Source organism: Dialister sp. i34-0019-2H8 (assembly GCF_042846925.1).
Taxonomy (GTDB): Bacteria; Bacillota; Negativicutes; order Veillonellales; family Dialisteraceae; genus Dialister.
On sequence record NZ_BAABYQ010000001.1, the window covers coordinates 2,185,001 to 2,242,215 of the forward strand.

The 57,215-nt window shown below is 52.9% G+C and carries 53 protein-coding genes, 1 riboswitch and 1 other annotated feature (1 of these 55 cut by a window edge); of the genes, 30 read left to right on the plus strand and 23 right to left on the minus strand.

The window, feature by feature from the left end; genetic code table 11:
• Positions 1-320: 320 nt before the first annotated feature.
• The gene (locus tag ACGG9R_RS09505; protein WP_390154382.1) at positions 321-1,346 is read right to left on the minus strand and encodes a helix-turn-helix transcriptional regulator; all 1,026 of its coding nucleotides are present in this window, start codon (positions 1,344-1,346) and stop codon (positions 321-323) included.
• A 202-nt stretch (positions 1,347-1,548) separates the two neighbouring features.
• On the opposite strand from ACGG9R_RS09505, the gene ACGG9R_RS09510 reads away from it, so the two are divergent.
• The 4 genes from ACGG9R_RS09510 to ACGG9R_RS09525 all read left to right on the plus strand — a co-directional run bounded on the left by ACGG9R_RS09510 (position 1,549) and on the right by ACGG9R_RS09525 (position 4,872).
• Positions 1,549-2,094, plus strand: coding sequence for a nitroreductase family protein (locus ACGG9R_RS09510; RefSeq protein ID WP_022105537.1), 546 nt, complete (start codon positions 1,549-1,551; stop codon positions 2,092-2,094).
• Positions 2,095-2,173: 79 nt separating this feature from the next.
• A complete protein-coding gene (locus ACGG9R_RS09515) occupies positions 2,174-2,830 on the plus strand; it encodes a CpXC domain-containing protein (protein WP_390154385.1) in 657 nt (218 codons plus the stop codon).
• Between the two features lie 396 nt (positions 2,831-3,226).
• The gene (locus ACGG9R_RS09520) at positions 3,227-3,904 is read left to right on the plus strand and encodes a transposase (RefSeq protein WP_390154388.1); all 678 of its coding nucleotides are present in this window, start codon (positions 3,227-3,229) and stop codon (positions 3,902-3,904) included.
• Positions 3,901-4,872, plus strand: coding sequence for an IS3 family transposase (locus ACGG9R_RS09525; protein WP_390154390.1), 972 nt, complete (start codon positions 3,901-3,903; stop codon positions 4,870-4,872). Before ACGG9R_RS09520 ends, ACGG9R_RS09525 begins: the two co-directional genes overlap by 4 nt.
• A 130-nt stretch (positions 4,873-5,002) precedes the next feature.
• Here the strand turns inward: ACGG9R_RS09525 and leuB are convergent, their stop codons facing one another.
• The 4 genes from leuB to ACGG9R_RS09545 all read right to left on the minus strand — a co-directional run bounded on the left by leuB (position 5,003) and on the right by ACGG9R_RS09545 (position 9,865).
• Positions 5,003-6,076: a 3-isopropylmalate dehydrogenase gene (gene leuB, locus ACGG9R_RS09530; RefSeq protein WP_390154392.1), complete on the minus strand. Its 1,074-nt coding sequence runs from the start codon at positions 6,074-6,076 to the stop codon at positions 5,003-5,005.
• A gap of 1,168 nt (positions 6,077-7,244) precedes the next feature.
• Positions 7,245-7,739: a 3-isopropylmalate dehydratase small subunit gene (locus ACGG9R_RS09535; protein WP_390154395.1), complete on the minus strand. Its 495-nt coding sequence runs from the start codon at positions 7,737-7,739 to the stop codon at positions 7,245-7,247.
• Position 7,740: 1 nt separating this feature from the next.
• Complete coding sequence (gene leuC / locus ACGG9R_RS09540) at positions 7,741-9,000, minus strand: 3-isopropylmalate dehydratase large subunit (RefSeq protein ID WP_390154398.1); 1,260 nt, start codon at positions 8,998-9,000, stop codon at positions 7,741-7,743.
• 57 nt (positions 9,001-9,057) lie between these two features.
• Positions 9,058-9,267: a binding site (T-box leader), on the minus strand.
• A gap of 334 nt (positions 9,268-9,601) precedes the next feature.
• A complete protein-coding gene (locus tag ACGG9R_RS09545) occupies positions 9,602-9,865 on the minus strand; it encodes a TIGR03905 family TSCPD domain-containing protein (protein WP_390154401.1) in 264 nt (87 codons plus the stop codon).
• Positions 9,866-10,554: 689 nt separating this feature from the next.
• Between ACGG9R_RS09545 and ACGG9R_RS09550 the strand changes: the two genes are divergently transcribed.
• Genes ACGG9R_RS09550 through iadA form a run of 3 tightly spaced genes read left to right on the plus strand, consistent with a single transcriptional unit; the run spans position 10,555 to position 12,931 of the window.
• Complete coding sequence (locus ACGG9R_RS09550) at positions 10,555-11,205, plus strand: nucleoside recognition domain-containing protein (protein WP_390154404.1); 651 nt, start codon at positions 10,555-10,557, stop codon at positions 11,203-11,205.
• A 12-nt stretch (positions 11,206-11,217) separates the two neighbouring features.
• A complete protein-coding gene (locus ACGG9R_RS09555) occupies positions 11,218-11,697 on the plus strand; it encodes a YjiG family protein (RefSeq protein WP_390154406.1) in 480 nt (159 codons plus the stop codon).
• 40 nt (positions 11,698-11,737) lie between these two features.
• A complete protein-coding gene (gene iadA / locus ACGG9R_RS09560; RefSeq protein ID WP_390154409.1) occupies positions 11,738-12,931 on the plus strand; it encodes a beta-aspartyl-peptidase in 1,194 nt (397 codons plus the stop codon).
• 70 nt (positions 12,932-13,001) lie between these two features.
• On the opposite strand, the gene ACGG9R_RS09565 is transcribed toward iadA, so the two are convergent.
• Positions 13,002-14,078 carry a PLP-dependent aminotransferase family protein gene (locus ACGG9R_RS09565; protein ID WP_390154411.1) on the minus strand — a complete coding sequence of 359 codons (1,077 nt, stop codon included), beginning with the start codon at positions 14,076-14,078 and terminating at the stop codon, positions 13,002-13,004.
• Between the two features lie 189 nt (positions 14,079-14,267).
• Between ACGG9R_RS09565 and ACGG9R_RS09570 the strand changes: the two genes are divergently transcribed.
• The 3 genes from ACGG9R_RS09570 (at position 14,268) to pdxT (ending at position 16,855) form a co-directional block, all read left to right on the plus strand.
• Positions 14,268-14,825, plus strand: coding sequence for an ECF transporter S component (locus ACGG9R_RS09570; protein ID WP_022105548.1), 558 nt, complete (start codon positions 14,268-14,270; stop codon positions 14,823-14,825).
• A 395-nt stretch (positions 14,826-15,220) separates the two neighbouring features.
• Positions 15,221-16,099 (plus strand): pyridoxal 5'-phosphate synthase lyase subunit PdxS, encoded by an 879-nt coding sequence (pdxS, locus tag ACGG9R_RS09575; protein WP_390154414.1) that lies wholly within the window; start codon positions 15,221-15,223, stop codon positions 16,097-16,099.
• 186 nt (positions 16,100-16,285) lie between these two features.
• Entirely contained in the window at positions 16,286-16,855 is a 570-nt protein-coding gene (gene pdxT / locus ACGG9R_RS09580; protein WP_390154417.1) for a pyridoxal 5'-phosphate synthase glutaminase subunit PdxT, read from the plus strand.
• A gap of 500 nt (positions 16,856-17,355) precedes the next feature.
• Here pdxT and ACGG9R_RS09585 read toward each other — a convergent pair whose 3' ends face one another.
• From ACGG9R_RS09585 to mltG, 10 genes are all read right to left on the minus strand, one after another.
• The gene (locus ACGG9R_RS09585) at positions 17,356-18,117 is read right to left on the minus strand and encodes a hypothetical protein (protein WP_390154420.1); all 762 of its coding nucleotides are present in this window, start codon (positions 18,115-18,117) and stop codon (positions 17,356-17,358) included.
• Entirely contained in the window at positions 18,114-18,851 is a 738-nt protein-coding gene (locus ACGG9R_RS09590; protein WP_390154423.1) for a hypothetical protein, read from the minus strand. The genes ACGG9R_RS09585 and ACGG9R_RS09590 overlap by 4 nt, the downstream gene beginning before the upstream one ends.
• Positions 18,852-19,012: 161 nt before the next feature.
• Entirely contained in the window at positions 19,013-20,437 is a 1,425-nt protein-coding gene (locus ACGG9R_RS09595; protein WP_390151423.1) for an ISLre2 family transposase, read from the minus strand.
• Positions 20,438-20,814: 377 nt separating this feature from the next.
• A complete protein-coding gene (locus ACGG9R_RS09600) occupies positions 20,815-22,257 on the minus strand; it encodes a nicotinate phosphoribosyltransferase (RefSeq protein ID WP_390154426.1) in 1,443 nt (480 codons plus the stop codon).
• A 507-nt stretch (positions 22,258-22,764) separates the two neighbouring features.
• Positions 22,765-22,998 (minus strand): DUF4911 domain-containing protein, encoded by a 234-nt coding sequence (locus ACGG9R_RS09605; protein WP_390154429.1) that lies wholly within the window; start codon positions 22,996-22,998, stop codon positions 22,765-22,767.
• A complete protein-coding gene (locus ACGG9R_RS09610; protein WP_390154432.1) occupies positions 22,991-24,217 on the minus strand; it encodes a U32 family peptidase in 1,227 nt (408 codons plus the stop codon). The genes ACGG9R_RS09605 and ACGG9R_RS09610 overlap by 8 nt, the downstream gene beginning before the upstream one ends.
• Before the next feature lie 176 nt (positions 24,218-24,393).
• Positions 24,394-24,807: an IS200/IS605 family transposase gene (gene tnpA, locus ACGG9R_RS09615; RefSeq protein ID WP_045172396.1), complete on the minus strand. Its 414-nt coding sequence runs from the start codon at positions 24,805-24,807 to the stop codon at positions 24,394-24,396.
• 185 nt (positions 24,808-24,992) lie between these two features.
• A complete protein-coding gene (locus tag ACGG9R_RS09620) occupies positions 24,993-25,367 on the minus strand; it encodes a four helix bundle protein (protein ID WP_022105809.1) in 375 nt (124 codons plus the stop codon).
• A 33-nt stretch (positions 25,368-25,400) separates the two neighbouring features.
• Entirely contained in the window at positions 25,401-26,033 is a 633-nt protein-coding gene (locus ACGG9R_RS09625; protein WP_390154435.1) for an O-methyltransferase, read from the minus strand.
• On the minus strand, positions 26,017-27,060 hold the full coding sequence (gene mltG / locus ACGG9R_RS09630; protein WP_390154437.1) for an endolytic transglycosylase MltG: 1,044 nt from the start codon (positions 27,058-27,060) through the stop codon (positions 26,017-26,019). The genes ACGG9R_RS09625 and mltG overlap by 17 nt, the downstream gene beginning before the upstream one ends.
• Positions 27,061-27,243: 183 nt before the next feature.
• Here mltG and ACGG9R_RS09635 point away from each other — a divergent pair, with 183 nt between their 5' ends.
• Positions 27,244-27,627 (plus strand): thioesterase family protein, encoded by a 384-nt coding sequence (locus tag ACGG9R_RS09635; protein ID WP_390154440.1) that lies wholly within the window; start codon positions 27,244-27,246, stop codon positions 27,625-27,627.
• A 133-nt stretch (positions 27,628-27,760) separates the two neighbouring features.
• Positions 27,761-28,339: a GNAT family N-acetyltransferase gene (locus ACGG9R_RS09640; RefSeq protein WP_390154443.1), complete on the plus strand. Its 579-nt coding sequence runs from the start codon at positions 27,761-27,763 to the stop codon at positions 28,337-28,339.
• A 563-nt stretch (positions 28,340-28,902) separates the two neighbouring features.
• Here the strand turns inward: ACGG9R_RS09640 and ACGG9R_RS09645 are convergent.
• Positions 28,903-29,805, minus strand: coding sequence for a 4Fe-4S cluster-binding domain-containing protein (locus tag ACGG9R_RS09645; protein ID WP_390154446.1), 903 nt, complete (start codon positions 29,803-29,805; stop codon positions 28,903-28,905).
• Positions 29,806-30,576: 771 nt separating this feature from the next.
• On the opposite strand from ACGG9R_RS09645, the gene ACGG9R_RS09650 reads away from it, so the two are divergent.
• The 3 genes from ACGG9R_RS09650 (at position 30,577) to ACGG9R_RS09660 (ending at position 33,824) form a co-directional block, all read left to right on the plus strand.
• The gene (locus ACGG9R_RS09650; protein WP_390154449.1) at positions 30,577-31,971 is read left to right on the plus strand and encodes an NCS2 family permease; all 1,395 of its coding nucleotides are present in this window, start codon (positions 30,577-30,579) and stop codon (positions 31,969-31,971) included.
• Positions 31,972-32,121: 150 nt separating this feature from the next.
• On the plus strand, positions 32,122-32,922 hold the full coding sequence (locus ACGG9R_RS09655; RefSeq protein ID WP_390154451.1) for a D-alanyl-D-alanine carboxypeptidase family protein: 801 nt from the start codon (positions 32,122-32,124) through the stop codon (positions 32,920-32,922).
• 206 nt (positions 32,923-33,128) lie between these two features.
• Entirely contained in the window at positions 33,129-33,824 is a 696-nt protein-coding gene (locus ACGG9R_RS09660; protein ID WP_390154454.1) for a TonB family protein, read from the plus strand.
• A gap of 475 nt (positions 33,825-34,299) precedes the next feature.
• Here ACGG9R_RS09660 and ACGG9R_RS09665 read toward each other — a convergent pair whose 3' ends face one another.
• Complete coding sequence (locus tag ACGG9R_RS09665; RefSeq protein ID WP_390154457.1) at positions 34,300-35,460, minus strand: ABC transporter substrate-binding protein; 1,161 nt, start codon at positions 35,458-35,460, stop codon at positions 34,300-34,302.
• 583 nt (positions 35,461-36,043) lie between these two features.
• Between ACGG9R_RS09665 and ACGG9R_RS09670 the strand changes: the two genes are divergently transcribed.
• The 10 genes from ACGG9R_RS09670 (at position 36,044) to ACGG9R_RS09715 (ending at position 44,153) form a co-directional block, all read left to right on the plus strand.
• Entirely contained in the window at positions 36,044-36,190 is a 147-nt protein-coding gene (locus ACGG9R_RS09670) for a hypothetical protein (protein ID WP_390154460.1), read from the plus strand.
• 206 nt (positions 36,191-36,396) lie between these two features.
• Positions 36,397-36,720 (plus strand): PadR family transcriptional regulator, encoded by a 324-nt coding sequence (locus tag ACGG9R_RS09675; protein WP_022105819.1) that lies wholly within the window; start codon positions 36,397-36,399, stop codon positions 36,718-36,720.
• Complete coding sequence (locus ACGG9R_RS09680) at positions 36,717-37,313, plus strand: DUF1700 domain-containing protein (RefSeq protein ID WP_390154463.1); 597 nt, start codon at positions 36,717-36,719, stop codon at positions 37,311-37,313. The genes ACGG9R_RS09675 and ACGG9R_RS09680 overlap by 4 nt, the downstream gene beginning before the upstream one ends.
• A complete protein-coding gene (locus tag ACGG9R_RS09685; RefSeq protein WP_390154465.1) occupies positions 37,310-37,627 on the plus strand; it encodes a hypothetical protein in 318 nt (105 codons plus the stop codon). Before ACGG9R_RS09680 ends, ACGG9R_RS09685 begins: the two co-directional genes overlap by 4 nt.
• A gap of 219 nt (positions 37,628-37,846) precedes the next feature.
• Entirely contained in the window at positions 37,847-38,119 is a 273-nt protein-coding gene (locus ACGG9R_RS09690; protein WP_390154468.1) for a hypothetical protein, read from the plus strand.
• A 96-nt stretch (positions 38,120-38,215) separates the two neighbouring features.
• A complete protein-coding gene (locus ACGG9R_RS09695) occupies positions 38,216-38,485 on the plus strand; it encodes a hypothetical protein (protein WP_390154470.1) in 270 nt (89 codons plus the stop codon).
• A gap of 228 nt (positions 38,486-38,713) precedes the next feature.
• The gene (locus ACGG9R_RS09700) at positions 38,714-40,693 is read left to right on the plus strand and encodes a diguanylate cyclase (protein WP_390154472.1); all 1,980 of its coding nucleotides are present in this window, start codon (positions 38,714-38,716) and stop codon (positions 40,691-40,693) included.
• 76 nt (positions 40,694-40,769) lie between these two features.
• Positions 40,770-41,120, plus strand: a complete 351-nt coding sequence (locus tag ACGG9R_RS09705; RefSeq protein ID WP_390154475.1) for an Hpt domain-containing protein — start codon at positions 40,770-40,772, stop codon at positions 41,118-41,120.
• A gap of 557 nt (positions 41,121-41,677) precedes the next feature.
• Positions 41,678-42,634 carry a glycosyltransferase family 2 protein gene (locus ACGG9R_RS09710; RefSeq protein ID WP_390154477.1) on the plus strand — a complete coding sequence of 319 codons (957 nt, stop codon included), beginning with the start codon at positions 41,678-41,680 and terminating at the stop codon, positions 42,632-42,634.
• Positions 42,635-42,962: 328 nt separating this feature from the next.
• Positions 42,963-44,153 (plus strand): RuBisCO large subunit C-terminal-like domain-containing protein, encoded by a 1,191-nt coding sequence (locus ACGG9R_RS09715; protein WP_390154480.1) that lies wholly within the window; start codon positions 42,963-42,965, stop codon positions 44,151-44,153.
• 378 nt (positions 44,154-44,531) lie between these two features.
• On the opposite strand, the gene ACGG9R_RS09720 is transcribed toward ACGG9R_RS09715, so the two are convergent.
• Positions 44,532-45,758 (minus strand): OFA family MFS transporter, encoded by a 1,227-nt coding sequence (locus tag ACGG9R_RS09720; RefSeq protein WP_390155143.1) that lies wholly within the window; start codon positions 45,756-45,758, stop codon positions 44,532-44,534.
• A gap of 103 nt (positions 45,759-45,861) precedes the next feature.
• Positions 45,862-45,948: riboswitch (ZMP/ZTP riboswitch) on the minus strand.
• A 744-nt stretch (positions 45,949-46,692) separates the two neighbouring features.
• Here ACGG9R_RS09720 and nikB point away from each other — a divergent pair.
• The 5 genes from nikB (at position 46,693) to ACGG9R_RS09745 (ending at position 51,939) form a co-directional block, all read left to right on the plus strand.
• The gene (gene nikB, locus ACGG9R_RS09725; protein ID WP_390154483.1) at positions 46,693-47,646 is read left to right on the plus strand and encodes a nickel ABC transporter permease; all 954 of its coding nucleotides are present in this window, start codon (positions 46,693-46,695) and stop codon (positions 47,644-47,646) included.
• Position 47,647: 1 nt separating this feature from the next.
• Positions 47,648-48,478 carry a nickel transporter permease gene (gene nikC, locus ACGG9R_RS09730; RefSeq protein ID WP_022106867.1) on the plus strand — a complete coding sequence of 277 codons (831 nt, stop codon included), beginning with the start codon at positions 47,648-47,650 and terminating at the stop codon, positions 48,476-48,478.
• Positions 48,479-48,665: 187 nt separating this feature from the next.
• Complete coding sequence (locus ACGG9R_RS09735; protein WP_390154486.1) at positions 48,666-50,246, plus strand: ABC transporter substrate-binding protein; 1,581 nt, start codon at positions 48,666-48,668, stop codon at positions 50,244-50,246.
• A gap of 98 nt (positions 50,247-50,344) precedes the next feature.
• Complete coding sequence (locus tag ACGG9R_RS09740; protein ID WP_390154489.1) at positions 50,345-51,130, plus strand: ABC transporter ATP-binding protein; 786 nt, start codon at positions 50,345-50,347, stop codon at positions 51,128-51,130.
• Positions 51,127-51,939 (plus strand): ABC transporter ATP-binding protein, encoded by an 813-nt coding sequence (locus ACGG9R_RS09745; protein ID WP_390154492.1) that lies wholly within the window; start codon positions 51,127-51,129, stop codon positions 51,937-51,939. The genes ACGG9R_RS09740 and ACGG9R_RS09745 overlap by 4 nt, the downstream gene beginning before the upstream one ends.
• A 148-nt stretch (positions 51,940-52,087) precedes the next feature.
• Here ACGG9R_RS09745 and ACGG9R_RS09750 read toward each other — a convergent pair whose 3' ends face one another.
• From ACGG9R_RS09750 to ACGG9R_RS09765, 4 genes are all read right to left on the minus strand, one after another.
• Positions 52,088-53,200 carry an ABC transporter ATP-binding protein gene (locus ACGG9R_RS09750; RefSeq protein WP_390154495.1) on the minus strand — a complete coding sequence of 371 codons (1,113 nt, stop codon included), beginning with the start codon at positions 53,198-53,200 and terminating at the stop codon, positions 52,088-52,090.
• 138 nt (positions 53,201-53,338) lie between these two features.
• A complete protein-coding gene (locus ACGG9R_RS09755) occupies positions 53,339-55,117 on the minus strand; it encodes an ABC transporter permease (protein WP_390154498.1) in 1,779 nt (592 codons plus the stop codon).
• Positions 55,118-55,300: 183 nt separating this feature from the next.
• The gene (locus ACGG9R_RS09760) at positions 55,301-56,467 is read right to left on the minus strand and encodes an ABC transporter substrate-binding protein (protein ID WP_390154501.1); all 1,167 of its coding nucleotides are present in this window, start codon (positions 56,465-56,467) and stop codon (positions 55,301-55,303) included.
• A 426-nt stretch (positions 56,468-56,893) separates the two neighbouring features.
• Positions 56,894-57,215, minus strand: the 3' portion of a protein-coding gene (locus ACGG9R_RS09765) for a Glu/Leu/Phe/Val dehydrogenase (protein WP_390154503.1). It continues 935 nt past the right edge of the window; the window shows 322 of its 1,257 coding nt (coding positions 936-1,257); its start codon lies off the right edge, out of view — the gene reads right to left on this strand; its stop codon occupies positions 56,894-56,896.

Below are 57,215 nucleotides of genomic sequence, written 5' to 3' on the forward strand. Positions count from 1 at the left end.
TTCGGCGCGCCCCTTCTCCAAGGGGCTACTCGTATGGCATCTAATACCGTGCTTTCGTTTCTCTGCCTACGCATTTACTCGCATACGAGTGAGGCAAAGAGCCCACGGCTTCGCTTCCGATGACGATACGGAGTAGCGCTTTGCACAGTTGGCATACTGGTCGCTACGTAGAAGGGGTGCCTCTTCGTGCCACTCTATCCTGCGCCGTCTCCGAGGGCCTCTCAGTTGGCGTGTCATACCGTAACGTTCTTTTATACGCTCCCATTAAAAAATCCCGCCGGAGCTGGTGCTTCAGCGGGATCTTACAAACAACTCTCTTTCTACTGTTCAGTCTTCCCCATTTCACAGATTTTTCTTGCGGTATCGAGCCATTCCTGGCGGATGCTTTCCGGAGCGAGGACGTTGACGTTAGCGCCTTGGGAGAGGAGCCACATGAGGATGCCTTCGCCAAGGACGTCAGCGCTGATGCTCCAGCTGCCGTCGTCGCGCTTTCTTGCTTTCGCGGTGGGCAGCCGGTCGAGGACAGCTTCCAGGGAGAGGCCTTTGTAAATGAATTCGAGGTGGATCTTTTTCCCCGAGTACATGAACTGGACGCGGTTCTTGAATTCTCCTTCGCGGAAGCGGTCGATATAGGGCTCTTCGAAGGTCTTCTCTGTGTCGATGACGCTTGTCATGCGGTCCAAGCGATAGATCTTGAGCGGGCTGGTGGCACCGGTCTTGATGCCTCTGTCGGGACGGGCGGCGACGTAGAAATAGAATTCGGAGAACAGGATGCCGAGCGGACGGGCGGCGTGCGGGCTGCTGGTCTCTGCGCTGATTTTTTTATAATCGAATGCAATGACGTGGTGCTGGTGGATGGCACGCGTGATCTTCCAGAGAAGGTCCATGTCCGGATTCTTGTGATTGGGCTCTGCGTATTCGAAGAGTTCGTTCTTGATGTACTCATCGATCTCTGTCCGTTCTTCGGAGGAGGCCAGATTCTGCAGAAGGCGCTCAAGAAGTGCTTTCATTTCTACTTTATGGAAGGCTTTGCTCGAAAGGAGGATCTTGCAGACGGCGAAGAGCTCTCCGCTCGTGAGGTATTCTCCGCCTTCATTGATCATCTTGTAGACACCTTCCTCGCGGCTGTGAATGAGCCGGCGATGGATGCCGTCGCTTTCTTCCAAAGCGGCAAGGCAGCCGCGGATATCTGCGAAGTAGCGGCTGACGGTCCTCTCATTGACCTTGAGCTTGGCGGCAATCTCTTCTCTCGTGACGCCGCGGCCACGCATCAGTATATTCCATAAGCAGAGGATACGCTCTACTTTTCTGTCTTCCTTTAACAGGTTATTTCCTCTTCTAGGCATAAGTTACCACCTTTCTTTGAAGCCTATCTGCTTCCTATCAACTCTCATTTTATTTATTATACCGCAAGAAATCCAATTCTCCTACTTTTTTACTATCTGCTTTTCTCTTTTCTATGATATAGTAGGTGTATGTGTTAAAGGCAGGATGAGCGGATCGTGCGATCTCCGCTGCTGCCTGTTCAAAAAATGAGGAGGCGCATTTATGGATGCGATCAAATGTCTGATTTCCAGAAGAAGTATCAGGGAATATACGGATCAACCGGTCACGGAAAGAGATATAGAGGATATCGTCACGATGTCTCAGATGGCTTCGTGCTGGGAGAATACGCAGCCGATCCGCTATGTGGCGGTGCTGGATCAGGAGCTGAAGGATCGCCTGGCCAAGGAATGTACGGTGGATTTCCCCTGGAACACGGAGAATATCCATGCGGCACCGGCGCTCATCGTGCTCTGCATCGTGAAGGGGCTGTCGGGCTATGAGCCGGATGGATCGTTCTCTACGAAGAAGGGGACGCACTGGCAGTCTTTTGATGCGGGCGTCGCGGCTGCTCATTTCTGTCTGGCAGCGAATGCGCTGAAGTTCGGCACGCTCATCATGGGGCGCTATGAGGAGGATAAGGTGAAGGAGATCCTTTCTCTGCCGGAGGATTATGATGTGTCTGCGCTGATCGCGATCGGCCATCCGGCTGTCATTCCGGCGGCCAGTGAACGCAAGCCGTTGTCGGATGTATTGAGTGTAAGAAGCTAGGGAAACGCTGATTAAATCGCAGAGTCAGATTTAATCAGTGTTTCCCTAGTCAGCATTCCCTAAACCAAAGGAGTTTTTTATGGCTATTTTGACATTGACCTGTCCTGCCTGCCAGAAGCTGTTTTCCTTCACGACGCATCCTGCTTTTGATACCGGAGAGGATGCCTCGATCGCAGAGAAAGTGCGGACAGGCGAGGCATTCGTAGGCGCGTGTCCGCACTGTGGTCACGCGGAGCATTATTCTTATTCTTTCTTATATAAGGAAAGGGAAAGTCACGCGCTTCTCTACTACGCGGATAACGAGGAGGATTTCCGGAAGGCCTGCGCCATCATGACGGGACGCGATCCATCCGTACCGTGGGCAGGCATCGCTGACTGGAGCCGCCGTGTGGTGGCAAACCGTCAGGTGCTGCTGGAAAAGCTGCTGCTGCTTGACCTTCATCTGAATGACAGGGTCATAGAGATCATGAAGGTGCTGGCCCATTCCTTCCTGCAGAAGCAGAAGCCGGGTCTCTTGGTCGATGCCATCTGGTTCGAGCGCGGCGCGGACGGCCGCACGGGCTACTGCCTGTATCAGGATGGCAAGATCGTCTGCGCGTATGCGTTCGATGCTGCGATGTATGAGCAGGTGAAGCAGCAGCTCTCGCCTGCTTTTGCGGAAACGGAGCGTGAGGACATCCTGATCGATGCGTCCTGGGCAGCAAAGCTCTTAAAAAAGGCCGGCGTGGGAATGTAAGAGTGACTGGTATTGCGTTTTCTAAATAACTGGCATTTAAGTCAAATTCCGAATCAAGTGAGGAATTAGGAGTAAGGAGTGAGGAGTGAGGAGTGAAGGTACGGCGCATAAAATGAGGAAGCGCCGCGAAGTTTTATATAAAATAATGTACAAACTGTTTTATATAATGAGGGGTATTGGGGCACTCTATGAATTGTGTATTGTGTGTCCCTTCCAGCACTTTGCACTTCTCACTAAGTCCAGAAGTTAAAAAATCGCAATACCAGGGAAACACTGATTAAATCACAGAATCAGTGTTTCCCTAGTGACTGGCACACAAAAAGCCGAACGAAAATGATATGATCCCCCTAAAGCAGACAAGGTAAATAACCAAACTGCTTTAGGGGGATTTTTTTAATGGCCAAAAGGAAACATTCAGCAGATTGGATGCTTGCCAGAGTGAGAGAATATCTTTCCGGCAAAGGATCTTACCGACAAATCGCCAGAGCGAATGGGATATCCGAGCAGAGTCTTCGTGACTGGGTAAGGAAATACGAGAAACAGGGCGAGGCCTCTTTCATAGAAAGAGCTGGGAACGCAAGCTACAGCAAGGAATTCAAGGCAAGCTGCGTCCTTGCCGTGCTACGTGGCGAGGGCAGCGTTGACGACATCGTAGCCAAATACAACATTTCAAGCCGTTCCGTTCTCCGGCACTGGATGAAGCAGTATAATGACCATATAGAACTTAAGGACTACGATCCAAAACGGGAGGTCTATATGGCAGAAGCAAGAAAGAAAACATCGCTTTCGGAGCGCAAGGAGATTGTGGAGTATTGTCTATTGCATGGCAAGAACTACAAGGACACCGCCGCGCGCTATGACGTCTCCTACAGTCAAGTATACGATTGGGTGAGGAAATACGCTGCTAACGGGGAGGATGGCCTTATCGACCGGCGCGGACATCATAAAACCGACGAAGAAGTTGACGAGATGGAACGCCTCCGGCGTGAGAACCAGCGCTTGAAACGGCAGCTTGAGGAACAGAAGAGGCTGGTCTATTTCTTAAAAAAATTGAAAGCCCTAGAAGGGAGGTGAAACTCGGCAGGCTGCGCCATGCCACAATCTATGAAGCAATCCAACAGTGCCACGCAGAAAAGGACTGGGGCATTTGCTGGCTGTGTGGTCAGGTCGGTATTACGAGAGCATCCTATTATCAATGGCTGAAGCGAGATGTCCCAAAAGCGGAAAAAGAAAACGAGATCATCGCTCAACTGATCCAAGAGTATGATGAACGATTCCACCACATCCTGGGCTATCGGCGCATGACTGATTGGATCAATCGCCTGAACCACACGCATTACAGCAGGAACCGCATCCACCGGCTTATGAAGGAGCTCAATATCCATTCCGTGATCCGGTGCAAGAAGGCAAAATACAGAAGGGCCACACCAGAAGCCACATCAGAGAACATCCTTCACAGGGGTTTTCAGGCAGAACGACCGAACCAGAAGTGGGCAACGGACGTGACAGAATTCAAATGGTACGAAGGATCAGTCGTTAAGAAGCTCTATTTGAGCGCCATCCTCGATCTCTATGATCGGTCGATTGTCGCCTACGTCATAAGCGGACGCAATGACAATAAGCTGGTGTTTGACACATTTGAGCAGGCGATTCACAAAAATCCGGAAGCACACCCGCTGTTCCACAGTGACAGGGGGTTCCAGTATACCAGTAAAGCATTCCAGTTCAAGCTCTCGAAGCAGGGTATGGAGCAATCCATGTCCCGCGTTGGGCATTGCATCGACAATTGCCCAGTGGAAGGTTTCTGGGGAATTGTGAAGACAGAGATGTATTCCCTGAATAAGTTCAGCAGCGGCGGCGAGCTGCGTTCGGCCATCGACCAATACGTCCATTTTTACAATTACGAACGTTTTCAGGAACGATTTGGAGTAAGGACGCCAATGGAAGTTCGCATGGCAGCTCTGCACACGAAGAACCCGGAACAGTTCCCGATTACCGAGAACAAACGTATTCAGAAATACAAAGCGAAATTCGCGGCATAACAAAATGCCGCAAGTCCCATGCTGATGCTAAAACACCAACATGGAATTTGCGGCTATAATTTTTTAGATATTTGCCATGTCTACATTGACAGGGGCTGATCAAAATCGTTCGGCTTTTTGTGTGCTTATATTACTGGATGCGTGCGAGAATGGCGTCGGTCATGCCGCGGCCATTGACTTTCTTCATGCCTTCTTTGTAGATGTCACCGGTGCGGTAGCCGTCATCGAGGGCCTGATTGACAGCAGCTTCAATGGCATCAGCGGCTTTATCTTCATTGAGGGAGTAGCGAAGGAGCATGGCAGCGGAAAGGATGGTCGCGATCGGATTCGCAATGCCTTTGCCTGCAATGTCCGGAGCCGAGCCATGGATCGGTTCATAGAGGCTGGTCTCATTGCCGATAGAGGCAGAGGGGAGCATGCCGATAGAGCCGGAGAGGACAGCGGCTTCATCAGAGAGGATGTCGCCGAAGAGATTTCCTGTGACGACGACGTCGAAGAAGGACGGATGGATGGCGAACTGCTGCGCGCAGTTGTCGACATACATATGGTCGAGCTGAACATCCGGATAGTCCTCGTCATGGATCTTGATGACGGTGCGTCTCCAGAGGCGGGAGGTCGCAAGAACATTGGATTTGTCGACGCTGGTCACGTGACCATGACGCTTGCGGGCCGCTTCCATGGCGAAGCGGGTGATGCGGTCGACTTCCGGCACAGAGTAGTTTTCCAGATCCCAGGCTCTTTCTGCGCCGTTATGGATCTCGGATTCGCAGCGGTCGCCGAAGTAAATGCCGCCAACGAGCTCACGGACGATCATGATATCGGTGCCTTTGGCAATTTCCGGTTTCAGCGGAGAATACTCGATCATGGAGTCCTGGATCTTCACGGGACGGAGGTTTACATAAAGACCAAGCGCTTTTCTCAGGCCGAGGATGGCTTTTTCCGGACGGAGCGACGGCTCCAAGTGATCCCACTGGTCACCGCCGACAGCACCGAAGAGGATGGCGTCTGCCTTCTTGCAGGCATCAATGGTATCCTGCGGCAGCGGTTCACCGAATTTGTCGTAGGCTGCGCCGCCTGCATCTTTCCATTCATAGGTAAGGCCGATCTTGTAAATGTCATCGATCTTCTTCAGGACTTCGACAGCCGCATCGGTGATCTCTGTACCGATGCCGTCACCAGGGATGACAACGATGTGTTTGGGCATAATATATTTCTCCTTATCAAACAATGAGGGTAGTGGTCAGGGATTAGAAGTGACTGGTGACTTAAATACCACCTTCGGGCATCGCCCATTATATTTGCGGCGAAGCCGCCACCTTCACTCCTCACTCCTAATTCCTCACTCCTCACTTTACAATACAGAATTACTGCATTTCCCCTTTACGTAGTTTTGGTGCAACACATAAAAATCAGAAGCGCCTCGAAATCATCGTGCTTCGCGCGGGCCAACCCCTTGCCCTTCTGGCGTTCCCCTTCCAAGAGCAATGCTATTAAGTTAAGGAAAATGTTAGCGCCGTAACGACTTGCTTCCCCCCCTTCGGGGGAAGTGCCGAAGGCAATATGTGCAAGCGAACTGGATTTTTAGGAGCGTAGCGACGCTAAAATCCAGTGAGACGCCATTTCGAGCGCAGCGAGATGGGGCATGCTAACGGCATAACGCTCCATGTTGAATAGTCCTATGCTATCGATATTCCAACATTTTCAGGCAATACCGCTACGTAGCCCCCTCAGCCCTCTGGGCAGCTCCCCCGATGGGGAGCCAAGAATGATCTGCCGCTTAACTTAATAGCATTACTTCCAATGGAAGGGGATAGGAACCTGAAGTTTGAAGTTTGAAAGCAGGGATGAGCAGCTAGGGATTAGGAGCCTCAAGTGACTGGTGACTTAAATACCATCTTCGGGCATCGCCCATTATATTTGCGGCGAAGCCGCCACCTTCACTCCTCACTCCTAATTCCTCACTTATTACAATGCAGAATTACTGCATTTCCCCTTTACGTAGTTTTGGTGCAGCACATAAAAATCAGAAGCGCCTCGAAATCATCGTGCTTCGCGCGGGCCAACCCCTTGCCCTTCGGGCGTTCCCCTTCCAAGGGAAGGGGGATGGGAACCTGAACCTCTAAGTTTGAAAACAGAAAATAGCCATCTTCCCTTTATATGCATCCTCATAGGTTAAACAGGTTCTGAAGGTTCAAAAGGTTCACAGGTTTCTCATCTTTCGTAAATACCGTATATTCTAAAACTCCGCGGCGCTTCCCTATGATGATGCGCCGCACCACCCCCGTTGAACCCATAGAACCTGCTCCCCCTCTTTCATTCCCAATCAAGGAACAGGACGTCCCCGAGGCTAACCTTGAACCCGACAACCCTTCTTATTTCTTTTTCGCTTTGACGTAGTTGATGAGTCCGCCCGCTTTGGCGATATCCTGGATGAAGCCCGGAAGCGGCGGCGCCTGAAAGGTATCCCCGGTGGTGAGGTTTTCGATCTTGCCGGTGGAGATATCGATGCGGAGCGTATCGCCTGCGTGGATCTTCTCGACGTCATCTCCGATTTCCAGAAGCGGCAGACCTACATTGATACCGTTTCTGTAGAAGATACGGGCAAAAGACGATGCAATGACGACGGGTACACCGCTTGCTTTGATGGCGACAGGCGCATGTTCGCGCGAGGAGCCGCAGCCGAAGTTTTTGCCGCCGACCATGATGTCGCCGGCTTTGACATTCTCCGCGAAGGTAGGGTCGATATCCACCATGCAGTGCTTGGATAGTTCCTTCGGATCGAAGGTATTCAGGTAACGGGCCGGAATGATGACGTCCGTGTCGATGTTGTCGCCGTAGCGCCAAACCTTTCCTTCTAATACTGCCATGTTATTTGACCTCCTTCGGTACCGCAATACGTCCTAAGATAGCGCTGGCCGCTGCCACCTGAGGGCCTGCCAGATAAATTTCAGAATCGGTCGGTCCCATGCGGCCGATAAAGTTTCTATTCGTGGTGGATACGCATTTCTCTCCATTCGAGAGGATCCCCATGTAACCGCCAAGGCACGGGCCGCAGGTCGGTGTAGACACGGCACATCCGGCATCGATGAAGGTCTCGATGAAGCCGGCATGCATGGCCTGCAGGTAAATAGTCGGTGTCGCCGGGATGACGATGCAGCGGACATTCGGATGGACTTTATGCCCCTTGAAGATGCGGGCTGCGATAGCCAGATCTTCGAGACGGCCGTTCGTGCAGGATCCGATGACCACCTGATCGATCTTGATCTCTCCGAAGGTGCCGATGACCTTCGTATTTTCCGGCAGGTGCGGGAAGGAAACGACCGGCTTCATAGAGGAAAGATCGATCTCTACGACGCGGGAATAGTGCGCGTCTTCATCTGCCTCGACGACGTCGAACGGCTTATGGTAGCGCCCCTCGATGTAAGCGATGGTCTTTTCATCGACAGGGAAAATGCCGTTCTTTCCGCCGGCTTCGATCGCCATATTCGCAATGGTGAAACGGTCGGTCATGGAAAGGGAATGGACGCCCGGGCCGGTGAATTCCAGCGACTGGTACAGCGCGCCATCGACGCCGATCATGCCGATCAATGTCAGGATGACATCCTTACCGGTGATGTCCCCCGGCTTCGTGCCGGTCAGAACGACCTTGATCGCATCCGGCACTTTGAACCATGCTTCGCCGGTCGCCATGGCAACACCAAGATCGGTAGAACCGACGCCGGTAGAGAAGCCGCCCAGCGCGCCGTAGGTGCAGGTATGAGAGTCCGCACCGATAGTGACCATGCCGGGCCCTACGAGGCCTTTTTCCGGAAGCAGCGCATGCTCGATACCGACACGCCCCTGCTCGAAATAATTGACAATGCCGTTTTCATGCGCAAAGTCACGGACGATCTTCGCAAGTCCGGCAGACTTGATATCCTTTGCCGGCTGGAAATGATCCGGAACGAGAACGATCTTCTCCTTGTCGAATACCGGGACACCGATGCGCTTGAATTCCGCAATGGACGGCGGCGCGGTGATATCATTCGCCATGACCAGGTCAAGGCGGCAGTTGATCAGATCCCCTGCTTTCACAGAATCGACACCGGCATGCTTGGCCAGGATCTTCTGTGTCATTGTCATACCCATACTATTTCCTCCTCTGCAATCTCCCACTTTTGCTGCAATAAAAAAATCTTCCGTCTCGCAAGAGACGAAAGATTCGCGGTACCACTCTTATTCATATTTCTGCAGAAATATGCACTCTGTCTGATAACGGTCAGGTTCCGGCGAGGCCTACTCTCTTCAGCCTGCGACTCGAGGATGAGTTCGATGAAATGCTCCTGCCATTTCCCACCTTCCAATGGCTCTCTATAAGCGAGCAGTCTCTCTACTACTTCCTGTCCCTGTCTTTCTGGGATATGGTGATACTGTAGCATAGAACGCGGGAAAATGCAAATAAAAAATGAGGGGCTCAGGGGTATCCTATGGAAGGCTCGTCCACTGATTATGGATGAAAGCTCTGCTCGAATGAGAAATGTAGGTGGCGGCTTCGCCGCAAGTGTATATGGGCGATGCCCGAAAGGCTCTTGATAACAGGCTTCCCGTTTGGAATTCCCTATCATCGACCGCCGGACCGCAAACGAAAAAGATTTCTCGCTTTCGCTCGAAATGACGATACGAGAGAGTCTGCTGTCTCCCAGTCACCAGTCACTAGCCACTAAAGAAACGGCGCATGCGCGCCGTTTCTTTATTTCTCATCTGCCTTTTTCATGGCTTCGATCAGTGCATGAGCAAGCTGATCGGCACAAGAGGTCTGCTTGTCACGGCAGGTATTGCCGAGCAGGATATCCGCCGCTTCCTTTGCGCTGCGGCCTTCGAGGAGCTTGCCGATCGCTGCCAGATTGCCCGGGCAGCCGCCCTCAAAATGAAGGTGGTGAATGAGACCCTCTTCAAGGTCAAAGGTAATTTTTCTTGCACATACGCCCTGCGGGGTGAATTCGAAGCTCTGCATAATGATTTCTCCTTTCAAGATCGCTCTCACGATTCCTCTCTATTGTACTGGAGAATGGGGATCCGTGCAAGAAAAAAGAAGCCGAGTGAACATAGGAAAGCCTGTCATCAACAGAAAGTACCTCTTCACGCAAAGATCTGACACGTTGAGGATGATAAAGGGAACGCTTACTAAGCCCTCCTATACGTTAGCAAGACCTTGACTGTAGCGGGAAGCAATGCTATCATAAATTTTAATTTTTAAAATGTTATCAGAAAATACCATTACATATGAATAAATTTATTTTTAAATCGTGCAATGAGACCACCTTTAGATCGTTTTTTGGTCTAAAAGTGGCCTTTTAAGGAGGTGGTAGGTCTTTTGGCAGCAATCATGTGGCTATTGCTGTATCCGTGAAGCAAAACCCAAAATTCCATCATTCTGGTTTTGCTTTTACACCCCAACAAAAGATATATGATACATTGGCTTATATCTTGGGAAACGCTGATTAAATAGCAGAGCCGGATTTCATATGGATTTTTATACATAGCTTCGTCATCATCTTCCTTAAATAGCTCGCTATTCGCGTCAGATGATTCCTTGCTCTGTATAAAAATCCAAGAATGAAATCAGTCAACAATTTAATCAGTGTTTCCCTTGCATGTATCTCTAGTTTTTGGTATCGAAAATAAAGGTTAAAGGTGAATTGTATGAAACAAGATAGTAACAACAAAAATGGTACACCACAAATTCACGTCCCCTGGTATGGTTATGTCGCTTTTTTGATGGCCGTTTTAATGTTTTCGGGGATCTTCTCTTCTGCAGACGGCCCGCTAAAGGTATTAGACTTTAATGTTTTGGCCGGAAGCTTTGGCAATATAACCGGGGAGCAGGCCACCAACTTCCGCGGAATTGGCGGTAATGGCGCAAAAGATGGATTCATGTTCGCATTGACTTTGATTCCAGCCGTTATTTTGGCGCTGGGATTGGTAAATGTCATTGATGGACTCGGCGGACTGCGTGCTGCAGAAAAATTAATGACTCCTATCTTAGAGCCATTGCTGGGTGTACCAGGCGTTACAGCTCTTGCAAATATTGCTAATTTGCAGAGCACAGATGCTGCAGCAGGCATGATCAAGGAATTAGTGGATAACGGAAAACTCACCGACAAGGAAAGAAGCATCGTTATCACTTATCAAACAAGCGGCAGCGCCGGATTAACCAATTATTTCTCTTCTGGCGCAGCTACATTCGCTATTTTGGGAACGCCGATCATTGTACCTTTGCTCGTTATTTTAGTTTTTAAAATTGTTGGTGCAAATTTGATGCGTCTGTACTTAAAAATGTTCTGTAAAGATTAAAGAAGGAATATAATGGAAAATATGACCGAAGAACACAAGAAAAATGTCCTGGACCTTTTCGTAGAAGGCGCTCGCAAGGGATTCACTATTGGCACCACCAGTTTGTTACCCAATGTAATTATGGCATTTGTCATTATTCGAATTTTGGACGTAACAGGACTGCTCCATTTGATTGGCGTGGCCTTTCAGCCTATAATGGGACTGTGGGGACTTCCCGGCGAAGCAGCCACTGTGATTATAGGTTCTCTCATGAGCATGGGCGGAGCCATTGGTATCTTAATGAGCTTATTCACGCAGGGCATTATGGATCCTATCCAGGTCACTGTGATGGTTCCCGGTATTTATCTGATGGGAAACCCTGTTCAAAATGTGGGACGTTGCCTCGGCATTTCCGGTGTGAACAGTCGCCACTATTTTGCGATCATTATGATCTGCTTAATAAACACCTTGTTGTCCATTTGGGCTATGCGTTTAATCATGCTCTTCTTCTAAATGTGGTTGAGCAAAATTGTAATAGGAGGACTGATCTGCTATGGAAAATTCAAAACCATTTTTTAAGCTTCTGAAAAATGTTCATGTATTTGCACCAGAGGATAAAGGCATACAAGACATTCTGATCGCTGGCGAAAAAATCGCTGCTATGGGTAAAGATTTATTTTTACCGGCTGTTTATCAGTGTCAAGTCATTGAGGGGAATGGCCTCATCGCTGTTCCTGGATTTATGGATGCCCATGTTCACATTATCGGCGGTGGCGGAGAAGGCGGTTTTCAGACCCGTACACCAGAGATTCAATTAAGCAAGATCACAACCGCTGGTGTTACTACGGTATTTGGACTTCTTGGTACAGACGGAATCACGCGCCATGTAGAAAGCTTACTGGCAAAGGCTCGCGGTTTGGAAAATGAAGGTATCAGTACATACATCTATTCCGGTTCTTATGAGATGCCCACTCCTACGATCACAGGGAGCGTGCGACGCGATATCGTTTTAATTGATAAAGTCATCGGCACCGGTGAGATCGCCATGAGCGATCATCGTTCTTCTCAGTCCCCCGTATCGGCATATCGCGAGATTACGGCAGAAGCGCGAGTAGGTGGTATGCTAAGCGGTAAAGCCGGCGTTGTAAATATGCACATCGGTGATGGTACAGATGGCCTCAAGTATTTGAGAGAAATCACTGCCAATGGAGAATTGCCTAAGACGCAGGTGATTCCAACTCATGTAAACAGAAATAAACATCTCTTTGCGGATGCCATTAATTGGGCAAAAAGTGGCGGTCTGATGGACTTTACCAGCAGTATTGCTCCTAAAGATGACGATGATCCGGTCGTCAAAACAAGTAAGGGGATTCGCCAAGCCTTAGATGCAGGGGTACCATTGCGTCAGATTTCTGTCAGCTCTGACGGTAACGGAAGCATGCCAATTTTTGATGATAGCGGCAATAACATTGGTGTTGGCGTGGCAAATGAAGATTCCCTGTTAAAAGAATTCAGAGATCTGGTGCAAGAAGAAGGATTATCTTTATCCGATGCCCTGACTGTATTTACCAGCAATGTAGCTCAAAACACGAAATTGTATCCCAAGAAAGGATGCTTAGCTGAAGGAAGTGATGCAGATATTCTACTTCTTGACGACAAATTGCAATTGAATGCTACATTTGCACGCGGGCAGCAGATGGTCAAAGATGGTAAAGCCATCGTATTTGGCACCTTCGAAGAGCATTAAAAGCTATCTAATAAGCCAGTGACTCACCTAGTGACGCATCAATGGTATACCATTGAGTGTCACTAGGTTTTTATATGGAGGAAACGCTCGCCCGCAGCCGTCTCCTCCGCCGGACCCGGTTGATGTGCCTTTCAAAATGGCCCTGACTGATGAATTCAGCGAGTACGAGCTGGTCAAAGACGGGGACGGTACAGGAGTAGAAGCCCACGCGCATCTGATAGAGAGGGACCATCTGCGGCGGGAGGACCAGGTAGCCCGTGCGGATGGAGGGCGCGATGGTTTTCGAGAAGCTATTCATATAGATGACGTGTCCCTCCGACTCCATAGAGAAGAGCGTATCCTCCGGCTTGGAGAGAAGGGTAAACTCGGAATCGAAATCATCTTCGATGATCATGGCATGACGCTCACGGGCAAAGCGCAGATACTCGGCCCTCTTCGAGGCCGTCGCCGTGATGCCGGAGGGATAGCTGTTGAAGGGCGTCACATGGAGTACCCTCGCGCGGGTGCGGATGAGCTCGCTCGTTTCTATACCGTTCTTCCCCATCCTGAGCTTATCGATAGAGATCCCGTTCGCCCGATATACCTGCTCGATCTTCTGGTAGGACGGGTCTTCCAGTGCATAGATCTGTCCCTGTCCAAGCACCTGTATATTCAATCCATAGAGGTACTCCGCGCCCGACCCGATCAGGATCTGCTCGGGAGAGACGCGCATATGGCGGCTTCTTGCGAGATAGGAGGCGATCGCACGCCGCAGCTCTTCGCAGCCATGGTTCGGCGAAGGATCCAGGATCTTTTCTCCATACGCGGAAAGTACGCTGCGCATCGTGCGTGCAAAGATGGAAAAAGGAAAAAGGTCTCTTTCTCCGGCCTCGCGCTGTTCTGTCTTCGTGCGGGCGATATCCATCGAGCGGCTCATCGGACGGGGATCTGCCGCTCCATAGTTATCCATCTCGCGGAAGACGACGAAGTATCCGCTTCGTTCCCGCGGCTCCACGTAGCCTTCCTCGACAAGAAGATCATAGGCGTGCGCCACCGTGATGAGGCTGACACCCTGCGCCTCTGCGGTCTGCCGCTTCGAAGGAAGCTTGGCTCCGTAGCCATAGACGCCATTCGTGATAGCATCTCGAATGGAAAGATAAAGAGTCATGTAGGCGGTCATGAGGAGGATCCTTTCGTAAAATAGTGACTAGTGACTGGTGACTAGTAGCTAGGGATTAGGGAATAGGGATGATGGTCAGCTCCATCTGGTCCTACTTTTTTGTATCATTTTGGTGATTTTTATATATCCAGTTTCATAGTATAATGCAAACATCCAGATACAGCAAGGAGAATTCTCATGACAAACGAAGAAACACTGACCACACATTCCCTTTCCGTCCACACGAAGCACAATACGCGCTGGCTCACCATCTGCGGTCTTTTGATGGCGATCAATGTCGGACTTTCGTCTTTCGGTCTGCCCGTCCCGGGCGGTCACCTGTACCTGAACGACATCGTGATCGTCGCAGCGGCGCTCATGCTCGACCCGCTGGGAGCCTTCCTCGTCGGCGGCGTCGGCGCATTTTTGGGAGACTTCTTCTTCTACCCACTCCCGATGTTCGTCTCACTCGTCACTCACGGTCTGCAGGCCATGGCGATTTCCTACATCGCGCACCACGCTTTTCCGGCAAAGCCGAAGCTCTCTACGGTGATCGCTGTCCTCGTCGGCGCCGTCATCATGGTCGTCGGCTATTCCCTTGGCCGCGCCTATGTCTACAGTACGCCTGCCTATGCATGGATCAAGCTGCCGTATGAGATCCTGCAGGCACTCTTCGGCGTCATCGTCGGCCCCTTCCTCGTATGGAAATGGAAGCTGAACGAGCATGCCAAAAAGCTGATCGACGGGAAATGGTAACGAGCCTCCCCCACAATTTCACATAAAAAGAAGACGCGAGATCCGCCGGATCCCCTGCTCTTCTTTTTAATTGACCCTTTTTCAGGATGACTCGCCATCAAGGGGCTAGGGATGAGTGGCTAGGGATGAGGGATTAGGGATGAGAAGCAAGCGGTGATTGAAGTAGCGCAGTCAGCATGCTAACCGTTCTGCAAGGTGGATCGAGGGCTACGCTCGAGATGACGACGGCGCGAAGCGCTATCAAAACTCCGCGGCGCTTCATTATTTTTTGCGCCGCACCTTCCCCGCTGAACCTCTTTCGCACGCAATCAAAGGGCAGCGGCTACCCCTGACCCCTGACTCCTGAACTTTGAACCCATCAACCTTCCCCCATTATTTTGAAAGGACTCTCTATCATGAAAAACAATGAACGCTATGAACTGAACAAAGAACTCGCCCAGATGCTGAAAGGCGGCGTCATCATGGACGTCACCACACCGGAGCAGGCAAAGATCGCGGAAGCAGCCGGCGCTGCAGCCGTCATGGCACTGGAACGCATCCCTGCCGACATCCGCAAAGCGGGCGGCGTATCCCGCATGAGCGATCCGAAAATGATCAAGGGCATTCAGGAAGCCGTCTCCATCCCTGTCATGGCGAAATGCCGCATCGGTCACTTTGTCGAAGCGCAGATCCTCGAGGCCATCGAGATCGACTACATTGATGAAAGTGAAGTCCTCTCTCCGGCTGACGATGTTTACCACATCGACAAGCACCAGTTCAAGGTGCCATTCGTCTGCGGCGCACGTGATCTCGGTGAAGCCCTTCGCCGTATCGCAGAGGGCGCTTCCATGATCCGTACCAAGGGTGAACCGGGTACCGGCGATATCATTCAGGCGGTACGCCACATGAGAAAGATCAATACCCAGATCGCTTCCATCGCCTCGCTGCGCACGGATGAGCTCTTCGAAGCAGCCAAGCAGCTGGGCGTCCCCTATGACCTCGTCGTCTATGTCCATGACCACCAGAAGCTCCCGGTCGTCAACTTTGCGGCCGGCGGCGTAGCTACTCCGGCGGATGCCGCACTCATGATGCAGCTCGGCGCAGAAGGCGTCTTCGTCGGCAGCGGCATCTTCAAGTCCGGCGATCCGGCGAAACGTGCTGCCGCTATCGTGAAGGCAGTCACCAACTACCAGGATCCGGAGATCCTGGCGGAGCTCTCCACCGACCTCGGCGAAGCTATGGTCGGCATCAATGAAGATGAGATCCAGCTCCTCATGGCCGAACGCGGAAAATAATTTTTTAGTGGTCACTGAGTGACTGGTGACTAGGGACTGGTGACTTACAAGCTACTTTCGGTCATCATCCTATTTATACTCCGCGGCGCTTCTGTTTTTTATGCGCCGCACCACCACTCCTCATTTCTCACTCCTCACTCCTCACTCCTCACTTCTCTGTTAGCTACGTGTTAGAAAGGCCAAAGCATGAAACATATCGCCATCCTCGCCCTTCAGGGCGCATTCATCGAGCATGAACGAATGCTCACAAAGCTCGGAGCTTCCTGCTTTGAGATACGAAACCGGAAGGATCTCGAGCGCCCTATGGACGGGCTCGTCCTTCCCGGCGGGGAAAGCACCGTGCAGGGAAAGCTTCTCAAGGATGAGGGACTTTTCGCACCGCTCCAAGACAAGATCAGAGCAGGGCTTCCTGTCCTTGCCACCTGCGCCGGCATGATCCTCCTCGCGGAGCATCTGGAAAATGATGCGAATACCTGGTTCGCTACGCTTCCTGTGACGGTTCGCAGAAATGCCTATGGCCGCCAGCTCGGAAGCTTCATCACCACAGCGCCGGTCAAAGGCGCGGGCGACGTGAAGATGAATTTCATTCGCGCCCCCTACATCGCCTCTGCATCGCCTGACGTGGACATCCTCTCGACCGTGGATGACCACATCGTCGCTGTCCGCTATGGAAAGCAGCTCGCACTTTCCTTCCATCCCGAGGTCGGACATGATGACCGCATGCACCGGCTGTTTCTTGATATGATCGGTGACTAGTGACTGGGCTTATGGCTAGGAGCCTTACGTGAATAGGGAAGAGAAACCGCGCCAAAGGCGCTCGGATGCTCTCATAAATCGCCTGCTTGAGACGCTCCTTCCCACTCTCTTTTATATCGCCAGTGCCCTATCCGCCCCTTCGGGGCACCTTCCCCTCGAGGGGAAGGCTGACGATACGAGAATACCGTCATCCAAAATACGGCGAAGCCGCCACCTTCATTCCTCACTCCTCACTCCTCATTCGGGCCGAGCTTTCAAACGTAATCAAAGGACGGCACACCCCATGGGGCTGACCACTAAAAAAGACGTCATGACGCTTTCGCATCGTGACGTCTTTTTTAGGAAACACTGATTAAATCATTGTCAGATTTCATTCTTGGATTTTATACAGAGCAAGGAATCATCTGACGCGAATAGCGAGCTATGTAAGGAAGATGATGACGAAGCTATGTATAAAAATCCATATGAAATCAGACTCTGCGATTGAATCAGCGTTTCCTTTATTTCATGGATCTCAATATCTCATAGCTGGCCTGATCGAGTGCATCCTTCTGGCTCTGGAAGCCGAGGAAGAGAAGGCTTCGGTAGCCTTCGCCCGTCTTGGCAAGGAAGCCACGCATATAGAGAGGGATCGCCCATCCGTCCGCGACCAGATAGGGTGAAAGGGCAAAGCCGTAGGTCTTGGGTTGGCTGAGTACCTTGTGCAGCTGCTCCACATGCATCATACTGACGCCCATGAGGTCATAGGGGATGGGCTCGCCGGTCGCCTCGCGCGTCCCTTTGGCGGTCTGCAGAAAGATGTTGTTCAGCATCGTTTCCGCCTCCATCAGACCGATATTGAAGTGGAGCATGCGCTGCCCCGCCGCCGGAGTAAAGCCCTCTGGCAGGAACATGTCGTGGAAATAGGCCTCTGCCGCTTCCCCTTTCATTTCCATCCCGAAAGCGATGACGGACGCATCCTGCTTCTTCCCGGGAAGGAAGAGCAGCCCCGCAGAGGGATGTGGATCTGCGGAGAGGTGAAAGGGCGTAAAGGTCATCCCTTTGGGAAGATTTCCATCTCCCAGAAATCCCCGGCTCTCGGGCATGAGTGCGAGAAGCTCTTCCATCGGCAGCGGCTCCATGACTTTGGCAGCCGCCGTGCTGACGCTCTCTCCCTGTGCGAGAGGAGACGCCGCCGAGATGCCGTCCATACCGTCTGCGTGAGACAGTCCGCCCGTCAGAAGGAGGGCGACGCCCAGGCAGAGCGAAAGCATGCGTTTCATTTTTCAGCTCCTGCCAGCGCCTTGTCGACGATGGGTTCTAAATACGCGCCAGACGCCTGATCCGCCGCGAGAAGGGTATAGGTCGTCATGCCCTTATCCTTGTGAATGATCGCTTTCAAATAGACCGGAAGCGTGAAGCCGTCACGGATGATGGAGATCTGTGCGCTGCCCGTGCTGTAGGCGAGCCCCTTCTTCGACGTCTTGTCCGCCCAGTCCGAGTGCGCCTTCACTGTGAGCTGTCCATGCGTCATCGCCAGAAGAGGAGCGAGCTCTTTGGCTTCCGCCTGATTGTCCTTTACCGCCTTCTTCGACTGGGTATCGAGCGCCGCGCTATAGAGGGCGAGCTTCATCTCATCGGCATCTGAGAGCGCGATCGAGACGACCATCCCCTGATAGCAGATGCCTTTGTCCTCGCTTCTCACCTGATAGAGCTTGCCGCGGCGCAGTACATCGACCGCCATCTGTGCCACGTCATGAGAGTAGGCTTCGTTCTTTGGGAAAAGATTCTCCTTCTTGATCGCCTCTTCCACAGTCGTCACCGCTTTGTCCTCCATGAGCCAGTCATGCAGCTGGCTGCCGAAGAAAGAGCGCTTTCCGTCAAAGACGCTGACCTTCTCGCCAAGGTCGAGCTTTTCGCCGCCGGACAGAACCATCGAGTCTGCGTCCGCTGTCAGGACACCGCCTGCCAGCGCCAGAGATGTCATGGAAATCGTCATCCATTTCGAAAGTTTCATCTATGTCACCTTTCTTTCAGGAAATATGTGGGAGTTCGTGCCTCTATTATAGCATAGTTGGGGGTTCGGGGTTCAAGGTTCGGGGTTAGCCATAAGTGTCAAGTTTTCCTCGGTAATTCATTTGACTGTCGATAATTACTATCTCCGTGGCTTCGGTTTAATCAGTATTTCTGTATTGCTCTGGCAAGTCTTCCCATGGGGGAAGAAGAAGCTCCATAAATGCCTATACGCCCTTCCAGGCATCCTGGCCTATAGTTTCTCATTCTGCGCTCTGCCTGCACCACGGCTTTGTGCATGGCTCTATCCATCTTTTTGTAGCTCTTCCCATTAGCATGGTACAAGAGGGCTTGCGTAAGCGTCTTATTCTTCCGGGCGGTCAGTACCCAGACCATGCACTCCATTCCTTCGCTGGACCAGCTCCGCCCCTGCCGTTTCATGCGATAGCTGTAGAACCGGTGATTCGTTTCTGCAGTACCCAAGTGGATTTCTGTATGGATGCCGCGCTGGCTCAGGCTTGGGATATAGGGAGCATTTCTTTCCAGATAGCTTTGCAGTTTGTTTACCTCCTCCAAATCCGCCTCTGTTCGGGCGCAGCTCCGGGCAGTGTCCATCCATACGGGAATCCGTTTCATAATATCGTCGGTCTGGTGAAACTCTCGGATCATACGGTCTACCAGTTCCCTCTTGCAGAAGCTGAGCCGGGTCCGGATCTTTTCATGTACATGATAGCAGTCACGGAAGTGCTGGTGATCCAGGCAGCCTTCTACCATTTGCTCAAAGTCCTGAAACTGGTACCCGGACCCTCCATCCCCATTCGATAGCACCGTGGTCTTAGACAGGTCATAGTGCCCATGCAGATAGCTTGCTGCCATTGCAAAAAGTTCTTTCCTGCTGGTGGACGCAAAACAGCGAAGTCCTACCAGTTCTGTCCTGTTGCCATTTTTCCTGACTCCTTCGTATACCTGGAGGCGATGCACCTCCGAGACCTCGCCTTTCTTCTTGTTTTTGAGGATGATTCCATCCCCTTCAATCGCTATAATCTCCGGCTGTACTGGCTTTTTATCCTTCTTCTCTTCTACGAATGCTTTTTCGTAAGCCTTTGCCTTCTTACCGGCATAATTCTTAAGTGAGATAACGGACTGATGGGAGATGGTAATCCCTGCCAGGTTTTGCAGGAGTTCACTGGCACTGCGGGATGTCGTAATTGCGACAGACTCGACAATCCGCTCAATCATTCCCAGGCTGTAGTGCTTTCTGGACTCAAAGCCCATTTTGCAGTCCAGGGGATAGAAGCTCTTCCCTTCTTTCTGCAGAAGTCTTCGGGTATAGGTCAGCTCTCCATAGCGGCAGCAAATCGTCCTAGGGTCCCGGCGTGCCACACGCCACCCCTGTACCTTGTAAATCTGATACAGCTCAGTGTCAATACGCGCCAGAGCCATAGCTATAAGCTGACAGTTCATTTCAGTGAGCCAATGAGTTAGCTTCCTTTCAGCCTCGATAGAGTCATCAGATTTCTTAATGAGAGAAATGACTGCACCAATTGCATTTTCACTCCAAATTTCTCCAGTTTTTGTTATAATATCCATGAGGAAAGCCCTTTCTTTGTTTTATTTGTGCACGGAAATTATAACATTTCCACTCAAAGGGAGGCTTTCCTCTTTTATTGTTTCTGGAAAAATTCCCCTACCGAGTAAAATTTTACACTAAGGGGTTAGCCCGGGGGGCGTGCTGCCCTTTGATTACGTTTGAAAGCTTCGCTTGAATGAGAAATTAGAAATGCGAAATGCGAAATGGTGGAGCGGCGCATAAAAATCAGAAGCGCCGCGGAGGTTTGAAATTAGCGATTTTCTCGTATCGCAAACCTAATCCCCAGCTACTAATCCCTAGTCACCAGTCACTCCTAATCCCTGCTTTCGAACTTAGCCCTAAACCAACAAAAGAGCCAGCTTCCGCTGGCTCTTTCTTATTTCTTGAGATCCTTTTCAATGATCTCACTCTTCAGCTGCTGCAGGGCATCGGAGAGATTCACTTCCATGATATTTGGATTCAGAAGGCGGGTATATTCTGGCCAAAGGGTCTCCATCTGCTCATTCGCATATGCGATGGTTTCCGGAAGCGTCGGGAGCTTGACGGCTTCCCCCTTCTGCATGACGGGCTTCAGCATTTCCACACAGGTGTACGTGCCAGCTTTCAGCTCCTTACGGCGCCACTTGGCCGACTCGGTGACGAGTGTGTAATCGCCGCCGTCCGGCATCGGTTCGCTGGTGAGGCAGACGAGATCCGTGATCATCTTGCCATTCGATTTCTTGTAGAAACGACGTACCTCCTTGATGCCCGGATTCGTCATCTTGGCGACATCGTTGGAGATCTTCATCACCGGCTCGAAGATGCCGTCTTTTTCTCTGGCGCTCATCTTGAAGACGCCGCCCAGGGATGGAGAGCCGTCCGCCGTGATAATCTTCGTGCCGACGCCCCAGCTGGTGACGGTGCAGCCCTGCTCCTTCAGGGACTGGATGAGGTATTCGTCAAGATCATTCGAACCGGAAATGATGGCATCCGGGAATCCGGCCTCCGTGAACATGCGCTTGGCTTCCTTGGAAAGGTAGCCGAGGTCACCGCTGTCGATACGGATGCCGTAGACCTTCGGTAGCTCGCCCTTGGCTTTCAGCTCTTTGAAGATCTGGATCGCATCCGGCACGCCCATCTCCAGCACATTGTAGGTATCGGCCAGCAGGATGAGATTGCTGTGATACTGCTTCACATATTCTTCGAAGGCTTCGATCTCGGTGTCAAAGCTCATGATCCAGCTGTGAGCCATCGTGCCGAGGACCGGGATGCCGAAGAGCTTTCCTGCTTCGACATTCGAGGTGCCGTTAAATCCGCCGATCATAGCCGCTCTCGCGCCCCACAGTCCGGCAGAATGGCCCTGCGCGCGGCGCAGGCCAAATTCCATCAGCGCATCCTTGCCCGCAACGGTGCGCACACGGCGCGCCTTCGTCGCGATGAGGCTTTCATGGTTCATGATCATGGAGAGGCCTGTCTCCATCAGCATCGCCTCTGTCGTGGTGCCATGGAAACGGAGCAGGAGCTCGCCGGGGAATGCGACCGTGCCTTCCGGCATGGCATAGATGTCTCCCGTGAAGCGGAAATCGGCCAGGTAGTCCAAAAATTCCGGATAGAAGATCCCAAGGCTCTTGAGGTAGGCGATGTCATCGGCATCGAAACGGAAATTTTCAGCAAATTCCTGCAGGTGCGTGAGCCCTGCGACCACGGTATAGCCGCCATTGAAAGGATTCTTGCGATAGAAACGGTCAAAGACCACGCGGCGTTCATGCATGCCCTTTTTGAAGAGCGCATTCGCCATGGTCAGCTGGTATAAGTCTGTAATAAGTCCATTGGCAGCCATTATTTGTATCTCCTTTATATGAAAGTGGATCATCGAGATCATCATGAAACGGAGAAGAGACGCCGATCCTCTCTTCATTGTCAAGACAATATGTCTTTAGCAGTCAAGTATAGCACCTATGGGAAAAGTGTCAAGGGAAACAGGGTGAGCCCGTGGGATGGCTCGCCCTTTGATTCCGTTTGTAAGCATCGCTTGAATAAGAAATTAGAAATGAGAAATGCGAAATGCGAAATGGTGGTGCAGCGCATTTCGTCATCCTGAGCGGAGAAAAACGTCGTATGTTAAAAAATGGCTTATCTGAAACAGGAGAACTGAGTCGAAGGATCTAAGCGCCGCAAAATTTTGATAGCGCTTCGCGCCATCGTCATCTCGAGCGCAGCCCTCGCTCTTCCTTGCAGAACGGTCAGCTCGCTAATTGCGCTATTTCAATCACCGTTTGCTTTTAATCCCCAGCCACTAGTCACTCGAGGCTCCCAATCCCTAATCCCTAGTCACCAGTCACTCATTTTACTTTTTCACGGCTTCTTCCCTGCTCCCTAAGATCTTCACATCCACATCCGTAAGATGCGTCAGGACATCGATGACGATGTTTCTCGTGTCAGCGGTCGAATTGATCTGGCAGGTGGCGCGCTTCGGATCAAGCGTCGTCAAAATGCCAAGGTACTCGTAGCCCTCGATGATGCGGTTGATATAATTCACCGCTTCCGGCGGGATCTCTATATACACTCTGGTATCATCCATGTTTCGCACGTCTCCTTAAAATGGTATAGGCAGGGAGCTCCATCTCCGTCTGCATGGTGAGGACTTCGAGCGGATGCGGCGCACGGTCGACTGCCTCGCCCTCTCCATTGGTGAGTGGTCCGACCGTGAAGAGGCCGACATCCCCTTTCGGCGTCAGGTACTCCAAAGTCTCGCCCACCTTGAAATGATTTCTCTGCTGCACCCGGGTCGTCCCCTCTTCCGATGGCAGGATGAGTCCGACGAAATCATACGGCTGCTCCGGCTGTGACTTGACATACTCCTGCGCGGTATGATCCGCCTCCTGAAAAGCAAACGCCGTGGTGTAGGGGCGGTGCGATACCTTTTCCAGCTCCTCGCGCCACTCCTCCCGCACGCGGTAAGCTCCGCGCTCTGCGTAGTAGGTATCGATCGCCTTGCGGTAGGCAGCGACGACCGCAGCCACATAGTACACGCTCTTCATGCGGCCCTCGATCTTGAGGGAAGAAGCGCCGCCCTCGATGAGCTCGGGGATGTGATCGATCATGCAGAGGTCTTTGCTGTTGAAAATGTATGTCCCGTGGTCATCCTCTTCGATGGGCCAGTACTGTCCGGGACGGGACTCTTCCATGACCGAATACTTGAAGCGGCAGGCCTGGATACATTCGCCGCGGTTCGACTGGCGTTTACCATGCGTGAAGAAATTCGAAAGCAGGCAGCGGCCGGACCAGGAAATGCACATCGCGCCATGGCCGAAGACCTCCAGCTCGATATCCACCTTTTTGCGAATGTCCGCCATTTCCTTCACGGACACTTCACGGGCAAGCACCACGCGCTCTGCCCCCATCTCCTTCCAGACCTTGACCGTCCGCCAGTTCGCTGCGCTCGCCTGCGTGGATACATGGATCGGAAGAGTCGGTGCCACCTCGCGAGCCAGTGAAAAGACCCCAAGATCGGAGATCAGCGCCGCATCCACGTGGATCTCCTCCAGATACCGCAGGTAGTCGTCCAGCCCCTCCAGGTCTTCATTGCGCGGGATGATATTCACGGTCACGTAGACCTTCTTCCCCATCCCGTGCGCATATCGGACGGCTTCTTTCATTTCTTCCTTCGTGAAATTGCCGCCGTATGCGCGAAGGCCGAAGACCTTCCCTGCAAGATAGACGGCGTCCGCTCCGTAGAGAAGAGCCATTTTCATTTTTTCCATCGTCCCCGCCGGTGCTAATAATTCGATTTTGTTCATTATCTAAAACCTTTCCGTTAAACGCTATTTTAAATAAGTTAGCAACCCCCATTTCAAATGGGGGTTTATTTGGAACCCCTCCGGGGTTTTGTACTGACACCTGCCTATGGCAGGTCTAGCAAATCGTCTTTGTACTTACAGCCGCCTATGGCGGCTCTTTCGCTTATTCGTCTTACTTACTTCTCGAACTTATCGCTTTCTTCTTGCTCTGAAATGTAACGCTTGATAACTTCTTCGTTGATATTCCCGACGGTTTCTACATAATAGCCTCGTGCCCAGAGATGCCGTTCTCCCCATCTGGCTTTTATCTCGGGATGCCGGTCGTATATCATTAACGCACTTTTCCCTTTGATATAGGCTACTACGTCTGATATATTCAACTTCGGCGGTATCCCGAGATACAGATGCACATGATCCACGCATGCAGCTCCCTTGATCAGTTCCACTTTCTTCATCTCGCACAATTTTCGGATGATTTCAACCAAATCTTTCCTCATTTGCCCGTAGAATACTTTCTTGCGATATTTTGGGATGAATACGATATGATATGTGCAATTCCATTTGGTATGAGCTATACTATTGTTGTCCATTTGGACTCCTCCTTTGTTAGCTAAAGTGGTTTGCTAGACCCTCTTTATTCTAACACTGGAGGATTTTTTATACTCTAGGCAAAGCTACGGCTCCACCGGGTCCCCCATCTCAGATGGGGGCTTAATATACGAATACAGTTAGAAGTGAGGAGTTAGGAGTGAGGAGTGATGGTGCGGCGCAAAAATTATAAAGCGCCGCTTCTTTTTATTTTTTCTGCCATCGTTTTGGTAATCGCAGACAGCATTTTTTCTATTTCATTACACTCCGTATATAGTCTTTGATAACCTTCTGGAGCGACATAACCACTCTCAAACAACAGTTCCAGCCAGTACAACGTTTCATTGGACTCTTTATAGGCGATGTACATTTTCTGCAAAAACTCCTTCTGTGTGATAGCATGCTCTGCTTCCATTACATTGGCACCAATGCTGGTTCCCGAACGCCCCACTTGGTCTATGATAAAGTACGGACGCTTATTTTTCCGCAAATGCTCCACCAATTTCATGACATGAATCGCAAACTGCTTGCTTTTCTTTGCTACTGTTTGATTGGTATCCATCACGCAACCTCATTATATAAACTTCGCGGCGCTTTATAAATTTGATGCGCCGCACCGCCACTCCTCACTCCTCACTTCTAACTCCTCACTGACTGCCAGTCCATCTCCATCCTTATAAATGACCGTAGCGTAGTGCGTCCTCACATACGCTATATATTCTCTCAGGCGCACGACCAGCGTCCGATACCGATGCGGCACAGGGGCATCACTTTCTACCATGCCGCGGAAAAGCACATTATCCGCCGCGATCACCGCATGCGGCGATAGCTTTTGCTCAATGGCCTTCAGCTGCCGGAGGTACTGGCCCTTCGGGCCATCCAGGTACAGGAAATCATAGGGCCCTTCCAGCGTTTTCAAAAGCTCTGCCGCATCACCCAGATGGCAGTGAACACGCTGCGAGAAGCCGGCCGCTCGCATGACCTCCTCCGCGCGGGCATGGCGCGCAGGATCGATCTCGAGCGTATCGATCTCTGCGAGCGGGAAACGCTCTGCCAAAAGCAACGAGGAGTAGCCGATGGCTGTCCCGATCTCAAGGATACGCTTCGGCGAAGCCTTCTCGGCGGCCGAAAGGAGGAGCGAGCGCTCCGGACCTCGGATGATGGGGACCTGGTCACGGCCGGCTTCGATTTCTAACTCTTTCTTCAGTGCTTCAAGAACTGGATCCATAAATATTCTCCGTCTCCTGCTGGTGTTCTTCGTAGGATCTCGTAAATACATGATGCCCATCAGCCTGCGCGACGTAGTAGAGGTAGTCACCCGGCTCAGCAGCCAGCACCGCCTCTATGGCAGGAAGTCCCGGGCTGCCGATCGGCCCCGGCGGAAGGCCGGGGTGCGTATACGTATTGTACGGCGAGTCGATGCGCGTATCCGCGATGGTCAGCTCCGCCTTCTGCTCGCCCAAGGCATACTGGATCGTCGCATCGATCTGGAGCGGCATGCCGATAGAAAGTCTCTTCAGCATGACAGAGGCGATCGGCACCTGATCCTCCGGGAAACGCGCCTCGCGCTCTACCATCGAGGCGATCGTGAAAAGATCATGCAGTGTCATGTGCTTCGCCTCCGCCCTCTTTCGGATGTCCGGCGTCAGCATGTCATCGGTATGACGATACATGAGATCCAAGATCTGACGCGCCGTGTATTCCTTGGGAATGCTGTACGTATCTGCGAAGAGAAATCCTTCTGCCTTGATCGGTACCGCGACGGGGCCGTACTGGTATTTCAAGGGGCCATAGGTCGCCGCTTCGGCCTCAAAGTCTGCTGCCCCTTCGATGCCCGCCTGCGCGAGCAACTGAGCGATCTGATGCACCGTAGAGCCTTCCGGTACCGTGACCAAGTATGCCTCCGTCTTCCCATGCTTTAAGGCATCAATGGCGTCCCTGATCGTCAGCCCCTTTTCGAGCACATAGTCCCCGCTTTGCAGCTGATTTCCTTCCCCCAGAAGGCGGACATAGAGGCGGAAGCGCACAGCACTTCGTATGACGCCCTGCTTTTCCAGAAGGGATGCGATATCGCCTCCCGTCGCATTCTTTTCGATCCTGACCTGCGCCTTCCCGCTGCGCGCCCCGTGGTCTGCCGCATAGAAATACCAGCCGCCCAGGAGGGCGATGGCCAGCCCCGCCGCCATACCGAGCGCGATGCGCACGCCTTTCTTCTTCGCTTCTTTTTGAGAAAGCTCTGTGTCGTTGTCTTCCACACAGCACCCCTATCCGAGACAGATGTCTCTATTTTTTACTCTACCCATTATATCATATGTAAATATATAATAGTCCGTGGTACAATGAAGTAGCTAGGGAAACGCTGATTCAATCACAGAATCAGTGTTTCCCTAACAATCCCAACAGGTCAATCGATATCTATGATAAAAAGGAGAACTCCCATGTCCATCACCATCGGAATGAAAGGCACTGCCACCAAGATCGTCACAGAAAATGATACCGCGAAAGTGGTAAAAAGCGGCTCGCTCCCCGTCCTCGCCACCCCCGTCCTCTCGGCTCTCATGGAAGAAGCCGCCTGCGATGCGGTGAAGGAAGGTCTCGCCGCAGGCGAAACCACCGTCGGCGGCTTCATCGGTCTTGCCCACAAGCAGCCCACCCTCGTCGGACATACCGTCCGCGCCGAAGCCACCGTCACCGTCGTCAAAGGAAAGAAAATCACCCTCCACTGCCTCGCCTATGACGAAGGTGGAGAAATCGGCGAGGCCGAACACATCCGCTTCGTCGTAGAAGCAAAGCCTTTTATGGAAAAAGCCGGAACGCGGTAGATCGTCCGAAGTCCGCAGTTCGACTTCAGACTTTAGACTTCTGACTTCTGACCTCTGGCATCTCCCAGTCTCCCAGTCCCTCAGTCTCTCAGTCACCAGTCACTAGTCACTTAAAAAAGGAGCCTCCACATCCATGACCCACTCTCCCCTCACCATCCGCACCGCGACCCCCGATGACGCAGCACCGCTGCTTGCGATCTATGCCCCCTACGTCACAAAGACCGCCATCACCTTTGAATACGAAGTCCCCAACGAAGAAGAATTCCGACGCCGGATCCAAACCACCCTTGAAGCCTATCCATACCTCGTCGCAGAGCGGGGAGGAAAGATCATAGGCTACGTCTATGCCAGCGCCTTCCATACCCGCCCCGCCTATGACTGGAATGTCGAGACATCCATCTACATCGCTGAAGAGGCCCGTCACACCGGCGCGGGACGCAAGCTCTACGAAGCCCTTGAGACCTATCTTCGCGCACAGGGCATCGTCACACTCTACGCCTGCATCACCTATCCCGCCACGCCCGATCCCTATGTGGATACGAACAGCGTCGATTTCCACAGCCATATGGGCTACGACCTTGTCGCCAACTTCAAAAAGAGCGGATATAAATTCGACCGCTGGTACGACGTCGTATGGATGGAAAAAGAGATCGGCGCGCACTGGGCGCCCATGGCCCCTGTGAAGCGCTTTCCGGAAATTTTGGATCAGTGACTGGTGACTAGTGGCTAGTATTGCGTTTTCTAAATAACTGACATGTAAGTCAAATTCCGAGTCAAGTTAGGAGTGAGGAGTGAAGGTACGGCGCATAAAATGAGGAAGCGCCGCAAAGTTTTATATAATGAGGTGGTATTGGGCACTATATGAACTGTGTGCCCCTTCCAGCACTTCTTACTTCTCACTCCTCACTAAGTCCAGAATTTAACAAATCGCTATACTATTGACTGGTGGCTAGGGACTAGGGATTAGCAGTCTCAAGTGACTGGTGACTAGGGACTAGTGACTTCAATGCTACCTTCGGGCATCGCCCTATTTATACTCCGCGGCGCATTTCGTCATCCTGAGCGGAGTGAAATGCCGGATGCTCGAAAATGTAAAGGTGGAACCGTGAGAACTGAGCCGAAGGATCTGGCGCCGCACCACCACTCCTCACTCCTCACTCCTCACTAGAGAGCGCGAAGCTTTCAAAAGTAATCAAAAAGCGCCCCGCCCCACGGGCTACCCCCCGAACCTAAAAACCAGACCCCACGTATGTGAGATCTGGTTTTTTTACTGATTTATGATTTCAAAACGCCCGTCCCGTCAAAAGCAGGGATGAAGGCCGCTTCCGCGCTCTCCTTCTGCTGCACGTAGCCATCAATGATGCCGAGCTCCTCCATATAGGACTCGCACGCCTCGTATTCTTCATCCGTGATCCTGCGATCGATCTCCGGAAATTCCGCCGCGCGGCCGCAGGGCGTGTACTGACGCATGAGGCTGAAAAGGACGTCTCCCGGCTCGAACGTCTCCGCCACATACTCGAGGATCCGTTTCGTGTCCTCCACCTGGCCGGGAAGGATCAGATGGCGGATGAGGACGCCCCTCTGCAAGATGCCATCCGCCCCGATCACATAGGGCCCTGTCTCTTTGAACATCTGCTCGATGGCTGCGCTCGCCCTTTCGAAGTAGTCCGGTGCATCACTGTATTTCCCGGAGATCTCCGCATCATAATACTTGAGATCCGGCAGCCAGCACTGTACCTTCTTGCGCAGAAAGGCCACGGTATGCACGCTCTCATAGCCGCCGCAGTTATAAACGACCGGCACCGGCAGCGGCTCGCGAAGACTCTGGAAGATCGCATGGGTGTAATGCGTCGGCGTCACAAGATCGATATTGTGCGCCCCTTTAGCAATGAGCTCGAAGTAGATCTCCCGCAGCCGCTCGACGGAGACCTCGATGCCCTTTCTTCTTTCGGAGATCTCATAATTCTGACAGTACACGCAGGACAGATTGCACCCGGCGAAAAAGACCGTCCCCGCCCCGCGCGTCCCTGCGATGCACGGCTCCTCCCAGTGATGAAGAGCCGCGCGGGAGATCACCGGCAGCATCCCGCTCTGGCAATAGCCAAGCTGACCCTCACCCGTGATGCTCTCCCTGCGCACCACCTTGCACGCACGCGGACACAGATTGCATACGCTCATTTCGATTGACCTTCTTTCATTTGATGGATTATGTCTATTGTAGCATATGGGGTAAGGGTTAGCCCACGGGGCGTGCTGTTTCTTGGTCGGAGAGGAAAGCTTTTCTCAAATTAGGAATTAGGAATGAATGTGGCGGCTTCGCCGCGAGTATGAATAGCCTTCCCCTCGAGGGGAAGGTGCCCCGAAGGGGCGGATAGGGCACTGGCGGCATGAAAGAGAGTGGGAAAATGCGTCTCAAGTCGACGATTTACGAAAGCACCCTATCCACCGCTGACGCGGTCCCCCTTCCCCGATGGGGAAGGCAAATTAGTAGCGGCTACGCCGCAAATATTTATAGGGCGATGCCCGAAAGTCTCTCGATATCAGGTTTCCCGTTTTGGACTTTCCAAACATTGCCCACCTGACCGCGAATAACAAAGATTTCTCGACTTCGCTCGAAATGACGGTGCGAGAGAGCCACTAGTCATCAGTCACTTGAGGCTCCTAATCCCTAGCTACTAGTCACCAGTCACTAGCTACTAATCAGCCCAATTCCCTATTGCCACTGATTTCCAAAAATCATATAATAAGTACGAATTTCCATAATGGATTTAAGGAAACGCTGATTCAATCGCAGAATCAGATTTCATATGGATTTTTATACATAGCGTCGTCGACATTCTCCTTAAATAGCTCGCTATTCGCGTCCTCTGTCTCCTCGCTCTGTATAAAACTCCAAGAATGAAATCTGACAACGATTGAATCAGTGTTTCCCTAGGAAGGAGCATACCCATGCAGAAAGAAACGGGCCTTTTGGAGCGAGTTTTCCACCTGAGTGAAAACGGTACATCCGTCAAGACGGAGATCATGGCGGGTATCACCACCTTTATGACCATGGCTTACATCCTGGCTGTCAATCCGGCCATCATGAGCGCAGCCGGCATGGACAAGGGCGCTGTCCTGACAGCGACCGCCATCGCCGGTTTTCTGGGGACTGTCCTCATGGCCGCTTTTTCGAATTACCCCTTCGCCCTGGCACCGGGCATGGGGCTGAATGCCTTCTTCGCCTTCACCGTCGTAAAGCAGATGGGCTACACTTGGGAAATGGCACTGGCTGCCGTCTTCGTCGAGGGTGTCATCTTCATCGTGCTCTCTCTCACGAATGTCCGTGAAGCGATCTTCAATGCGATCCCGCTCAATCTGAAGAAAGCCGTCTCTGCCGGTATCGGCCTCTTCATCTGCTTCATCGGCCTCACCGGTGCGCAGATCATCGTCGGCAACCCGGCCACCAAGATCTCCCTCTTTTCCTTCAAGCAGGCCATGCTGGCCGGTACCTTCCATACCACCGGCATCACCGTCGTACTCGCCATCCTGGGCGTCCTCTTCACCGCCTTCCTCATGGTCGCAAAGGTGAGAGGCAATATCCTCTGGGGCATCCTCTTCACATGGATCCTTGGCATTCTTTGCGAAGTCACCGGTCTCTATGTGCCGGATCCGGCGCACGGCGCTTTCAGCACCCTGCCCAATCTCTCCGCCGGCCTTGCCTCCTTTGCTCCGGCCAGCATCTCTCCCCTCATCGGTGAGCTCGACTTCTCGCAAGTCGCGACCTTCAACTTCGTCGTCGTCCTTCTCGCCTTCCTCTTCGTCGATGTCTTCGATACCTTAGGCACACTGATCGGCGTTTCCTCCAAAGCCAATATGCTCGATGATGAGGGCCGTCTGCCGCGCATCAAGGGCGCGCTCATGGCAGACGCCGTAGCCACCACCGCAGGCGCTGTCCTCGGCGTCTCCACCACCACGACCTATGTCGAAAGTGCAGCAGGTGTCTCGGAGGGTGGACGCACCGGTCTCACTGCGATGACCGTCGCCGTCCTCTTCATCCTCTCCCTCTTCCTCTCCCCCTTCTTCATGGCCATCCCCGCCTTTGCGACCGCACCGGCACTCATCACCGTCGGCTTCCTGATGTTCACCGCCGTAGCCGGCATCGACTTTACGGACATGACAGAAGCCATCCCATGCTACCTCGCCATCATCGCGATGCCATTCGCTTACTCCATCGCAGAAGGCATCTCCTTCGGCGTCATCTCTTACGTCATCATCAATACCCTCGCCGGCAAGACAGAAAAGATCAGCCCGCTCATGTACATCCTGGCCGTGCTTTTCATCCTGAAATATATCCTGCTGTAAGGGAAAAGGAACACGGGCCGATGCCCGCCTGTCAAACCATGTAAAAAACAACGCAGTGACCCTGTCACTGCGTTGTTTTTTCTAGGGGCCGCGGATCCGACCCTAGCCCGCGCGGATCCGCGGCCCCAGTTCTTACCGAAAGGAGCCCAAATGAAACTGCTCTTCCGCCTTCTCACTCTCCTCTTTTTCACCCTCACCACGCTTTCCGCGAATGCGCAAGCGCCCATCCTCACGGCCGACGCCGCGATCCTGATCGATGCCCGGACGGGACAAGTCCTCTATGAAAAAAATGCGGACAAGCGGGAATCCCCTGCCAGCATGACGAAGATGATGACCTGCATCCTCGCTCTGGAAAGGGGGAATCCTCTCAAAACCATCGCTGTCAGTGCCAATGCCGCCAACGTCGAGTCCACCGAGCTTTGCGGCGGCGAATGGATCCGTCTCGGAGACCTCACCTATCAGATGATGCTGATCTCTGATAACGGGGCGGCCACCGCCATCGCAGAAGCCATCGGCGGAAATGTGAATCATTTCGCTTCCATGATGAATGAAAAAGCCCGCGCCATCGGTGCCGTCGGTACCCACTTCGTCAATGCAAACGGCATGCCGGATGAAGACCACTACTCGACAGCCCGCGACATGGCGAAGATCGCGCAGTATGGCCTTCGAAACAAAGAATTTCGGCAGATCGTTTCTACCAAAAGCAAGCAGGTCCACTACGAACGCCCGAGCAAAAATCTCCCCTGCACGAATACCAATCATCTCCTCTTCACCTATGACGGTGCCATCGGCGTCAAGACAGGCTACACCCGCGCCGCGCAAGGCTGCCTTGCCGCAGCCGCCACAAGGAATGGCAGGACCCTCATCGCCGTCATCATGCACGCCGGCTGGGGCAGCCGCTTCACGGAAGCCGCTGCGCTTTTGGATCACGGATTTGAAATGAAGAAGTGACTAGTGACTGGGGACTCGGGACTTGAATACGACTTTTGAGCATCGCTCTATTTATACTTCACGGCGCTTCCATAGTATTATGCGCCGCACCAACCCCGTTGAACCTTCTGAACCCATCCCCGCCCCCCTTGCAGAAATTCTCCATATTCATTAGAATAAATGAAAGAAACATAAAACTTCCATTTACTGTTCAAAGGAGTACTCTGATGAAAAAATTGATCCTCACAAGCCTGCTCACCCTCGCTCTCGCGGCTTCCGCATCGGCTGCCGTTCCCTCCGGCGGTGTATACCTAGATAAGGACGGCACCCCGCTCACGGAAGCGCAGCAGGTCCCGCCGTCGCTTAGATCTCACAAAATGGCGCCGCAGAACGCCGCCATTCAGGAAGCGATGGCAGCGCTTCCACACAGCACGAGTACGCTCATCGCCCTTACCGTCACCGAAGACGGGACAGCGGCCAATGCTTCCGTGGCACAAAGCTCCGGTTCCATCATTCTGGACCAATACGCCATAGATTCCGTGAACCTCTGGCAGTTCCGGCCGGCGAAACGCGGTGACAGATCTGTCTCAACGAGCGTGACCATTCCGCTCCGCTTCATCTCCACCATGATCTCCGTCCCCGCCGCCCCCACCAGCCAGGTCCTGAAAGACATGCCGGAAGAAGTCCGCGAGGCCGCTGAGAGAAACGCTCACCCCGTCCTCACCGTGAAGGTGTATGTGAATAGCGATGGGAAGATGGACGGCGCACCTGAGGTCATGAAGGATGAGAAACTGTCCGGTGCTGATTTCAAAGCTCTTTCGAAATACGTGACCGCTTCCGTAAAGACCTGGACCTTCACCGCTGCGAAGAACCCTGACGGTGAAGCCATCGGCTCTGAAATCCTGATCCCCGTGCAGGTGTAAAAGGGGGCACGGTTAGCCCCGTGGGGCAACTCGCCCTTTGATTGGGGATGAAAGTTTCTCTTGAATGAGAAATTAGAAATGAGAAATGGTGGTGCGGCGCATAAAAATCAGAAGCGCCGCGGAGGTTTGACGTTTCCCACAAAACGCTCAGGCTCCCACCCGAACAACCAATAACAAGCAATAAAAAAGACTCTTTTAACAGAGTCTTTTTCATTGCTATGGATTTACGTTTAAGCGTCGGAATGGAGCAAACCACCCCCGAACCGTGAAGTTTGAAGTTTGAAAGTAGGGATGAATAGCCTCGAGTGACTCGTGACTGGTGACTTGCATGCCATCTTCGGGCATCGCTTCATATATATTCGCGGCAAAGCCGCCACCTTCATTCCTCATTCCTAATTCCTCATTCCTAATTCGCGCAAGCTTTCATCCGCGCTCAAGGGGGCGGCACGCCCACGGGGCTAACCCTGCACCCGTTTTAATTCAGCGTCACATACTTTCCGCCTTCGACCTTGAGGAGGACGAGGTCGACATCCGGATCCCCGGAATTATTGAAGGTCATCGGACCGACAGCGGACTCGAAATTCTTCACATTCGCGAGGGCCTCTCTGACCTTCTTCGAATCCGTCGTGGTGCCTGCGTCTTCCATCGCTTTCGCTGCGAGCTTCACAGAAACATACGCACATGCTGCGAAGTTGTCCGGATCGTGATTGTACTTCGCCTTGAAGTTCTTCACGAAGTCCTTGGTCGCCTGGCTGTTGCGGTCAGCCGACCACATAGAGGAGACATACACATTGTCAGCGGCCGCTCCTGCGATTTTGAGGAGCTCGGGCGAAACGAAACCGTTATCCCCGAGGACAGGCTGATTCATTCCCATTTCTCTCATCTTCTTCAGGATGAGTCCGCCTTCCTGATAGTAACCGGCAACGACGACCGCATCCGGATTCACATTGTGGATCTTCGTCAGCTGTGCGGAGAAGTCCGTATCCTTATCCGCGAAGGTTTCCGTCGCGACGATGTTCACGCCCTCCGCTTCGAGCGCCTTCACAAAGGTCTTGTAGGCAGATACCTGATGCTCGTTGTTGTTCGAGTAGAGGACAGCCACATTCTTATAGCCGAGGAGCTTGTGCGTTTTCTGCACGGTCTGCGGGATATTCTTCGACTCCGGCACGCAGTTTCTGAACATGTAGTCGCCGATCTCGATGAGGCCTTCTGCGGTGGTCGCTGCGCCGAGGAGCGGGATCTGCGCCTTCTGGAAGAGCGGGCCGACCGCTTTGTATTCGCCGGAAATCAAGGGGCCGACGACAAGCACCTTCTTGGCAGCGATCATCTTCTGCGCCGCGCTCACGCACTGCTGCACATTGCCCTTCGTATCCGCCATTTCGACATCGAAGTGGATCTTGCCTTCCTTATTCACTTCCTCGACCGCCAGGTCAAAGCCTTCCTTCTCCGCAAGACCATACGAAGCGACACCGCCCGACACGCCATTCAGGAAGCCCACCTTTGCGACCTTCGCGCCTGCTGCCGGCTTCGAAGCGCTTTCCTTATTGCCATTGCCGCCGCATCCTGCCAGGCCTGCCATCGCAGCTGCCAGCATCAGTCCAAGTCCTGCTCTTTTCATCATTTTTTTCATTTCCATTTTTAGTTCTCCTTTAGTTGTCAATAGCAAATCGTTCTTGATCGTGTTGCTTGGGAAATCCAAAGTGAAAGGCTTGAGGTTTGCGATACGAGCAAATTGACAAGACTCGCGGCGCTTTTTACCATTCCTCATTCCTGATAAAAAAAGCCCCCGATGAGAACACTCTCATCGGAGGCGCTTTGGCGCGGTACCACTCCGGCTTATCACTCACCATCCGCAGATGATCCAAGAAAAAAGTCCCTGCCCCGAAAGGGCAAGGACGCTTTTGCGTGGTACCACCTTGCATTTATACTCTGCCAAGGGGCGTACCGGAAATCAAAAAGCCCCTGTCCACTCTGGGACAGGGGCGAGATCGCGGTACCACCCTGCATTATACTTTAATGGCTATTCCGTAACGGGGACATCCGTCCAAGCCTACTACCTTCGGCCGGGAAGCTCACGAGTGATAGATCACGGATACGTTGCACCGGTTTTCACCATCCACCGGCTCTCTGAGGCTCCGAACTTCCGATTTCCTCTCGTTCACAGCATGTACTTGTTTGAACTTGACTGCAAGTATACAGGATGAAAATGCATTTGTCAAATGGAATTTTTATTGAAAGTTCGTTTAATGAAAGAGCGTTCGATGGCTGCGGGAGTGATGGCGGCTTCGCCGAGATCCTTCGACGCAAACCTCGTCTGTTCTGGCGTAGGCTATCGAACAAGCATCGTTTCCCTCCGCTCAGGATGACGAAATGCGCCGCGCCATCCCCTTTGAACCTGCTGAACCTATAGAACCCGCTGAACCTCTTCCATGCCATCAAGAGACACCCCGCCCGCGGCCGATCCTTTCATCGTTTAGTACCTTGCATTACAAAGTACCTTGTGATATAGTATTAGCAGATGAGAACCAAGGTCGCCTATGCGATCAGCATTTCCCTAAAGAAAGGAGCGATCATGAACGTCCAACTCAAGAAGGGAGTGATGGAGATCGTCGTGCTCTCCATGCTCCGCCGGAAAGACTTCTACGGTTACGAGCTGGTGACAGAGATTTCCAAATACATTGAAATGTCCGAAGGCACCATTTACCCGCTCCTCAACCGTTTCAAGAAGGATGGGCTCGTCGATACCTATCTCGCCGAGTCACACAATGGTCCGCCCAGAAAGTACTACCGCATCACGGACAGCGGACGCACGGAATTCAAAGAGTCTGTCAAAGAATGGCAGGAATTTAACAAAGCAGTACAGAAGCTCATGCAAGAAGGAGGCGAGCCTCAATGAATAAAACAGAATTTTTAGACCTTCTCCGCTACTATTTCAGAAATGCAAAGAAGAGCGAGGTGGAAGAGATCCTCGCTGATTACGAAGCCCACTTTGAAGAAGGAAAGAAGCGCGGGCTCACCGAAGAGGCCATCGCAAAGGAGCTCGGAAGTCCGAAGGACATCTATGAGTCCTACGCTTCTGAGGGCGTCGTCGATGAGAAATCCAAAAGCGTGCGCTTCACCGATGACGCGAAGGAAGCCGCGACCGCAGCGGCCCGCAAAGCGGGAAAAGCCTGGGACGAGGTCAGTCCGAAGCTGCCTGCGGCTGCCGAAAGGGCGGCGCTTCTCACCTCGCGCCTGCTCTACGGCACCAGCCTTCTCCTCGCTATCATTCTTATCTGCGCGACCCTGCTGATCCTCGCTCTCATCTCCATCGAGTTTGCTCCGCTGCCCGGCGTCATGCCTCTGCCCGGCCTTCACCTCATGACGAAGCTCTCCATCGGCGTCGCAGGAGTCTCCTCCGCACTCGCCGTCTTCCTCATCGGCCGCGAAGGCAGTAGGGCCCTGCAGGGCTCCTTTTCCAAGGAAGAGAAGGGCGGTGAAGAAAAATGAAAAAGATCGTCGTCTGCATCGCACTCGCGATCATCTCCATGATGAGCGCCGCCGCCTCCTTCCTCGTCAATGACGCCCCGGCGTACAGAAGCTGGGCGCAGGTGAACCGCCCGAAGATCATGGAGACCTTTGGCCGGGATAAAAAAGAAAAGCCGGGCAAAATGCCCCCGCCCGTTGCCCGTCCCAGAAAAGAAGAACAGCGCGCGCCCATGATGAATCCGTCCCATCCCAAAATGGAAGACAAAGACCATCACCAGAGTGCGCGCGACAAAGCAGGCCCGCCGACAGCTCCGCAGGAAGAGGGAAATCAGTGACTAGGGACTAGGGACTAAATACCACGTTCGGGCATCGCCATTATTTACACTCCGCGGCGCTTCCATATTTTGATGCGCCGCACCACCACTCCTCACTCCTCACTCCTCATTCCTCACTCCTCATTTTTCTCCCCTTCCCTTTCCCTGCGTTTTTATATATACTGAGTACAACAGATTTTTATGCGACCCTCGCCGTCATAAAAGAAAGGATGAATCATCATGAAAAAACTGAATGTACTCCTCACCGCTTCTCTCTTAGGTCTTGCCCTCACGGGCACTGCCCTCCTCACTGACACGGCGAGCGCCAAGGATCCGACGCCGCAGAATGCCGGACAGGCAGAGGCTAAGAAGCCCGCCCAGCGCGAGCTGAAAGACTGGGAAAAGAAGTATTACGAACTTCATCCTGACCAGCTGAAGCAGGATCAGGAAAAAGCCCATCCCGAAAAGAGACGTCATACCGATGAGGATGACGTAGAGTGGCATCGGCTCTGAGACGATGTCAAGAAAACACTGCCTTCGTCGGCCAGTCCGATGGAAGCAGTGCTTCTCGGAGTCGTTGCTCCTCATCCCCAATGAAAGGAGCCTGTCATGACTACGATAAAAAAACGTTTCCTGATCGCCGCTTGTGCGCTTGCCTTCTTATCCGCCGGTGCCTTTGCTCTGAATACGGCCTCGGCCGCAGACATGGAAGAAAGGGGCCATGACTACCACATCGCTCTTCATGAAGCCCGCCATCCGGGCGATCCCCTTCCGCCGCCGGAATACCGCCACCATAAGAAGCATAGGAGAGCCCATGCGCACCATGTCAAGGCGGAGCGGAGATACCACCACAAGCCCCCGATCTGCGTCACTCGATGACACCTATCTCTCAAGCCCCAGGAAAAGAGGCCCAAGAAAAACGCACAGCCGTATGGCTGTGCGTTTTAGCATGACCGCGCGGCAGCCGTGAATCCGGACTTTGAAAGCACGGATCTGATCGTTATCCGGTCTCACTCTTGCATCCATCTCTGCACCTACGCAGTATTTCCCGCCACCCCTGCAAAGTTTCTTTTACAGGGGAACAAATATACAGAAGAGGAGTACGACATGAGTTCCAAAGAAGAATCATCGACCATGGAAAACGTGCAGAAGGACATACAGTGTCTGCGGAAGTTTTTTTCCATAGTACGTCTTGTCAAGGCTGCGCCTCCCGAAGGCCGGGATACAGCGGATGGTTCCACGCTTTCCGCAGGTGATGATGACAGCCGCCGAAGCACTTGTGAATTCTGCGCCCCGCAGAACCATCAGAGCACCCTTACCGATAAGGGCATGCATCTCCACTTCAAGGTCATCGACGGCAAAATGTACCAGATCTTTGCGAAGCCGCTCACGATCGAAGGAGTGCCCTACGTTCTGGAAATGCTAAAGCACATCGATAATACAGACCTCTTCCTTGCGCAAGGCTATGACCAGCTGATGTCCTTCAGCCAGCAGCTCTACATCGATGCCCTGACCGGCGCGTACAACCGCCGTTTCTGGGAAGACAAAATGAAGAGCTTTTCCGGCGTTGCCGGTACCGCTCTGATCGACCTCGATGACCTGAAGCTCTACAACGACACCTTCGGCCACAGCGCAGGCGATGCCGCCCTGAAGGCGCTGGTACAGATCACAAAGAAAAGCATCCGCCGGACAGACAAGCTGATCCGCTATGGCGGAGATGAATTTCTCCTCATCATGCCGAACGTCTCCTCCTCCATCTTCGCAGAGAAGCTCCGCACCATCCAAGAGCACATCCATGAGGCAGACTTCCCCGAATTCCCCGGACTTAAGATCTCTGCCAGCATCGGCGGCGCTATGCTCTACAGCGGCAGCATCGAAGAAGTCGTCTCCCGTGCGGACAAGCTCATGTACTATGCCAAGTCCTATAAAAATACCGTGGCCATGGACGAAGAGGTGGAATATGAAAAGGCGCTGCTCGATACCTCTGCTGCGAAGCCGAAGGTACTGATCGTCGATGATTCGGAGCTGAACCGGGATCTCCTGAAAGAAATGCTACGCGATCGTTATGAGGTCCTCGAAGCCGCAGACGGTGAAAAAGGGCTCGCTCTCCTCTATGAGCTCGGAACGAAGATCTCCCTCGTACTTCTCGACGTCGTCATGCCGAAGCTCGGAGGCTTCGATGTACTCGCCGTCATGCAGAAGGAACGCTGGCTCGATGACATCCCCGTCATGATGATCTCCGCCGAAGACTCCCCTGCCTTCATTCAAAGAGCCTATGACATGGGCGCGTCCGACTATATCACCCGCACCTTTAATATGAACGTCGTCCGCCAACGCTCGGACAATATCACAAAGCTGTATGCCAAGCAGCGCCGTCTCTTGAGCCTGGTGTCAAGCCAGATCCAGGAAAAAGAACGAAATAACCACATCATCATCAGCATCCTTTCCGAAGTCGTCGGTCTCAAAAACGGGGAAAGCCGCAAGCACATCCTGAGTGTCAGCCGCATCACCGAGCTTCTCTTATCACGTGTCATGCAGCGCACCAGCCGCTACCATCTCACCTGGCAGGATGAAGCCCTCATCACGAATGCCGCCGCTCTCCATGACATCGGCAAGATCGGTATCGATGAGAAGATCCTGAACAAGCCCGGCAAGCTGACCAAGGAAGAATTCGAGATCATGAAAACGCACACCCTGATCGGCGCGAAGATGGTCGAACATCTGGAAGCCTTTCGGGAAGAGCCCCTTGTCAAGGTGACTTACGCCATCTGCCGCTGGCATCACGAGCGCTGGGACGGTCGCGGATACCCCGACGGCCTCAAGGGCGATGCCATCCCGATCTCTGCGCAGATCGTATCCATCGCTGACGTCTACGATGCCTTGACAAGCAAGCGCGTCTACAAGGACGCCTTCGCTCACGAAAAAGCCATCCGGATGATCCTCGACGGGGAATGCGGCCTCTTCAACCCGCTCCTCTTGAACTGTCTGCTGGACATCAAAGACAGCCTGAAGGAGGAACTAGAGAAAAACAGCACCGGCCTTGCCATCCATCGGAAGATCCCCGACGGGATCATCCGGGATCTGTGACCGATGATCTCTCCTCCCCTCTCATCTTTTCCGTGGCGCGCCACGCCACAAATCCATTGAATGTAAGGAGTTTCCTATGAATATCGAAGCATGCTACAACAAAATGGGCGCTGACTACGCCGAAGTGAAGAGCCGTCTCCCAAGCGACGCCTTTATCAAGCGTTTTGCGCTGAAATTCTTAGACGCCCCCACCTTCGCGCTGCTCGAAAAGAGCCTCGCTGAGGAAAACGTGGATGAAGCCTTCCGCGCCGCACACACGCTGAAGGGCATCACGCAGAACCTCGGCTTCAGCCAGCTCTCACCGCTGGCGATCGAGATCACAGAAATCCTCCGCGCCGGTACCATGGACGGCACAGACACCCTCTTCCCGCAGCTGAAGAAAAAATATGACATGACCGTCGCCTGCATCAAAGAGGTCGACGAATAGGACGTGATAAAAGCGTTTTGGATCGTGAATGATTCAAAGCGTTTTTTATTTGCGACTTTCGTGACTGGTGACAGGGAAACAGCAGACTCTCACATCGTCATTTCGAGCGCATGCGAGAAATCTTTGTCATTCGCAGTCAGGAATTCTCACTTTCCCCACATGTGCCGCGCACCTCTCTGCATGCCTCATCTGTCGTTCATACCGCCAGTGCCCTATCCGCCCCTACGGGGCACCTTCCCCTCGAGGGGAAGGCTTACGATACGGGGGAAACCTGTTATCACGAGGCCTTCGGGCATCGCCCCATATATACTTTGCGGCGAAGCCGCCACCACCATTCCTAATTCCTAATTCCTCATTCAAGCAGAGCTTTCGCACGCAATCAAAGGACAGCACGCCCAAGGGGCTAACCCTGAACCCTCATCGATTTTATGATTTCTTTAACTCCCCGCGATCCGCCATACACACATTCTATTTATACTACATATATATATCTGATTATATATATGTCTGAGTGTGCTATAATATAGCGTAGGCTTATGTGCCTTAACGGAGGAATCATGATATCGATCGTAACACCTGTATATAATGAAGATGGCAATGTCGTCTATTTCCATGACGAAGTGACGAAAGTCATGCAGACGCTGGATATGGACTACGAGATCATCTACGTCAATGATGGCTCAAAGGATCGCACCGACGAGCTGATCCACCAGCTGGCAGCCGGCGACCCGCATGTACGGGCGCTGACCTTTGCACGCAATTTCGGCCATCAGATCGCAATCACCTGCGGCATGGACTTTGCCGTCGGAGACGCCGTCATCACGATGGATGGCGACATGCAGCACCCACCGGCGCTCATCCCGAAGCTCATCCAAAAGTGGCAGGAAGGCTATGACATCGTACAAACCATCCGCACCGCGACAGAAGATGCCGGCCCCATCAAGAAGCTGACCTCGGCAGGCTACTACGCAGTGATCAATTCCATTTCAAACTCACCCGTCGTCCCGGGCGGCTCCGACTTCCGCCTGATGGATCGCAAAGCGCTCGATGCCTTTCTGCGTTTCCGTGAGCATTCCCGCTTCATCCGCGGCATCGTAGGCGGCCTTGGCTTCAAGCAGTGTACCATCGAATTTGAAGCGCCTGCCCGCCACGCCGGTGTCTCGAAATTTTCCATGAAAAAAATGCTGCACTTCGCGATGGACGGCATCATCACGAATTCCACCCTGCCGCTGCGTGTGGCATTCTATCTAGGTGTCTTCGCGGCCGTCGCAGGCATCCTTCTCATCCTTCATGTCCTCTACTGCGTCATGATGGACAAAGCCGTCCCCGGCTGGGCGACCATGACCATCCTCATCGCCATCTTCGGCAGCTTGAATCTCATGGGCCTCGGCATCATCGGCGAATACCTCGGGCGTATGTTTGAAGAGACCAGAAACCGCCCCCTCTACTGGCTCTCCGACGACACCGCCGCCCATCTCGATAATCCCTATCGCATGAGCCATAAGAAAGAGTGACTGGGGATTAGTAGCTAGGGATTAGGGTCTAGGGATTAGACGTTACGTCAGACGTCAGACGTCAGACATCAGACGTCTGCCCTTCGGGCATCGCGACTATTTATACTCTGCGGCGCTTAGATCCTTCGACTCAGTTCTCATACTTCAGATAAGCCATTCTCTATTTTTCTCCGCTCAGGATGACGAAATGCGCCGCACCAACCCCTTTGAACCTCTTGAACCTCTTGAACCTATAGAACCCGCTCCCCCTCTTTCATACGAGATCAAGGGGCAGCACGCTCCGCGAGCTACCCCTTCCCATTCCATTTTTCCGAAAGGAGACCTCCTCTTGTCCAATACATCCTTTTTTGAAAGTGAATTGTTTTCCGAACTGACAGAAGACCTGCACCAGTCTTCGCGTTTTACTGCGACGTACCGCATCGCAGCTCCCACCTATGAAGAGGCGAAGAAGATCGCCTTCGCTGTCGCCGTCGAGCAGACGATCGAGTGTCCTTACGAACTGGTAGACGGCACTCCGATCGCTGACACCATCGTCGGCCAGATCGAAGATCTGAAAAAGGCGGAAGCCGGCGCATACTATGCGACGATCTCCTATGAGCCGGAGGCTGTCGGTGATGAAATGGCCGAGCTCCTCAATATGCTTTTCGGAAATACGAGCCTGCAGCCCGGCGTCCGCCTCATGTCCTTCGAATTGCCCGAGACCATGTACAACAATTACCCGGGCCCGCGTTTCGGCAGAAGCGGTCTTCGTGACCTCTGCGGTGTGCCGCACGGTCCGATCCTCATGTCAGCCATCAAGCCGCTCGGCAGATCTCCGAAGGAGCTCGCGCAAATGGTCTATGACCTCGCACTCGGCGGCTGCCCCATCATCAAGGATGACCACAGCCTCATGGACCAGCACTATGCGCCTTTCAAAGAACGTGTCCTCCAGTGCGTCATGGCACTTGCGGATGCCAAAGAAAAAACCGGCAGGAAAAGCATGTACATCGCCAACTGTACCACAGATGGTCTGGGCTTCCTGGAGCGTGCCTATCAGGCCAAGGAGATCGGGGCTGACGGCATCATGGCCGCCCCTGCCATCACCGGCTTCACCATGATCCGTGATCTCGCACGGGATCCGGACTTCGGCCTGCCGATCTTCCTGCACCCCTGCTTCTCCGGTCCGCAGGTCCTCTCGCAGGATGCGGGCATTTCCCCCTTCTGCTACTATGGCCAGCTCTCCCGACTCGCCGGTGCAGATGCGGTCATCTTCACCAGCTTCGGCGGCCGCTTCTCCTTCTCGCAGGATACCTGCCAGAAGATCGCGGAAGGCACCGAGTCGAAGATGGCAGACCTTCGGACAATCTTCCCTGTCCCCTCCGGCGGCATGCGCTGGCAGCTCTTCAAGGAAATGATCCGCATCTACGGTCCCGATACCATCTTCCTCGTAGGCGGCGCTCTTCAGACAGAAGGCCCTGACCTCACCGCGAATACGAAATTCTTCCTCGAAAAGCTCGCGGAAGCGGCGGGAGAGAAGTGACTGGTGACTGGTGACTAGTGACTGGTAGCTAGGGATTAGGGATTAGGGATTCTCCCCCAACTGAGCAGCCCCTTGAAGAAGGGGCGCGCCGAAGGCGCAGGATAGAGTGCCCCGCAGGGGCACAATTCACCGTAGCGGTATATCGCTCATTTGCACTGACCCTGTTACCTGCCATCCCACATCTTCATTTACCGTTTTGCCCTTTCGGGGTAGCCTATCCCAGCCTTTGTGCCGCACCAACATTTCTAATTCCTCATTTCTAATTTCCTCACTGAAAAAGCCCCGCACTCATGCTGATATGATCCACTTAAAGCAGTTTGGTTATTTACCTTGTCTGCTTCAGGTGGATCATATCAGCATGCAGAGTGCGGAGCTTTTTTATTTCCGTCCCTTCCACGCAAGGACCCAGGATAAGGCAAAAGCCACAGCGAGCATGGCAGAAAAGAGATGGAGCGTCGCTGCATAGCCCCCCGTCGTTTCCTTCATGAAAGAAAGGAGAAGCGGGCCGGCGACACCTGCCATGCCCCAAGCAGTCAGGATGGAGCCGTGAATGGAGGCGAGCTGCTTCACGCCGAAGAGATCGGATAGGAAGGCAGGCATGCAGGAGAAGCCGCCGCCGTAGCAGGAGATCACGGCGAGTACCAGCATCTCGAAGAGAAGCGCATCACTGACATGGGCAAGTGCATAAAAAGCGAAGACCTCGAACGCAAAGAAGATCATGTAGGTCACGCCGCGTCCGATCCAGTCGGAGACGGATGCCCAAAGGATACGGCCGGCGCCATTCACGATACCGATGATACCGACAAGGGAGGCTGCCTCGGCCGCACTCATGCCGATGATCTCCTGCGCCATGGGCGAAGCCACGGCAAGAAGGCCGATGCCGCAGGTGATATTCGTGAAGAAGATCCACCACAGCACATACCATTTCCATGTGTGCATGGCCTCCTTGCGCGTGAGACCTTTGGCCTGAGCTGTCTTTTCCCCATCCTTTCGGATCTCTTCCTCAAGCACCTCTTCCAAAAGCATCGGGATCTCACCCTTCCTCGGCGGCCGGATGTAGGAGGCGGAAAGGATCATGACCAGCGCATAGGCAGCGGCAAGGATGAGGAAATTCTCCGTGAGCCCGAAGCGATCGACAAGATAGCGCATGGCAGGGCCTGCGATGAGCGCTGCGAAGCCGAACCCCATGATGGCCAGCCCCGTCGCAAAGCCGCGATGCCGGGGAAACCATTTCACAAGCGTAGAGACAGGCGTGATATAGCCCGTGCCAAGACCAATGCCCCCGATGGCTCCGTAGAAGAGATAGAGCAGGAAAGCGGACTGACAGTGAACCGCCGCCGCTGTCCCAAGGAGACCCGTACTGAAAAAGACGGCAGAGACCATCCCGCTCCGAGACGGTCCCAGCCGCTCGACCAGAGGGCCTAAGAAGCCTGCCGAAAGCCCCAGAAACAGGATCGCGATCGAGAAGGCCCATGTGGCCCAAGAAAGCGAGAGCCCCATCGTCTCCATCACAGGGCGCGTCAGGACGCTCCATGCATACACACTTCCGATAGACATGTGGATCCCCACGGCCGCCAGAGCAGTGAGCCAGCGATTTCTTTTCATCAAAAAATCCCTCCATTTTTGAAATGAAGGGAAATCTGCACGCTCCCGTCTCTGCGATGCCATTTAGCAGGCATCGCAGGGAAACGAAAACCGCCTGAGCAGATTTCCCTGCCCAGACGGTCGGCTTTTTCATGAGGCCCGCAGTCCACGTGGTTCATTCCACCTATTTCCGTCAGTTCCGCGGCTCATCTATATTGTATATCTAGCCTAGCATGGATACGAGAGATTGTCAATGGGAAGCGTCCCTCCAAAAAACATCTTCCCCCTCCGCTCAAGAGGCGCGCACGGGACATGCCTTGCCAATGCCATTTGCCAGTTTCTTATTTTTTAATGAAAACCGCCCTCCAGATCTTCATCATCATTCATGCAACATATGCATAGGATACCGGCTTCCCCCCCCATTTTATTTGCTGATTACGCAATACAAATTGTACGGTATGATATTATTTATATGTCATAATGCCTAATTTTATCGGAAAATTCACAGATTCTCCGTATCCCCATACCCCCTATAGGTATCTTCACATGTTTCATTCAATATTTATTGTCATGTATAAATATTTGCGCTAATTATTTGTTTACCCGTTATAATTTATATGATATAATTTGTAAGAAGTTGTAAGGAACTGCTAAACAATAAGAATACGATCTCATGTTCTGCCGCTTCTGCCTTATTCTTTTTAAAGAGTAACCTGGGAAACCACTCTTCATCTGTTATCATTAAGCCAACAAGGTCCCCTTCCCGACCTTGTTTTTTGGTGCCTTTTTTCAAGAGTCATCGAAAGTGACGGGTTTGTAAGAGCCGGCGAAGAGCTCTCTCCTCGCCGCCGCGCCAGACAGCGAAAAAACGGCTCTCCCGTCGCATCGGCAGGGGAAAAACACAGATGATAAAATCCCAGTCTTTATACCATTTTATATTATCAAGAAATTGGAGATGATGAGTTTGTCAATGAAGCAGCTTGGGATGCGATTGGGCGAGATGGTTCTCGTCTTGATCGGCATCAGCTTCATTACCTTCTGTCTGATCATGCTCTCTCCGGGTGACCCCGTTAGGCAGATGATCGCCGGTAATGAAGATATTATTGTTAGTCAGGTAGAGATCGACGCACTCCGCCATGAACTGGGTCTGGATAAGCCGTTCCTTCTGCAGTACCTGGACTGGCTCGGCAGAGTCGTACAGGGTAATTTTGGTTTCTCCTTCATGATGAAGAAGCCGGTCATTGATGCAATCATGGAAGCCCTCCCGGCATCCGTCATTCTGGCGCTGGCCTCCTCCCTCTTCATGCTTGTCTTCTCCATTCCGCTCGGCATTTATACCGCTGTCAAGCAGAATACCTGGTTTGACTACCTCGTCCGCGGCTGCACCTTTGCCGGTGTCTCCGTCCCGAACTTCTGGATGGGCCTCATGCTCCTTTGGGTCTTCGCACTGAAGCTCTCCCTCTTCCCGATCGTCGGTGGTTCGATTTCCCTCGAAAATCTGATCCTGCCGATGTGCACCCTGGGCATCGTCATGGCATCGAAATACACCCGTCAGGTACGTGCCACGGTGCTCGAAGAACTGCATCAGGACTACGTCATGGGCGCACGTGCCCGCGGCCTTTCGGAAAGCCACATCCTCTGGCGTGAAGTCCTGCCGAATGCCCTCCTCCCGCTGGTCACCCTCTTCGGTCTGGCCTTCGGTTCTCTTTTGGGCGGCGCCGCTGTCGTAGAAATCGTATTTTCCTGGCCGGGTCTGGGCTACATGGTCGTACAGGCCATCACCTACCGTGACTTCCAGACCGTACAGGCCATCGTTCTCTGGATCGCTTTCATGTACATGATGATCAACCTCATCGTCGACCTGTCCTACAACCGTCTCGATCCAAGACTCAGAAAGGGAGGTCACTGATATGGAAAGCTTAGTCAAAGGCTTCAAAGAAAATAAAGCCTTCCGCTTCACCTCTCTTCTGGTCGTCCTTCTTCTGGCGATCACACTCCTTGCTCCTGTCATCGCTCCTCATGACCCGCTCACCGCTGTCATGAAGGATGCGAACCAGGCACCGTCTGCGGCGCATCTCTTCGGCACAGACAAGCTCGGACGTGACGTGCTCTCCCGTATCCTCTACGGCGCGAGCTACTCCCTGACCTCCGTCATCGCCCTCGTAGTCTGCATCTTCGTCGTAGGCACCACGATGGGCATCATTTCCGGATACTTCGGCGGCATCGTCGATATCGTCATCATGCGTATCGCTGATATGATGATCTCCTTCCCGGGCGTCATCCTTGCGATCGCCATCGCCGGTATCATGGGCGGCTCGCTCATCAATGCGATGATCGCACTGACTGCGGTCACATGGACCAAGTATGCCCGCCTCTCCCGTTCCATGGTCCTCAAGATCAAGCGTCGTGAATTCGTCGATGCGGCTGTCGTATCCGGCGGTTCCGCAGCGCATATCCTCTGGGTCCACATCCTTCCAAACATTCTCCCGCTCATGGTCATCACCGCGGCTGCTGATATCGGCGCCATGATGATGGAGCTTGCCGGACTCTCCTTCCTCGGCTTCGGCAGCCAGCCGCCGGCTCCGGAATGGGGCCTCATGCTGAATGAAGGCCGTCAGCAGCTCCAGACAGCTCCATGGCTAATGTTCTTCCCGGGTCTCTCCATCTTCATCACCGTCGTCGTCTTCAACCTTTGGGGCGACTCCCTCCGCGATGTCCTTGACCCGAGAAATGAAGGATAAGGTTCAGGGTGGCGGCATCGCCGCGAATACATATGAGACGATGCCCGAAAGTGGTATTTAAATGACTAGTGACTAGTCACTAGTCACTAGTCACCAATCCCTAATCCCTAGCCACAAGACACTTGTCACTAACTCATGTTTATTCCCATTATTTTTTATATCATTTAACCGAAAGGAAGCGTACACGATGAAATCTATTTACAAAAAAGGTGCCCTCTTTGCAGCAGCTGCTCTCATGGCTTTTGGTCTTTCCGGCTGCGGCGGTGACTCCGGCAATGCCTCCAAAGGTCCGAAGGACACCCTGACTGTCGGCGTTACGAACTTCGCAGACAGCCTCGAACCGGCCGACAACTACTTCGGCTGGCAGGTCATGCGTTACGGCATCGGCGAATGTCTCGTTCACTTCGATGACAAGATGAATGCAGAACCATGGATCGCTGAAAGCTGGAAAGTCTCTGACGACAAGATGTCCTGGACCTTCAAGATCAAAGACATTAAATTCTCCAACGGCACCCCGGTCACCGGCGAAGCTGTCAAGAAATCCATTGAACGTACCTTCGCAAAATCACCGCGTGCGAAAGCCATGTTCGAACTCGACCACATCACCGCTGACGGCCAGAACGTCACCATTTACACCAAGAAGCCGATCGCTACCCTCCCGGGCATGCTGGGCGATCCGCTCTTCATCATCGTCGATGTCGCTTCCGACGGCAAAGTAGACTTTGCAAAACAGGGTCCGGTCTGCACCGGTCCATACATGGTCAAGTCCTTCTCCAAAGCGAAGACCGAACTCGATGCAAACCCGAACTATTACGCAGCTGTTCCATTCAAGCACGCCGTCGTCAACACCATCGACGATCCGAATACCCGTGCTATGGCTCTGCAGAAGGGTGAAATCGATGTGGCTGTCAACGTAGCACCTGGCGACATGCAGCTCTTCTCCGACCAGAAGAAATTCACCACCTCCACCATCTCCTCCATCCGCGACGTACTCGCCCGCCTCTCCGTGAAAGAAGGCAAACCGCTCGCTGACAAGAAAGTCCGTCAGGCACTGCTCCAGTCCCTCGACCGCGACACCTACTGCAAGGTCCTCCTGAAAGACACCTTCACCCCAGGCGGCCCGCTCCTTCCGCCGTCCCTTGACTTCGGCTTCGATGAACTCAACAAATCCTATCCGGATAAGACCAATGTAGAAAATGCAAAGAAACTCCTCGAAGAAGCAGGCTGGAAAGATACCGACGGCGATGGCTATGTCGACAAAGACGGCAAGCCGCTCGAACTCGACTTCATCTTCTACTCCGGTCGTGCAGAACTCCCGCTCTTCGCAGAAGCTACCCAGTCTGACGCTAAGAAAGTCGGCATCAAAATCAACCTGAAGAACGTCGACTACAACGTCCTCGACGGCATCGGCACCCGCGGTGAATATGACCTCCTGATCTCCAACGTCCTCTCCGAACAGGCAGGCGATCCGGAAGTCTTCATCAACATGTACTGGAAGACCAACACCAACGGCTCCAACCCGCAGAACGGCTCCGGCTACTCCAACCCGGAATACGATGCACTCTCCGATCAGCTGGCTTCCGAATTCGATCCGGCTAAGCGTAGAGACATCATCATCAAGATGCAGAAGATCCTCCAGGATGACGCTGCGACCCTCATCTTCGGCTACCCGCAGACCAATATGATTTCCAGCAAAGCCGTAGAACATGCGGACATCAAACCGTGCGACTACTACTGGATCACCAAGGACATCACTCCGGCAAAATAATTTGTTTAGCCAGCAGTTTGCTCTAAGCAGTAGGCGGCCAGCCATTTGCGGTTTGCTGCCTACTGCTTACTGCTTACTATTTTTACAAGGAGACTTTCATGCTATTAGAAGTCAAAAACCTGGGAATTGCCTACGGCGACAAGCCCCCCATCGTTCAGGGCGTCACATTCAACCTGGATGAGGGCGAGATCCTTGCCATCGTCGGCGAATCCGGCTCAGGGAAAACCACCGTCATCCGTGCTATCCAGCACGTCCTGCCCGGCGGCGGTCATATAGCGGAAGGTCAGGTCATTCTTGAAGGCGAAGATACCCAGAAGCAGACTCTTGAAATGCATCGCGCACTCTGTGGCACAGACGTCTCCATGATTTTCCAGGACAGCGGCGCTATGATGAATCCGATCCGCACCATCGGCACCGAATTCCGTGAATTCCTCGCCGTCCATGGCATCAAGGACGACAAGGAAGCCCATGACCTGATGATTTCCATGATCGAAATGGTGCGCCTTCCGAACCCAGAGCACATCCTGAAATGCTATCCCTACGAGCTTTCCGGCGGTATGCGCCAGCGCGTCGGCATCGCTATGGCGATGGCCATGAAGCCTAAGCTCCTCTTGGCTGATGAACCGACCTCCGCTCTGGACGTCACAAACCAGGCCATCATCGTCAAAGAAATGATGAATGTCCGTGACAAAATGAATACCGCCATCATCATCGTCACCCACAACATGGGCGTATCCTGCTACATGGCGGACTACATCATGGTCATGAAGAAAGGCCGCGTCGTCGAATACGGCAAAGCAGAAGATGTCATTTATCACCCGAAGGAAGAATACACCCGTATGCTCCTTGCGGCTGTTCCGAAGATGGGAGGCAAAGACGCATGAAAAACTACGGAGAAGAAATCCTCCAGATGGTCGACATCTGCAAGGTCTTCGACCTCGGTGACGGCAAGAAGCTCCATGCAGCCGAAAATGTCAATGTCACCATCCACAAAGGGGAGACCGTCGGTATCGTCGGGGAATCCGGCTCCGGCAAGTCCACCCTTGCCAAGATGCTGACCCGTCTTTACTCCATGACCAGCGGGAAAATCATTTTCCACGGCAAAGACATCACCGATCTCAAAGGCGAAGCCCTCCGTCAGCACCGCAAATCCATCCAGATGGTCTTTCAGGACCCCTCCACCGCTTTCAATCCGAAGCAGCGCGTCAAGGAGATCATCTGCGAACCACTCGAAAACTTCGGCATGATCGATAAGAAGGATGTCGAAGCCAAGGCGAAGGAAATGCTCCGTCTGGTCGACCTTCCCGAAGATTTCGCCGATCGCTATCCGAACAACATGTCCGGCGGCCAGCGCCAGCGTATCGCGATCGCACGTGCTCTGGTCCTCGAGCCGGAGATCATCGTCTGCGACGAAGCTACCTCTGCTCTCGACGTATCCGTTCAAAAGACCGTCCTCGATCTGCTTGTTCGTCTGCAGAAAGAGACCCACGTGGCCTACATGTTCATCTGCCATGACCTTGCTCTCGCAAACAGCTTCTGCGACAACATCGTCATCATGCAGCATGGCAAGGTCGTAGAAAAGATCCATGACCTCAGAGAAGCGAAGGATCCATACTCCAAGAAGCTCCTTGCTTCCGTCTTCACCATCGAAGAAGGAAAGAACAAGGTCCTTCCAGACGAGCTCTTCAACTAATCTCTGCATCATAAAACCGCCAGCCTTTCGGCTGGCGGTTTTTGATTGATGGGCTGGGGACTAGTAACTGGTGACTAGTGACTGGGGACTAGTATTGCAATTTGTCAACTTTGGGACTTAGTGAGAAGTATGAATCCTTATCTTTTCGCTATTTCACTGTCCCGCTCGCCAGACGCATTCCTTCTTCATCATTGGCAAAGAGATGATTCCTATCAGAAGAAATCCGGATCTTCACCCTCTGATTCATCTGGAAATCCACATCGCCAAAGACGACGGAGGTCAAAAGGAAGCCGCCCACATCCAGCTTCACAACGGTTTCCATACCGCTCGGAAGGGCAGAGTAGACTTTCGCCTCAATAGTGCCCGACGGATCGATGGTGACATGCTCAGGTCGGATGCCTAGGAGCAGCTTATCTCCTGTTTTCGTCTGGACAGCCTCACGCGCCGCGAAAGTCAGGGTGTGTGCGCCCAGCGCGAGCACGAGCTCTTTCTCTCCTGCCTCGCGCACGTTGACGGGTACGAGGTTGATATTCGGATTTCCAATAAAGTCTGCAACGAACGCATTGGCCGGCTCTTTATAAATGGTAAGCGGCGGCGCGTACTGCTGAAGGACGCCCTTCTTCATGAGGGAAATCTTCGTCGCAAGCGTCATCGCTTCGAGCTGGTCATGGGTGACATAGACGAAGGTCGAGTCTGTTTCCATATGAAGGCGCTTCAGCTCGGAGCGCATCTCCATACGGAGCTTCGCATCCAGATTCGAGAGCGGTTCATCCATGAGGAGGATGCGCGGACCGGTCGAAAGCGTGCGTGCGATGGCGACGCGCTGCTGCTGCCCGCCAGATAGCTCAGCTGGGTAGCGGTCGCTGTATTCCTTGATTTTCAACATATCCATCAGCTCATCCGCTCGAGCTTTGATTTTCGACTTATCCCACTTCAGATTTTCCAGACCAAAGGTGATATTCTGATACACTGTCATGTGCGGCCAGAGGGCGTAGTTCTGAAAAAGGAAACCGACGCCGCGCTTTTCCGGTGCGACATTGATCCCTTTCTCTGATGAGAAGACCACTCTTCCATCAATGGAAATTTCGCCACTCGTCGGCGTCTCGAGACCCGCGATCATGCGGAGCGTGGTCGTCTTTCCGCAGCCGGATGGTCCAAGTAGTGTGATAAACGCACGGTCATCGATGGACAGATTCAGATGGTCCACCGCAGCGGAAGATCCGTACATTTTTGTGATATCTTTTAATATAATTTCAGGCATAGAAGTACCTCATGTGATTTGTTAGTGAATGTGCGACTCGCGCTCCGTGACGTAAGGGAGCGCTGATTATATATCAGTTTCGGGCATCGCCGCTATCTATACTCCGCAGCGAAGCCGTTACCAACCTTCCTCATCGATTCATCCGATCCCCTTATCGATCGAGGCGCCGGTGAGTTTGTTAATGACCCAGTTCGAGAGAAGGACGACGAGGACGATCAGGAGGTTGATCGCATTCGCGTACTGATTCCAGCCTTTTTCGTTATACTGGAAGAGCATGGTCGTCAGGACAGCAGTCGATGGGGAAATCAGCAGGATGAAGAGCGAAAGTTCTCGCATGCAGGAAATATAGGGCAGGAGATAGCCGGAGAGGATGCTGGTCTTCTGGATCGGGATGATAATGCGGATCATGCGTTTCCACCAGCTGATTCCCATGATGATACCGGCTTCTTCGATTTCATTTCCGAGCTGCAGCATAGAATTCACGCCAGCCCGGGACGCGAAGGGCAGGTATTTCACCGTACCGATGAGAGCGAGGATCGCGAAGGTGCCATACAGCGCCGGAATCGGGCCGTGGCGGGTGCTGAACATGGAAAGGTAAATCGCACCAAAAGCCATGCTCGGGATAAGGTACGGGAAGAAGGTCAGATGATTCACAGCCGCCGAGAGCCAGCTGCCTTTCTTCCGTACAATAGCATAGCCCGCAAGAAGCCCGATGGTTCCTGTCAGGAATGCACAAACGACGGACAGCAGGAAGCTGTTCAGAAGGCCATTGTAAATGCTGTGATTCTTCAGGATACCCGGCTCGCCATTTGCGATGTCAGTCGCTCCGTCTCCGATCCAAAAGACAGTGCTGAAGTTGCTCAGCGAATAATTCCCAGGCTCAACGATGAAAGACTCTACCGCAAAGGTGATGAGCGGGACGACAGTCACGCACACGAGGAGAAGGGCAAGCAGGAGAGAAATCGGCAGGCGCAGACCGCGAAGCGGGATGAGCGAGACATTGGCGCTCTTGCCGGTGATGGTGGTATAGGATTTCCTTCCACTCAACACTTTCTGGTTCACCATCATGATAGCGACACCGATCAGGATGAGAATCAGCGCCATCACATAGCCATAGCCAGGATTCAGCCCCTGCAGTGTGCGATAGAGCTGCGTCGTCAGCACGTGGTAGCGCACGGGCGCTCCCAGGAAGGCGGGCACTGCGAAAGCACTCATCGAGCTGGAAAAGGCCAGCAGGAAGGTCGAGAGCAGCGCCGGCTTCACCATCGGAAGCGTGATGCGTTTCATGATCTGCCAGCGGGATGCGTGCAGGAGCTGCGCCGCTTCTTCGAGGCTCGCATCCATGTGTTTCAGGATGCCGCCGATCAGGATGTAGGCGAAGGGCGCATAGTGGAGGCCCTGCACAATGGAAATCGGGAAAAAGCCATAGGCGAACCAGTTCGGTGTCGGGATACCGGTCAAAACCGTAAAGAGCCCAGGCACACCACCCACGAGAGAATTTCTGAAAAAGTTCAGCCACGCGAGCGCCAGCGTCCACGATGGCATGATGTAAGGCACGACGAAGAGCGCCGAGAGGAAGGGCTTATACTTGATATCTGTCCGCGTGATGAGCCATGCCATGCCGCCGCCGAAGAAAATGGCGATTGCGCAGGTCGAAAGCGAGATGAGCACGGTATTCCAGAGCGGTTTGTAGAAAATGCTCATGCTCGTCGTGCCGTCCAGAAGCACTTTCGTCCAGTGATAGTCCGTGAAATCCCCGGCATGCGAGCCGCGGATACGCATCACTTCCGAGGAGTGCACCGTCACCGTGTCGAGCACGATGGAGAGCAGCGGCAGAAACGTCAAAAGGATCAGCGCTGCAAACAGCAGCACCAGGATGACGTTGTACGGTTTGCGGAAAAACATCCGCAGTTTCATAGAAAAAGTCATAACATGTTTCCTTGGTTGATAGTTATAGGGAGTGGCTAGGAATTTAGGAAACGCCGATTCAATCGCAGAATCTCATCCACAATCAAGGGATGATGCGCCCCATAGACGACCCCTGCCTCCCCAAAAAGCAAATCAGCAGACAGCACGCTGCCGTCTGCTGATTGTAAAAAGCTACATCAGTTTGCTCAGGAATTCTTCGACCTCAGCGCGATGTTCGAAGATGTACTGCGGATCATCGCCGACCATGATCTTCTTCCATTCAGCGAGCGGCTTGTCACCCTTAGCGACCGGGATCGAAGTATTGCCGGAGTAGGTCCCCATATCATGCGACCAGCTCTGGAAGCCTTCCTCGGTCAAAAGGAACTGGGTGAAGAGTTTCGCCGCTGCCGGGTGCTTGGCATCCTTCACAAGCAGCACGTATTCTGGATAGTAGAAGCCACAGAACGGCACCACATTATCCGCTGCTGCTGCTGCGAGGTTCTTCTTTTCCGCGTAGCGGAGCTTCGAGTAGTTGAGAAGACCGACGCCATTCATATCCTGCCCTTTGACGCCGATGGATTCCGTCATGGACGTATCGGAGGAACCCATGACAAGACCATTCGAGAAGGCCATCTTGATCCATTCGTAGCCTGCATTCGGCGTGGTGAGCTCCAGTTTCTTCTTGTACTGCTCTTCATAGGATTTTGCCAGCTGATCCGCCACTTCCGGCTTCGTCAGCATGGTGAGGAAATTCGCATTGATGCCTTCCTGCATCGGACTCTTGAAGAAGAATTTGCCCTTCATGGACGGTTCAGTGAGCTGCCAGATATTCGTGATCGGAGCCGCTTTTCCATTTTCGTTGTTGTAGACCAGGACTTTGTTCATATAGGCGAAGACGAGCGGTGTCTGGTTCTCCGCCGGGATCTTGTCTTTGAGGTCGGCCGGAATGTAGTTCTGGAGATAACCCTGCGCGATGAGCTCTCCGTATACACGGCCGGAGTCCTGCGCGATGACCATATCTGCGCCATTCGCATTCGCTTTTGCTTCGGTGGAAATCTTGTCAATCAGCTCGAAGTCTTTCATGTTGCTGGCTTCCACCTTGATCCCGTATTTCTTTTCAAATGCAGCCCCTGCCTTGGATACGCGGCTGGTGATGGAGTAAACCTTCACCACGCCTTCCTTCTTCGCTGCTTCGATGAGATCGGCTTCCTTCTCGCTCTTCACCTGGACGATCTGTGCGCCGGGCTTCGCTGCCGTGCTGCCTGCGTCCTTCTTATCACTGCCGCAACCGGTCAGCATAGCTAAAGACAGCCCGAGAGCCGCTGCTGCGATCAAGCCTTTCTTCCAAGCTTTCATCATGTTCCTCCTTACAAAAAAAGATCGCCGTGTGCTCATAGGCCGCGGCGATGGGTTTGGCTTCTCTGCCTGTGAGTATGTTTCTTCCCTGATTTTACCACAATCAGACATCCTTTTCTGCAGGGAATTTACAATTTCTTTACACGGGAGTAGGAACTAGTGACTAGGGAAACACTGATTAAATCGTTGTCAGATTTTACTCTTGAATTTTTATGCATAGCAAGGAATAACCTGACGCGAATAGCGAGCTATTTAAGGAAGGTTATGACGAAGCTATGTATAAAAATTCTTGTAAAATCTGACTCTGCGATTTAATCAGCGTTTCCCTAGGGACTGCAAACCAATTCGAGTATTACGTCAAAACGCCGTATCACTACATGTGATACGGCGTTTATTTATTCCAAGAGAAATCCGCCAAACCCGATTTCCTTATCCTAAGAATCCTCTGGTCTTCTCCGCTTCTACGACGCGGGAGAGCGCGAGCATGTAGGAGGCGAGACGATAGGTCACATGGTATTTCTCCTTCAATGCGTACACATCCTCATAGGCTTCGCGCATCTTTTTGGCAAGACGCTCATTGTACTCTTCTTCCGTCCAGTAATAGCCGGTGCGGTTCTGTACCCATTCGAAATAGGAGCCCACGACGCCGCCGACATTGCTCATGACGTCTGCGAGGACTTCGATGCCCTTCTCTTCGAAGTAGGCATCGGCCTCCTCCGTGGTCGGGCCATTCGCCCCTTCCAGGATGAGA

Excerpts from the sequence above, each read along its gene's own strand:
- ACGG9R_RS09505 (WP_390154382.1), bottom strand. The coding sequence starts at position 1,346 with ATGCCTAGAAGAGGAAATAACCTGTTAAAGGAAGACAGAAAAGTAGAG.
- ACGG9R_RS09510 (WP_022105537.1), top strand. The coding sequence starts at position 1,549 with ATGGATGCGATCAAATGTCTGATTTCCAGAAGAAGTATCAGGGAATAT.
- ACGG9R_RS09515 (WP_390154385.1), top strand. The coding sequence starts at position 2,174 with ATGGCTATTTTGACATTGACCTGTCCTGCCTGCCAGAAGCTGTTTTCC.
- ACGG9R_RS09520 (WP_390154388.1), top strand. The coding sequence starts at position 3,227 with ATGGCCAAAAGGAAACATTCAGCAGATTGGATGCTTGCCAGAGTGAGA.
- leuB (WP_390154392.1), bottom strand. The coding sequence starts at position 6,076 with ATGCCCAAACACATCGTTGTCATCCCTGGTGACGGCATCGGTACAGAG.
- ACGG9R_RS09535 (WP_390154395.1), bottom strand. The coding sequence starts at position 7,739 with ATGGCAGTATTAGAAGGAAAGGTTTGGCGCTACGGCGACAACATCGAC.
- leuC (WP_390154398.1), bottom strand. The coding sequence starts at position 9,000 with ATGGGTATGACAATGACACAGAAGATCCTGGCCAAGCATGCCGGTGTC.
- ACGG9R_RS09545 (WP_390154401.1), bottom strand. The coding sequence starts at position 9,865 with ATGCAGAGCTTCGAATTCACCCCGCAGGGCGTATGTGCAAGAAAAATT.
- ACGG9R_RS09550 (WP_390154404.1), top strand. The coding sequence starts at position 10,555 with ATGAAACAAGATAGTAACAACAAAAATGGTACACCACAAATTCACGTC.
- ACGG9R_RS09555 (WP_390154406.1), top strand. The coding sequence starts at position 11,218 with ATGGAAAATATGACCGAAGAACACAAGAAAAATGTCCTGGACCTTTTC.
- iadA (WP_390154409.1), top strand. The coding sequence starts at position 11,738 with ATGGAAAATTCAAAACCATTTTTTAAGCTTCTGAAAAATGTTCATGTA.
- ACGG9R_RS09565 (WP_390154411.1), bottom strand. The coding sequence starts at position 14,078 with ATGACTCTTTATCTTTCCATTCGAGATGCTATCACGAATGGCGTCTAT.
- ACGG9R_RS09570 (WP_022105548.1), top strand. The coding sequence starts at position 14,268 with ATGACAAACGAAGAAACACTGACCACACATTCCCTTTCCGTCCACACG.
- pdxS (WP_390154414.1), top strand. The coding sequence starts at position 15,221 with ATGAAAAACAATGAACGCTATGAACTGAACAAAGAACTCGCCCAGATG.
- pdxT (WP_390154417.1), top strand. The coding sequence starts at position 16,286 with ATGAAACATATCGCCATCCTCGCCCTTCAGGGCGCATTCATCGAGCAT.
- ACGG9R_RS09585 (WP_390154420.1), bottom strand. The coding sequence starts at position 18,117 with ATGAAACGCATGCTTTCGCTCTGCCTGGGCGTCGCCCTCCTTCTGACG.
- ACGG9R_RS09590 (WP_390154423.1), bottom strand. The coding sequence starts at position 18,851 with ATGAAACTTTCGAAATGGATGACGATTTCCATGACATCTCTGGCGCTG.
- ACGG9R_RS09595 (WP_390151423.1), bottom strand. The coding sequence starts at position 20,437 with ATGGATATTATAACAAAAACTGGAGAAATTTGGAGTGAAAATGCAATT.
- ACGG9R_RS09600 (WP_390154426.1), bottom strand. The coding sequence starts at position 22,257 with ATGGCTGCCAATGGACTTATTACAGACTTATACCAGCTGACCATGGCG.
- ACGG9R_RS09605 (WP_390154429.1), bottom strand. The coding sequence starts at position 22,998 with ATGGATGATACCAGAGTGTATATAGAGATCCCGCCGGAAGCGGTGAAT.
- ACGG9R_RS09610 (WP_390154432.1), bottom strand. The coding sequence starts at position 24,217 with ATGAACAAAATCGAATTATTAGCACCGGCGGGGACGATGGAAAAAATG.
- tnpA (WP_045172396.1), bottom strand. The coding sequence starts at position 24,807 with ATGGACAACAATAGTATAGCTCATACCAAATGGAATTGCACATATCAT.
- ACGG9R_RS09620 (WP_022105809.1), bottom strand. The coding sequence starts at position 25,367 with ATGGATACCAATCAAACAGTAGCAAAGAAAAGCAAGCAGTTTGCGATT.
- ACGG9R_RS09625 (WP_390154435.1), bottom strand. The coding sequence starts at position 26,033 with ATGGATCCAGTTCTTGAAGCACTGAAGAAAGAGTTAGAAATCGAAGCC.
- ACGG9R_RS09635 (WP_390154440.1), top strand. The coding sequence starts at position 27,244 with ATGTCCATCACCATCGGAATGAAAGGCACTGCCACCAAGATCGTCACA.
- ACGG9R_RS09640 (WP_390154443.1), top strand. The coding sequence starts at position 27,761 with ATGACCCACTCTCCCCTCACCATCCGCACCGCGACCCCCGATGACGCA.
- ACGG9R_RS09645 (WP_390154446.1), bottom strand. The coding sequence starts at position 29,805 with ATGAGCGTATGCAATCTGTGTCCGCGTGCGTGCAAGGTGGTGCGCAGG.
- ACGG9R_RS09650 (WP_390154449.1), top strand. The coding sequence starts at position 30,577 with ATGCAGAAAGAAACGGGCCTTTTGGAGCGAGTTTTCCACCTGAGTGAA.
- ACGG9R_RS09655 (WP_390154451.1), top strand. The coding sequence starts at position 32,122 with ATGAAACTGCTCTTCCGCCTTCTCACTCTCCTCTTTTTCACCCTCACC.
- ACGG9R_RS09660 (WP_390154454.1), top strand. The coding sequence starts at position 33,129 with ATGAAAAAATTGATCCTCACAAGCCTGCTCACCCTCGCTCTCGCGGCT.
- ACGG9R_RS09665 (WP_390154457.1), bottom strand. The coding sequence starts at position 35,460 with ATGGAAATGAAAAAAATGATGAAAAGAGCAGGACTTGGACTGATGCTG.
- ACGG9R_RS09670 (WP_390154460.1), top strand. The coding sequence starts at position 36,044 with ATGGAATTTTTATTGAAAGTTCGTTTAATGAAAGAGCGTTCGATGGCT.
- ACGG9R_RS09675 (WP_022105819.1), top strand. The coding sequence starts at position 36,397 with ATGAACGTCCAACTCAAGAAGGGAGTGATGGAGATCGTCGTGCTCTCC.
- ACGG9R_RS09680 (WP_390154463.1), top strand. The coding sequence starts at position 36,717 with ATGAATAAAACAGAATTTTTAGACCTTCTCCGCTACTATTTCAGAAAT.
- ACGG9R_RS09685 (WP_390154465.1), top strand. The coding sequence starts at position 37,310 with ATGAAAAAGATCGTCGTCTGCATCGCACTCGCGATCATCTCCATGATG.
- ACGG9R_RS09690 (WP_390154468.1), top strand. The coding sequence starts at position 37,847 with ATGAAAAAACTGAATGTACTCCTCACCGCTTCTCTCTTAGGTCTTGCC.
- ACGG9R_RS09695 (WP_390154470.1), top strand. The coding sequence starts at position 38,216 with ATGACTACGATAAAAAAACGTTTCCTGATCGCCGCTTGTGCGCTTGCC.
- ACGG9R_RS09700 (WP_390154472.1), top strand. The coding sequence starts at position 38,714 with ATGAGTTCCAAAGAAGAATCATCGACCATGGAAAACGTGCAGAAGGAC.
- ACGG9R_RS09705 (WP_390154475.1), top strand. The coding sequence starts at position 40,770 with ATGAATATCGAAGCATGCTACAACAAAATGGGCGCTGACTACGCCGAA.
- ACGG9R_RS09710 (WP_390154477.1), top strand. The coding sequence starts at position 41,678 with ATGATATCGATCGTAACACCTGTATATAATGAAGATGGCAATGTCGTC.
- ACGG9R_RS09720 (WP_390155143.1), bottom strand. The coding sequence starts at position 45,758 with ATGAAAAGAAATCGCTGGCTCACTGCTCTGGCGGCCGTGGGGATCCAC.
- nikB (WP_390154483.1), top strand. The coding sequence starts at position 46,693 with ATGATGAGTTTGTCAATGAAGCAGCTTGGGATGCGATTGGGCGAGATG.
- nikC (WP_022106867.1), top strand. The coding sequence starts at position 47,648 with ATGGAAAGCTTAGTCAAAGGCTTCAAAGAAAATAAAGCCTTCCGCTTC.
- ACGG9R_RS09735 (WP_390154486.1), top strand. The coding sequence starts at position 48,666 with ATGAAATCTATTTACAAAAAAGGTGCCCTCTTTGCAGCAGCTGCTCTC.
- ACGG9R_RS09740 (WP_390154489.1), top strand. The coding sequence starts at position 50,345 with ATGCTATTAGAAGTCAAAAACCTGGGAATTGCCTACGGCGACAAGCCC.
- ACGG9R_RS09745 (WP_390154492.1), top strand. The coding sequence starts at position 51,127 with ATGAAAAACTACGGAGAAGAAATCCTCCAGATGGTCGACATCTGCAAG.
- ACGG9R_RS09750 (WP_390154495.1), bottom strand. The coding sequence starts at position 53,200 with ATGCCTGAAATTATATTAAAAGATATCACAAAAATGTACGGATCTTCC.
- ACGG9R_RS09755 (WP_390154498.1), bottom strand. The coding sequence starts at position 55,117 with ATGAAACTGCGGATGTTTTTCCGCAAACCGTACAACGTCATCCTGGTG.
- ACGG9R_RS09760 (WP_390154501.1), bottom strand. The coding sequence starts at position 56,467 with ATGATGAAAGCTTGGAAGAAAGGCTTGATCGCAGCAGCGGCTCTCGGG.